Source organism: Cardinium endosymbiont of Culicoides punctatus, from assembly GCF_004354815.1.
Taxonomy (GTDB): Bacteria; Bacteroidota; Bacteroidia; order Cytophagales; family Amoebophilaceae; genus Cardinium.
In genome coordinates this window covers 1-57671 of record NZ_QWJI01000003.1, presented here as the reverse complement: position 1 = coordinate 57671, position 57671 = coordinate 1, and the positions used below count along the sequence as shown (strand labels likewise).

Below are 57671 nucleotides of genomic sequence, written 5' to 3'. Positions count from 1 at the left end.
ATTTCTGAAAGCAGCCGTAGCATCCCTTCTTCAAACTCCTCTACATGTTCCCTAATATCTTTAATGGATATGTACTCTTTAGAACCATTAGGCTGTTGTATGCAAATACTACTAGTAGCTAAGTCTACAAAAAGTGCCTTGACATGCATCAAATATGGCATTATTTTTTTTTGTTTCTCCGTTCTATGAAGGGTGTTAAAGAGCCAAGCATAAAACATCATTTGAAAAATGGCTTTATTTTCTTTTATCTGAGCACGATCAAACAAAGAGGTAATATTGGATATTTTATGATTGGAATCTCCTGTTTTGTAATCAATAATCCGTATAAGATCTTCCTTTTCATCTACTCGATCTATAATGCCACCTAACTGAACATTTCTTTCTGTATCTAAACGTAGTGCAGTAACTAAAGGCTTATCTTTACCTAACTCAACCCCCAATAGTTTAAATGGCACATTTGCATCATCTAATGCCAATATGCGTTTTACAAAATTTTCTAAAATGGAAACAAGCAACATAGCGTTCTTTACTGTATGATCTACATTAGTAGACACATCAGATACAACTGTTTGTATTTCTATTTTTACTTTGGATTTTAATTGGGTAATGATGTGGGCATCAATTTCCATACCTACAAAAGGCTTATACAGTCTTTCCATAATTTCATGTAATAAGCTCCCCAGTTGTACAGTAATATCTTGATCTTTAGTTGCTACAGTTTGTTTTATTTGTAGTACATAAGAAAAATAAAATTGCAACGAACAGTTCAAATAACTAATTAATGCAGAAGGAGTAAGGCTTGAAGATGTTTCTGTTTGCGTTACTAAAAAACGTGCTAATAACTGCATGACTTGATCATTTTTTTGAATGGATATAACAGGTTTTGGCAACGCCAAATAATGTACAGAAAACTTTTGGGATGTAATTTTTAATTTGCTATTATAAAATAATTGTAACAACAATCGACTCATCTCATTTGGTGCCCCCGACTCACTTCGTGATGTAAATAGACAATACGCATTTTGTGCACGTTGTAGCAATCTATAAAACCCATAAGCTGTGAGGCTTTCCAGTTTTTTATCTTCAAGAGGGAGTCCAAAACTATTACGCAAATGGTAAGGGATAAAAGAATTACTAGGCGCTACTTTAGGGAAATTTCCTTCGCTCATATTCAAAAAGAAAATGTTTTCAAAGTTTAAATTATGTGACGCTGCAATATCTACAATATAAAGTCCTGTTGTGGGATTATTCTGGTAAAATGGGATGCTACTTTCCTGTAAATAATTCAGAAGAGATAACCCTGAATGGTTCTCTTCATACCTAACTTTTAAAGAAGGTATGATTTCTAGAAGGTGGTGGATAACGGCCTTATTAAGGGACAGTAATAGCCCATCTGATTCTATAAAGTGCTCATTTATAAAAGTTAATATTTTTTCAAGAAAGTTCAGGAGGCCTGTTTTATGTTCATTAAGCCATAAACCAAATTCCCCTAATTTGATTTTTTCTAAATCAGACACATGTGTGGGAGGGTATGTTAGTATGGATGAGATTTGTGTTTGTATTTCTTCATTAACAAGTGGTTGCAATAGTGCTAGGCTAGCTGTAAAATTACTTAAAATAAGTGTATTATCTGTATACTTAACTGCTGCTGTCTCTTCCCAAATGGCTATCAGCTTTTTTACCAATAGATAAACCACGGTAGCCTTTATTGGATAATTGAACCTAAAATGCAGTGGAATAGATAAAGTAGCTAATGCATTGAGTAAAGGTATAAACAGGGCTGTTCCACTAATCACTATGCCCATTTTATGAGGTGGATGTTTGCATGCTCCTTGATCTGTTTTCTCTTGTAGCATATCTATAACTACCCGAATTTGGGCTATAGTATCACTTACTTCTGTAATAACCATTTTCTTATTAAGATCATTGAAATGGGTATTCGTATCAATGTTAAAACTTTTTCTAAAGACTTCTGTTTCCCTATGTTTGCGTAAATAGTATCCGGCTATATTGATTGGATTATCTATATAATAGGTATCAGTATCCCAGAAAAATGTTACTGGGACAATGGTGCTAAGTTTTTCTATAAACTTTTTTTCTGAAGGGGTAAGCAAGTTAAATCCAGCAAAAATAACTTGATCATATCGCGTAAGCTTTTCCGGAAGATCGCCATCTAACACTTCTCTATAGATAAGCCCTTCATATCCATAATCTTGTTGTATCATTTTTTTTGTAAAAGCATCATATATCAGAGGTAGGTTTTCCTCCAGAAGAGAAGAGAGAGAGCATGGATTGGTTGATAAGTTATGCAATATAACAGATTCATGCTCCAATATAGCATGATTAACAGCTAAAGAGGTTTCATTTTTTTTTTGCTGGATGCATGCTGAAAATAGATTAGACGGATTAACAAGGTAGCTGTCTATCAAATTAAAATCTTGCAAAATGGTAGTACCCCAAGCATAAAATTGATCAAAAGGGACTTCCCTATTTAAAATCAGATTGGTTACCGCATGAAGCTCTTTTAATAAAAACAATTTAGGTAATACAGCCATCTTAGCATCGGAACTCATCATATTATGTAAGGTGCAACAGGAAAATCTATTATTATGTAATTCCTCTCTGTTTAGCAGCTGTTGAAAATAATCTATAGATAATAGTGTAGGAAATACCCAAAGCATATTCTTTTTTGCAGAATCATTCTGATCTATGTTTCGTATAATCTGTAATAAAAAGGGTTGATACATGACACGTTATATTGGTTAATATATTAGTCTGACTAATTGTAGTGGTGGTATAAATATATGATGCTAAGTTGCCCAAGTATTTCCTTTATTTATACTAGCAATTACCATGATTGCAAAAATAATTAAAAAATTACGTTTTATAATGGACTGGAGACTCTTTATTTTAGAGAAAACGTTCTTTGAAAAAAATCTTTGCTTTTATCAAACAAATTATTGTTTTTTAGCAATTTAGTAATTGCTTCGTAATTATTTATACTTTCCAAATCAGATGCAGTTTGTTCTAAGTTGTTTTTTTGATTTTTATTAAGTTTCTTTGAAAGAAGTAGTGCCCTAACACTTTTTAGATCACCATAATTAACTGCCCAATGAAATAATGTGTTTCCATTGGTATCTACTACTGCATTTATATCAGTGTCTTTTATAAGCGCTATTTTAACAGCTTTTTGAATCAAAATTTCAACAACTAATCTATAGCCAAGGCGATCTGCTACTTGGAGAGGAGTATCGTTATTCTTCGTTTTTTTATGTATATCAGCACCATGTTTAAGTAATAAATTAACAATTTCTAAATTACCACTACCTGCTGCTAAATACAATGGAGTACAGCCATCTTGAGTTGTTGCATTTACATCAGCTTCATTTTGAAGTAGTATCTCAACAACGGACTTATAACCTTTTTTAGTTGCCAAATGAATAAGCATCTCCCCTTCAGTATTTATTTGATTCAAAATATTCTTTCTAGATTCTTCAGGAATATATTGAATTAGATTTTTAAGGATTTCTAGATTATCAATACTAGCCCCTAAGTGACAAAAACTGTTTCCATTATTATCTACGATATTTACATCAGCAGCTTTATATTGAAGTAGCAGCTGAACAGCTAATAAATTATCTTGCTTAATTGCTTCATGAAGAAAATTACTCTTATTGTTATCCGTTTCATTTACACCAGCTCCATATTTCAATAATTTTTCAATGAGTATATTATTACCAATATCAATAGCCCAATGAAGAGGAGTAAAGCCTAAGTGATCTCTATCATTAATATCTATTTTTTTCCCACGCATTTTTAGTATCCTTGTATACATGCTCCTATGCCCAAGTATTTTGTCTATTTTCTTTAATTTATTAAACACAACTGCTTTATGAAGTGGAAATTTTTTAGAATTGTTTTGACTGCTAAACGGTGGTGGTACAAATATATGATACTAAATTACTCAAACTAGATTTTATATTTTTGTTTTGATAATGAATATTGTATTGATTTTTTTTGCATAAATAATTCTGTTTTTTGTCTTTGTTAAAGCCATTATTTACTACATCTATGTTAGTGAGGCATTCAGAATAGCTTTCTGTAATGTGTTTGCTTAAAAAAATTAACCACTTTTTATTAAACGACATAAAATACACTCAAGATCAAATACTTATTCCATCATATATTTGTACCACCACCTGCTAAACTTACGTTGAATACATGTCTTTTTCTCTGGATCATCAGATAGAAATATCTCGGGATTTTTATAAAAAAAATCTGCTGTTTTTCCAGTACAACCTGCAATAAAGACATGTAATAAAATTAATACAAAAACACATAAAAATTGTTTATTCAACTTTAATAAATAATTGTTTTTGTACATAAAGTATTATAAAATAGAATTTAAAAAACACAAAAAGACAACTATAACAACCATGTGTAATGGATTTTCTATACAAGTTTAACAAAAATTACTAAATCATGCCTATTGCAGTAGGGCTAACATTCCACAATGATCTTCTGTTACAAGTATCATTTATGTATACTTCTTTATTACTGCCTACATAGCTCATTAAGACATATCGAGCAGTAAAAAACAAATGATTTTAAAAAATGGTGCAAAAAAAACAAAAGTATTGCTGCAGTATTACTGTGTCTTATACTATCTTTATTTTTATGTAAAACACATAAGTATAGTATGAATCAGGATCCAAAAGACTTAGAGAATAAAAGACCATTAGAAGAGGTAGAAATAGAGTCTGATAGCAAAAGGCAGAAATTAACATACACAGGAATTTTACCTATTGGTAAATCTAGCATTGAAGCTGTGATTATGTCAGGATATTATGTAGATAAAACAAAATATGCAGAAACGTTATTTAAAGAAGAAGCTACTGTTTTTCTCTCCCGTCCCCGTAGATTTGGCAAATCCTTATTTGTTAACACATTAGAAGAAATAGCTAAAGGAAATAAAGAACTATTTAAAGGTTACTATATCTATAACTCTGGTTATGATTGGAAAAAACACCCTGTGATTAGGGTAGATTTTTCTAACATGAATAAAAGTTTAAAGCTAGAAGAAGATATCAAAAAGGAGTTATATTTTATAGCTGAAAAATACGGTATTACCTTAAATACAAATTATCCTAAAAAAGATGAACAAAAAGATGATTCCATGGAATCATCTTTAAAAGATTTGATTAACAAACTAGTTATAAAATATACAGAACTTAAAAAGACAGATTCAAGTTATGAACCTAAAGTAGTCGTTCTGGTAGACGAATATGATGCTCCTTTTATCAATCAATCAGATCCAATTATAAAAGAAGAAAACCGTTTAATTGTACGAGAATTTTTAACTGTTATTAAAAGCCTTACTACTAATAACTTTATTAAATTAGAATTTGTCACAGGTGTTAGCTCTTACTGTTTTAGAGATACTTATTCAGGTCCTAACAACTTAAATGATATTACACTTAGTCCAGATTATACAACTATAGCTGGATATAAAGAAGAAGATCTTTTAAATAAGGATTCTGTCTATTATAGACGAATAAGTCAGTTAGCAGAAAAAAGAAATATAAGTAGCAATGTACTAGTTAGTGAAATGCGTGCTATGTATAATGGTTATAAGTTTCATCCTGAAGATGATACGATATCTGTATATAATCCACTGTCCACCCTAATGTTTTTACAACGCGGTGAACTAAATAACTATTGGATTAATACAGGAACACCTACTTTTTTAGTGAAGAAAGTTAATAAATCAAAGACACAAGATTTTAGTAAGCCTATTTCAGTTGTTAGGTCTAAACTGATAGAATATAATGAAGATAAGTTAACTATAGAAAGTGCTATGTTTCAAGCAGGATATCTAACTATTAAGGGATATAAAAATGAATTAGCACAAGGAAAATTAAGACAACCTAATGATCCAATATTACTAGAATTTCCTAATGGAGAGGTTGAGGATTCTTTTCATAATTTATTGTTTGAAGAATTTGAGAAAGATTTAGCATCACAAGGTAAAACGCGTAAACGTTCCATAGTTAAAAAACTGGAAGATATAGATCTAGAAGGTCTTGTTAAAGTTATTAGATCATGCATGTCAAGTATACCTTCTAATTTATCTAATCCAAAACACAATAGAAATGAAGCCTACTACCATACAGCTTTACACTGTTTATTAGAAGGATCAGAACTAAATCCACTTAGTGAACATATTACTAGTGGAGGTAGGATAGATATTGTTATTGACTCATTAAGTGATGTTACCTATATATTTGAATTAAAACATGATCAAAGTTCTAATACTGCTTTAGGCCAGATAGAAGGCAATGATTATAGAGAGAAGTTTCTTTATAAAGAAAAAAATATCGTCCTTATAGGACTTAATTTTTCTAGTAAACTTCGTAATGTTGAACAACAATTCGATTTTGCTATTTACGATGAAGAAGGCAATCAAACTACTAAAGATACTATTCTTGCTAACCGTAAGCATCTACGTGGTAGGGAAGTTAACAGACAATGAGAGGCTTTTGAAAAGCCTCCTCGCCTCAGCCTCCTCTTTCCAAAAGCCTCAACTCCCTCCATCTATTCTTCTGGTTGTTCTCTACGAAATTCCTCCATTACTTCATTTGTAGTATTATTTATATCAGTGTCAGAATCATCACTAAATACATTTTTTATTGCTAATCTTGCTTTTTTAATTGTAGTATCCCTATCTTCATCCAATCCTTCCATAACTACTTTTTTAATTATTTTTCTTTTCCTTTCCTGATTTTTCTGATTAAACTCTTTTTTTGCTTTTTCTTCACCTTCCTTTATACCTTCCTCTCTACCTCTTTTCAATCCTATTTCTTCACCTTCTTTTATAAAAAGATCCCGTTTTTGCTTTTCTCTAACATTTAGATTTGCAATATAGATAATACTACTTCTATATTTATCAATCTCTGCTTCAGTATAATTGCATTTTTTTAATTGATCTATAGCTTTTTTAAGAGAAACATTATTCCCACTTACTTTTTGAACATTTTCTTCAGTCTTAACGTCACCTCGTAAAAGTGCACACCATCTTTCTTCTGTATCCTCAAGATTGTCAATGCTTTTATCAAACTTAGTTACTTCTATGAATACCCAAGATAAATCTTCCAGATCATTTTTATAGGTTTTTGTATCTAAGATACGATACTCCCGTCTATATGCTTTATCATGAATTATTTCCCCAAATTCTTCTAAATCATCTCTAAATAAGTTATGCCCTGCAATAGTTAAGCAAACTACTTTATTAAGACGTTTGTACCCACCACCTTTTTTAAGTTGTTCACTGTATTTATGAGCCGCATAATAGGTTACTCTCTTTTTAAAGAATGCTTGATAACCAAGCTGCATTTCTATTATATAGCGGTTTCCTTTTTTATCTCTTACAAGAATATCTAAATACGTTACTTTAGGCTTCCTTCCAGAAGATATATTTTCAGTATTCTCAAAGCTTTCTACTTCAATAATATTACCTCCTTTTAATTCTAGTATGCTATTTAAAAAACTAGCAGTCACCTCCTTATCTGTATTGAATATTCTCTTAAAAGTAACATCATTTTTAGGATCTAAATACTCAGGGACATCATATACTCTAGAAGCAGAAGGAGCAGATCTCTTATGTGAATTTCTAATTCTATCAGAAACGCTATCACCTTTTTTCATCTCTAAACTATGCTTATTACAAGCAGTAAGCACCACTAATAAAAGAGGTATGAGTTTACATAACTTATTCATTATATTTTTTTTTAAAACACTAGTTTTTTGCCGCTCGATATATCTTAATGAGCTATGTAGGCAGTAATAAAGAAGACTACATCAATGATACCTGTAACAGGTGTATCATCATCTTTCATGAAAACAGATCAGGCTATATCTTTTTAGTTACACTACAAATCTACAAAGATATTTACAGATTTTCATGTTGTTCATATAAGACGAAATTGAATAATTAATATTTTTGTAGTTATGTTACTAACTGCAACTTATTTTATTCAACCATGAAAGTTACTACACAAAGCTATGGTTAATTTTTAATTAATAGGAGGACCTACGCAACAGGTCTAATATGTTTCGAAAGAAGTCTCATATGTGCGCTCGGAAGGACTCGAACCCTCAACCTTCGGAGCCGAAATCCGACGTTCTATCCGATTGAACTACGAGCGCAAAATCCATATATTGCATAATGCAAAGCTAGGGCTTAGGCATAATAGACAGAACAGGTAAAAATACAAAAAATTATTCATGTACATGATATTTAGCAGATGCTTATAGCTAAAGAACTTTGTAAGTCTTATGACCAATATATGATCATTAATGACGTTAATCTGCGTATTAACAAGGGAGAAATGGTGGCCATTATGGGACCATCTGGTGCTGGAAAGACTACCTTACTATACCTTCTATCCTCATTAGAAAAGCCAGACAGTGGTTTTGTGGAAATAGATGGGATTGACCTTTCCAAGCTACAAGGAAAGACATTAGCCGAATTTCGGAATAAAAAAGTAGGATTTGTATTCCAATTTCATAATCTTTTGCCAGAATTTACCCTATTTGAGAATATTTGTATACCTGGGTATATTGGAGGATGCGCAAAAAAAGAAGTAGAAAAAAAGGCAAATGAATTGTTATGCCTACTAGGAATTGATCACCGCAATAATCATTTACCATCAGAAATTTCAGGGGGAGAACGACAACGTGCAGCTGTAGCTAGGGCATTAATTAATAGCCCATCTATTGTTTTTGCTGATGAACCAAGTGGTAGCCTTGATTTAAAAAATGCATCTATGCTGCATGAAGTCTTTTTACATTTGTGCAAATCCTTCAAACAGACGTTTGTTTTTGTAACGCACAACCAATCTCTTGCAGCCATTGCAGATAGAATCTGCACACTCCAGGATGGAGTAATACAATCACCATAAAGTTTTGCTAAATATGAGTCAATCCGCTGAACGTGTTTTACAAGAGTTACAAAAAGGTATTTTTCATCCCGTGTATTTCGTCCAAGGAGAGGAAACTTACTATATAGATGCTATTACGGAATATGCGGAAAACCAAATACTGCATCTAGAAGAGAAGGGCTTTAACCTAACAGTTGTTTATGGGAAAGAATGTAATATGGCCACTTTATTAACCCAAGTACGTCGCTTTCCTATGGGGGCAGCAAGGCAAGTGGTCATTGTCAAAGAGGCACAAGAAATGGCAGATTTAAAAAATGCTACTGGTCAACAGCTATTACTAAATTATTTAGAACACATCCAACCGGCAACTTTATTGATATTTTCACATAAATATAAAACTATAGATGGACGTAGTACTTTTAGCAAAGCATTAGAGAAGAAAACCGTTTTTGTAAACTGTAAAAAACTAAGTGACCACCAGTTACCTACTTTTATTAAATCTTTTGTAAAGAAGTTGCAGCTGACTATAACAGAAAAAGCAGCCTGGATGACCCAAGAATTCATTGGAAATAACCTGAATAGAATCACCAATGAACTCCAAAAACTAAGCATTAGTCTCCCTGCTGGTAGCACCATCACTGATGAAATTGTAGAAAGATATATAGGCTTACAGAGGCCTTTTAATGTATTTGAATTGCAAAAAGCCGTTATGCAAAAAAACTATGCAAAAAGCTACCAGATTATTAGCATTTGTTCATTAAATATAAAGGAACACACTGCATTACCCATCGTCACCGTTTTATATAACCTCTTCTCGAAATTACTCATCTTACACCAAACAAAAGAAGCTTCCCCAACTAAACTGGCTCAACAAATTGAAGTCAATCCCTATTTTGTACAAGGATACCTAGATGCTACTAAAAAGTATAGCTTACAACAAACCCTTCAAAATATGACCTATATTCATCAGGCTGATTTACAACTAAAAGGAATTAACTGTAATATGAATGATTTCCAAGTTATGCAAGAGCTGGTTTTTAAACTCATGCATGAATAAATGCCTTTGCAAGGCAACGAAAATGCATGCATAAAAGGCATGGGGGATGTAGCTTATGTAATGATTCATTTATTATCATAAATCCTTATTTTGCGTAAGTAGTGGATGGTGCTAGATTTGATAGCATGGCTATGGTTGTATACATGTAGTGTTATTTTTGAGTATTTATAAAAAATGATTGTAAATAGCCATAAATAGTACCGAATGTATTTTATTTAGTATATTATCTTGAAAACATTTGTAAATGAAACAGTTAATACGTTTTTCTATTTTAATAATAGCCTTATCAATCATTGCACCTCATCAGGGATATGCTGCACATCACTTCGGTAATCAGGAAAATGAAATTCTTTTTGATGAGGGTATTTGGCTGTTTCGACAGCAGAAATATTCAGCAGCTCAGAAAAACTTTGAAATATATTTAGCCAGTAGTGGGAAAAAATATAGAAAAGAAGAGGCTGCCTATTATTTTGCCTTAGCAGCCTTAGAAAATAAAGATCCTTACATAGAAACATTTTTACAGCATTTTATAAAAAACTATCCCAACCATACGCAAATAGAACCAATGCGCTATCGCTTAGCAAAATACTTCTTTACAAAAGGTATTTTTGACAAAAGCCTGTCTATATATCAAAGCGTTAAGCCCGAACAATTAGCTCTACAAGATAGGATTGCATTGCCATATGACTTAGCCAATACCTATTTAAAATTAAAAAACTGGCTGAAAGCAAAAGAATGTTTTTCAAACATAACGGATAAAAATAACCCCTATTATTATAAAGCACAATTTCAAATTGCCGTTATTGCCCTCGAAGAAGGAGATTATGACCATGCACTCCAAGCACTTCAGGAGTCAAGTAAACACCCGAATAACCTGGCTGAATCTAGAAGCTTAATCCTAAAAGTATATCACCAAACAAAAGCGTTTGAACCATTACTTACTTATGCCAAGCATTTTCCAAAATCATCTTTTTCATCAGAAGATCAACTTCTTATTGCGGATGCCCACTTTTTTCTTGAGCAATATCAAGAAGCAATAATGTACTACCAACCATATCTCAATACCAATAAATTAGATAGAGGAAGCACCACGAAGCTTGGACATGCTCTATATGCAACACAACAATACCCACAAGCATTGGCTTGTCTGAAGCAATTGTACGATATAGAAGATGGACCTGGTCAAGTTGCCATCTACTATATTGGTTTGATTTATGAAAAAAATGGAATGTTCCAAGAGGCTATAGAAGCTTTTTCTACTACTGAGCGACTGCCTTTTGACTCCGATATACGTGATGCCGCCTGCATAAAACGCGCTGGTATCCGCTATCAACAAGGATTGGTTTCAGAAGTACTACATGATATGAAGATATTTATCACAGACCATCCAGACAGTAAAAAACTTTCAGTAGCTCAAACACTTCTTGTACAATGTTATTACAAAACAAAGGCGTATCAACAAGCACTAGACTATATAGCAACATTGCCTTATAAAAATGAAAAAATACTAAATTTATACCAAAAAGTACTTTTTTACCAAGGTCTAACATCATACAACAATGGGAAATTAGATGAAGCTGTAGCTTATTTTAAGCAATCTTTACTATTTCCTTTTAAGGTGTCTTTAATTGCACAAGCTCAATTTTGGTTAGCAGAAACTTTTTCAGCCCTTGAAAAACATAATAAGGCATTAAAGTTTTATGTAAAATTGCAACAGCACAGTAACTTACATAGTCTATATCATCAAAAGATGATATATGGTTTAGCATATGCCTATTTTAATACTGGAGATTATACAACTGCAGCCCAAAACTTTAAGACATATATATCTGTCACACAACAGCAACCTTCTGCTGCCTATTATGATGCTATGCTTCGGTTGGGTGATTGCTTTTATGTAAAGAAAAATTATGCAAAAGCCCTGGAAATTTATGAAAATGCTTACCAATACAATCCTGCCTGTGTGCGTTATCAAGAAGCATTAATCTATGGATTATTGGGGGAGAATCTTCGTGCTGAACAATGTCTCCAAGAGGTGATTCGTGACCACGTACAAACCCAATACTATGAAAAAGCACTTTACCATGAAGCCTGTACTATATTTAATGCAGGTAATTATGACCATGCTATTCAAAAATTTAGCTATCTCATGCAGGTTAAACCAACAAGTTCACTACAGCCAGACTTATTGATGAAGCGTGCACTAGCCTATGAGAACCTAAAAAAATATGACAAAGCTACTTTGGACTATGTAGCTATTTTGGAGCAATATCCAACCCATTTAAATACAGAAAATGCCCTTATAGCTTTATCTAACCTGTTTGCTATGCAAGGAACACCTGAAAAAATGGAAGTCTATCTAAAGCAACATGACGGCATAGCCCAACATATAGCCATTGACTCTGATAAACGTATTATGGAAGTTTCCAGAAAACTTTTCTATACGCAAGAATATGATAAAGTCATAAAGCAATTAATCTCTTTTTCTGAAAAATACCCTGATAGTCAATTTCTTACAGAGTCTTATTTCTTCATAGCAGAAAGTTACTATAGACTACAAAAAAATACCCAGGCTATGCATTACTATAGAAAAGTAACAGCTGCGAGTGTAAGTAATTTTCATGTAAAAGCATGGTTGAGAATGGCTGATATGGCTTACAAAAATAATAGACTTCAAGAAGCTTTGATCGGTTATCAAAAATTACAGAAAATGCAACTCAGCAATAGGGAATATGAAAGAGCTTTGATGGGCTTGATAAGGAGTAGTTTTAAATTAAAAAAATATCAAATTACCACAGCTACCTGTCTGCAGTTATTAAACAATCCCAAAGAAGCATCTGTAGAAATGCTGCAAGAGACTGCTCTTTATTTAGGAAAGATTGCCCTAAAACGTGAAGAATACAAAAGTGCTCGAAGCCATTTCTTAAAAGCCAATACACCTTTACATACCCCAACTGCTGCAGAAGCACAATACTTGCTAGCGCATGTAGAGTTTAAGTTAAAGGCTTACAAAGCCTCATTAAACGCATTATTTGAGCTTGTAGAAAAATTTCCATGCAATAAAAATTATATAGACAATGCCTTTCTCTTGATGGCAGACAATTACATAATGTTAGGAAACATTACGCAAGCAAAAGCAACATTAGACTCGATTATTAAGCAGTCTAAAAACAAAAAAAATATTGAAATCGCTAAGAAAAAAAAGGCAAAAGTTTTATCTAGTCAACCTCGATAGCATGGCTTAGAAGCCAGTATCACTAAATACGATCATCGTAAGATTTGATGATATCGTTTTTATTTTTTTGTTAAAAGACCTATTGTTTCTAGGCAAGTTGCCATAATCTCATTACCTTTGTACAAGGTGCGTTTGATCTTTTTGTGTCCTACAACCCTATACAAGGGGTTGAAACAAATAAAAAATTAAAGAGACGCAACAAAACACCTTTTGGCACTAAGGTAAAGTTATTCAATATAACATTAATTAAAAGGCTGATAACCATATTTAAATAATATTCAATGCAACCATTACGTAATATTGCAATTATAGCACACGTTGACCACGGGAAAACAACATTATTAGACAACTTGTTAAAACAAAGTGGCACATTTAAAGCACACCAAGAAGTAGCTGAGCGTGTCATGGATTCAAATGATTTAGAAAAAGAACGTGGTATTACTATTGTTGCTAAATGCACTTCATTAATCTGGGAAGACACCCGCATCAATATTGTTGATACTCCCGGACACGCCGATTTTGGTGGAGAAGTAGAAAGAATTTTAAGTATGGTAGATGGTGTTGTCTTATTAGTTGATGCGGCAGAAGGGACCATGCCCCAAACTAAATTTGTTTTAGGCAAAGCGCTTAAACTAGGATTGCGTCCTATTGTTTTGGTGAATAAAATTGATCGATCAGATGCTAGACCGAGAGAGGTTGAAGATGAGATTTTAGAGCTTTTTATGGCACTTGATGCTACAGAAGAGCAGCTAGATTTTCCCATTGCCTATGCTTCTGGAAGGTCTGGATGGGCTAGTAGAACATTAGATGGAGAACGTAAAGATCTATCCCCTTTATTTAGTCTTATTCTAGAACATGTACCTACCCCTAAAGTAGATCTAACTGCAGATTTTTCTATGCTTATATCCGCTAGAGAATATGACCCTTATCTAGGCCGTATGCTTACAGGGCGGATCTTTACAGGGAGTCTCAAGGTACAACAAGCGGTAAAAGTACTCAATAAAGACAACGGATTGGTAGAAAATGGGAAAATTGTAAAAATTATGGCTTTTCGAGGTATGGAGCGTGTACCAATCGAAGAAGCGCATGCTGGTGACATTGTAGCCATTGCAGGAATGCAATCTGCTAACGTAGCTGATACCATTTGTGCACCTACACTTATGCAAGCCTTGCCTGCATTGCCGATAGATCCTCCTACGCTAGCTATAAACTTTTCAGTAAATGACTCCCCTTTAGCAGGAACGGAAGGGAAGAAGGTAACCTTTAATGCTATACGAGACCGGCTTATGCGTGAATTAGAATCAAATGTATCCATTCAGGTAACAGAAAGTGAGCGCAAAGATTCTTTTGAAGTAGCTGGTCGTGGTGAATTACAGTTAGGAGTCCTCATAGAAACTATGCGGAGAGAGGGATTTGAGTTGTCTATTAGCAGACCACGTGTATTAATAAAGCAGGGTACTAATGGAGAAAAATTAGAACCTTTAGAAGAAATTCAAATAGAAGTAGATGACGAATTCACAGGTGCAGTCATTGAATCTATGAGTTTAAGGAAGGCCGAAATAAAAGATATGCGACCAACAGGAGGTGGCAAAACACGAATCACTTTTATAGGCCCATCACGTGGTTTAATTGGGTATTATGGTAATTTTCTTACTGAAACCCGTGGAACTGGTGTTATGAATAGGACCTTCCATAGCTACAGTACGTACCGTGGTGCCATTTCTGGAAGACGCAATGGCGTATTAATCTCAATGGGATCTGGTGATGCGGTAGCCTATGCGCTAGGAAACTTAACAGATCGAGGTAAGATGTTTATTGCTCCCGGAGAAAAGGTTTATGGCGGCATGATTGTAGGAGAACACAACAGAGATAATGATTTAGAAGTAAACATACTCAAAGGAAAGCAACTTACTAATATGCGTGCATCTAGCTCTGATGAAACCATTCGACTAAGCCCTCCTATTGTGATGACACTAGAAGAAGCTATTGCTTATATCAAAGATGATGAGCGGGTAGAAGTCACACCACAATCAATTAGACTCCGAAAGGTTTTTTTAGATCCCAATGAGAGAAAAAGGGCTGCAAAATCTCAAAGCTAATAATGCATCAACTTTCAAGTATTGCTTAGGAGAAAACATCTTAATAGGTCTTTGTAAAAGAGAAACTATTAAGTTGTCCAAAATTGTTCTTAGGCCAATTCTAGCTCACTGTACGCTTTCATGGCGTACAGAAAAAGTTGGGATGAATCAGATGCTACCTAGTCTGGATGCTTAAGCTGTGAAAAATCGAAAGTCTCTAAGAATTGCGTGGTAAAGTTTCCTTGTCGAAATGCTTCATTATCCATTAAAGCAAGATGGAAAGGTATAGTTGTTTGAATACCTTCTACGATAAATTCTTCTAGTGCTCTTTTCATTTTGGCAATAGCATCTATACGTGTAGCTGCGCGGACAATAAGTTTTGCAAGCATGGCATCGTAATTAGAAGGAACCACATAACCAGCATAAATATGACTAGCAATAGTCACACCTTGTCCTCCTGGAAGATGGAGTTGGGTAATTTTTCCAGGAGATGGCCGAAAATTATTAAAGGGATCTTCTGCATTAATACGAACTTCTATAGCATGTTCATGGGGATAAACACTAGAAACATCTAATGGCTTACCGGCGGCTATTTCAATTTGGGTTCTCAGTATATCAAAACCAGTAACAGCTTCTGTAACAGGATACTCTACTTGAATGCGGGTATTCATTTCCATAAAGTAGAAGTTTCGATGTTTATCTACCAAAAACTCCACAGTACCTACGCCTTCATAGCCTATAAAGCTTACTCCTTTTATAGCTGCTTCTGTCATTTTTTTGCGTAGTTCATCCGTTATAAACGGAGATGGAGCTTCCTCTACCAATTTCTGATGTCTGCGTTGAATAGAGCAATCACGCTCAGATAAGTGTATTACTTTTCCATATTGGTCTGCAACGATTTGAATCTCAACATGACGTGGATCTTCAATGTATTTTTCTAGGTAAAGGCCATCGTTACCAAAGGAGGCAAAAGCTTCTTTTTTAGCCTCTGTCCATTTTTGTTGAAATGCATCAGGTGTATAAACCAACTTAATGCCTTTTCCTCCACCCCCTGCAGTTGCTTTAAGCAAAACAGGGAAGCCTATTTCATGGGCTAAGCGAATACCTTCTTCAACAGACTCTAGCAGCCCATCAGATCCTGGAACAGTAGGTACGCCGGCAGATCGCATGCTTTCTTTAGCAGTAGATTTGTCTCCCATCTTACTAATTACGGTCGAAGAAGGACCTATAAATTTGATGCCATACTCTTCACAAGAACTTGAAAATTTTTCATTTTCAGCTAAAAAACCATATCCTGGGTGAATCGCATTGCTATTGGTGACCTCAGCAGCTGCAATAATAGATGGAATAGATAAATAAGATAAACTACTAGAGGGTGGACCAATACAGACTGCCTCATCTGCAAAACGCACATGGAGGCTATCCCTATCAGCGGTAGAATATACGGCAACAGTCTTAATACCCATTTCTTTGCAAGTGCGAATGATACTTAGGGCAATCTCTCCACGATTTGCAATTAATATTTTTTGAAACATAAATCAATATGTATGTTAATATGTATGAAGCTCATTGAGCAGCCTAAGCAGGATCAACAAGGAAAAGAGGTTGATCATATTCCACAGGAGAAATATCATCGAGTAATACTTTAACAATTTTGCCATTGATCTCTGCTTCTATTTCATTATATAGTTTCATAGCTTCTATGATGCAGAGCTTTGTGCCCTTTGTAATACTATCTCCTACTTGTACAAAAGGGGGCGCATCAGGGTTGGGAGATCTATAAAATGTGCCCACCATTGGTGATTTAATGGTTATATAATTTGCTTCACCAATATGGTCTGCTCCCATTGTAGTTGGATGAGTATCAACAGAAACTATTGGTACATTAGGAACAGAAGGAAGAAGGCTAGTAGGCGTAGAAGAGGTTATGTATTGAGGAACTGGTATGCTTCTTTTAATATGAATTTTAATGGCCTCTGTTTCAATACTAACTTCTTCTAATCCTGATTGGGTAATAAACTCAATTAACTCTTGAATTTCTGTTGTTTTCATTTTACTTTTTTTGTTCAGTTACACGTTCTACATAGAGTCCTGTACGGGTATCTATTTTGACAAAATCATCACTGTTTATAAACAAAGGCACTCTAATTTCTACACCTGTTTCTAGGGTTGCTGGTTTGAGTGACTTAGTGGCTGTATCACCTTTAATACCTGGTTCTGTATAATTAATCTGTAATGTGACAGATACAGGTAGTTCACAACTTAGTACAATATTTTCATCCGTATAGTACAAAACTTCTACATGTTGACCTTCTTTTAAGAACTGTGGGGTATTGATCAATGATTGTTCAATAGCAATTTGTTCGAATGTTTCCGTATGCATAAAGTTATAGCCTGTACCATCTTTATAAAGAAATTGATATGGCCTACGTTCTACACGAACTACATTTATTTTGACTCCAGCATTAAATGTATGATCAATTTGTTTATCTTTTGTTAAGCTTTTCAACTTTGTTCTAACAAAGGCAGCGCCCTTACCTGGTTTTACATGTAGGAATTCTAAAACAGTATAAATGTCATTGTTTAATACTATACAGAGGCCGTTTTTAATATCGCTTGTATTTGCCATTATATCTTATTGTTTAATCTAACTTGTATCCCCTCCTGGAATACATTTTAATGGTTGCTATTTTGTTCAAAAACAAGCCTATTCAAAGCCATCATAGGCCCAAGTCATATAGGTAGCTCCCCAGGTAAACCCTCCGCCAAAAGCTGTTAAAATCAACTTGTCTCCTTGTTTTAATTTGTTTTCATATTCCCATAAACAAAGTGGAATAGTAGCTGCTGTGGTATTTCCAAATTTATCTATATTCAACATTACCTTTTCAATAGGTATACCTGCACGGTCAGCAACCACTTGTAATATACGTTTATTAGCTTGATGTGGCACTAAATAGGCAAGCTCTTCTGCTGTAAGATTGTTTTTAGCCATTATATCCAGTACTACCTGTGACATGGCGGTAACGGCTGTCTTAAATACGGCTTGACCTTCCTGATAAATGTAATGTTGTTTTGCATTCACTGTTGCATGCGAAGCAGGCAATCTGCTTCCCCCTGCCTTTTGATAGAGCAAATTTTGTCCTATTCCATCTGTTTTACAGATGGAGTCTAAAATGCCATAGTCGTCATGAGCATCACCGGCTGTCACAAGTACTGCGCCAGCACCATCTCCAAAAAGAATACAAGTAGCTCTATCTGAATAGTCCGTAATGGACGACATTTTATCTGCTCCCACAACAATTGCTTTTTTTGCTCTTCCTGAGGCGATAAACTGTGTTGCGGTATCTAGTGCATAAAGAAATCCAGAACAAGCAGCTTGTAAATCGTAACTAAAGGCATTAATGGCCCCCACAGCATGGCTTATAATATTGGCTGTTGCTGGCGTAATCATATCTGGCGTAATGGTAGCACATATAAGTAGATCAACAGTTTGTGGATCTGTTCCCGTCTTTTGCAACAAGCCCTGCACTGCATTTATACCCATAAACGAGGTACCTACTCCTTCTTCTTTTAAGATACGTCTTTCTTTAATTCCGGTTCTAGTAGTTACCCATTCATCACTGGTATCTACCATTCGTTCTAACTCATTATTGGTTAGCGCATAACTTGGTACATATCCATGTACTCCAGAGACAACAGCACGTTTAGTTTCTTTCATCTACTATCACTTTAGTAAAATGCTTGCATAACACTGCCCTCTATTCATATAACCACCAAAATCGTTATAGAAAGAGAACAGTGATGGTAGACAAAATTAGTTTAATGGCTCTTTAGATATTACTACCCTCCCTTTGTAATACATTTTATCTTCATGCCAAAATGCACGGTGTGGTGTATGTACTACACCAGTAACAGGACAGACAACAAGAGCTGGCATTGCAAGCTTAATATGTGTCCTTCTTTTATTTCTTCTAGATGCTGATGATCTTTTCTTTGGATGTGCCATGTTTTATAACAATTAAATTACTATTTTTTCAGCATGATAGGCTATGCTTCTCCTACGCCACAACATCTCTTCATGGGACATGTCGGGATAACAAATTTACAAATAATTTTCATGGTGACGAAATCGTTACATAATGTTACGAGCAAGTATCAGCATAAGATTCTTGCAACCATGTTTTTCATCATCACATATTGAACAGATACTCCATTTTCGAACGATATTATAATATTTTTGATAAAAATATACAAGATGACCCATTGGCATATCCTGGCCTAATAAAGTCAATAATATACCCTAATTTCTCATAAAATTTTTGAGCGCCTAAAAAAGTCATGGTAGAAACTGTTGCTATTTTACATTTATTTTCACGGCCAAGTTGATGCACGCGTTCCATAAGTTGACGTCCTAGTCCCAATTTACGGCAGTCAGGAGCCACCCATAGTTGGTCTGTATAAATTGCACCATACATAAAGAATCCATCTAACCCTGCTCTTATTTTATTGTTCTTATCTCTTAAGAAGAAACCAAAAGGGGCAACATATTTAAAACCAGTAGCTTCTTTATTGAGCTGATCATTCAAAAAATTAACATCTTCAGTGCTTGGATTAGGTGTATATTCGATATGCATACTGTTTTTGTTTTTATGTTAAAAATATTTAATACCAATAGCTGTTCGAACCATCTCTATAGTTTCCTTAGCAAGCTCTCTTGCTTTTTGCGTCCCTTCTAGCAGTAACTCTCTTACTTGATTATTATCAATTCGATCTCTGGCTACTCGAATAGGTTCTAATAAAAGTTGAAGACTATCATTTAATATATTTTTTATCACCATATCTCCTAATCCACCTCGTCTATAATCCTCTTTGAGGGACTTAACCTCTTCTTTATTGCAATGAAAAGCATCTAAATAGGCAAAAACAACATTCCCCTCCACACAGCCAGGATCACTAACCCTAATATGATTTGGATCTGTATACATTTGAAAAACTTTCTGTTTAATCTCTTGGGAAGAGTCTGATAGAAAGATGGCATTGGATAATGATTTGCTTGCTTTGGACTTCCCATCTATACCGACTAGTCTTGGTGTATTACTTAAAATAGCTTTGCATTCTTTAAGGACATCTTTATTGTAAATCCTATTAAACCGTCTAACAATTTCATTTGTTTGTTCGATCATAGGTACCTGATCGTTTCCTACTGGAACAAATTCTGCCTGAAATATAGTAATATCAGCAGCTTGACTAATAGGATAACAAAAAAAGCCAACAGGAATAGCATCGTTATAACCCTTTTGCTGAATCTCGCATTTTACAGTGGGATTACGCTCTAATCTACCTAATGTAACCAAGTTTAAATAATAGATGGTTAATTCTGCTATTTCGGGTATTTGAGACTGAATCAAAATAGTTGTTTGAGTGGGATCAATACCAACGCTTAAATAATCTTTAGCAACTTCAATGATATTCTGAGTTATTTTATGCGGATTGTCAAAATTATCTGTTAATGCCTGCACATCTGCAATCATGATATACTGGTCATATTCATGCTGCAGTCTAATTCTGTTTTGTAGGGAACCAATATAGTGACCTAAATGGAGTTTGCCCGTTGGTCTATCACCTGTTAAGATTTTCTTTTTCATACTGGCTCAACGTTTATATAATAAACAATACTGGCTGGGGGGTATATTACTTTTTAAAAAAAGTAAATAAAGCAACCAAAATATAGAGTAAAATTCCTAAAAAAACGCCTACAGATTTTAGTAAAACTACTAAGCATAACAGTAAGGTAATTAAAAAGTAGGAACCTTTATTTTTTTGGAATTCGATTGCACTAGATTTAAAAGCTATGAATTCAATAGGAGATACCAACAGATAAGACAAAAGCATAGCTAGTAACGGTAATGCAAATGGCCATGTTAAGGCATTATATAGCCAAGGGAAGCACTCTTGTCGTTCTAAAACCATAGGTAAAGCTGCTATAGCCATGGCATTTGCTGGTGTAGGGAGCCCTATAAAACGATCTATCTGTCTCTCATCAACATTAAATTTTGCCAATCTGAGTGCAGAAAATACGACAATCAACAAGGCAGCGTAGGGTCGATATGGACAGGTTTCATAGGTTTTAATGAGCGTATACATGATACTTGCTGGCACCATACCAAAAGTGATTAAATCTGCTAATGAATCTAATTGTTTTCCAATCGGTGATTGCGCATGAAGTATTCTAGCGAAGAATCCATCTAAGAGATCAAAAAAAGCCCCTATAAAAACGCAATAGGCAGCATATACTAGTTGCTCATTTAAAGCCAACACGGTGCCTATAACGCCACAAATAAGGTTAAATATAGAGAACAAATTAGGGATATATCTTTTCATAATGCTGTTTTAAGGTAACAAATAAATCCAAAATACCACTGCAAGGCAATGAATTTGAGTGATTGAAATCACTATGCTTTGCTTCTTACTAGCACAGTCTTAATTTCGGCATTTTTTTGTATCAATCAAAATCTATGGATCGGGATGGGACCCTATTAAGTGGTCCAAAATATAGAATTGCCGAGGATATCCCCAGGCCATTCTATATCTCAATCGAACGGAAACAATTTTATTTTTTTTACTGTTTCCAAATTACTTTAAGGGACTCAATGGTGTTACCTTGCTTGTCTGTAATAGAAATAGTATACTCTACTTCTGAGCTGTGAGGTTTTATATTATATACTCTCCCTGTTCTAAGAGAGCTTAAAACAGTTTCCCCATTCCCATTATTTATACAAGCCTTTAAGTTTTCATAAAGTGCATTACATGTAATGCTCATTTCATCATGATTCGTTGTTAATGTACTAGTTCCTTTTGTTGGATAGATATTTATCTTACAATCATGAAGATATTCTTGGTCCTGTTCTGGAGTACAAGAAGCTTGAATAGTAAATGATTTTTCGTTTCCAGATAAATAAAGTATGTTTTCGTACTCATGACCAATAAAAAACAAAAAAATTGGCTTAGGCTGTAGTACATTATTGCTATGGCCTGATGCTTGAGATTGTGATTGTGATACATTATTGCTCATATTAATGGGAAAATCATTTCTTGCATTTACTTTATTTCCTGCACTATTACAAGCAGATAAATTAAAAGCTGACACTAAAGCCAAGGTTTTGAGTGTATGTATAACCATACTTTTTTTATTGCTTTTCATAAATAATTTTAAGATAGTAATTCAAATATTAAACATATGACAATATAAAACAATAATGTTGAGATTTTCCTATTATACCTAATATAGACCTGTGTTCCTAGTTATTAGTTTTTGGAGTAAAAAACGTTAAAATGGAGGATGCATTATGCATTTAGTACTCAGAAAGGGCGTAGAAATAGTTTTCGGAAATGCAACTCTATTATTTATGCGATACTTGCCAACAGATGAGTCTCAAAGTTGGTTTCGAAATTCTGAATTTTTCAGTCCACCAACAAAACAATAATTTGTTTGATAAAAGCAAAGATTTTTTTCAAAGAACGTTTTCTCTAAAAAAGAGCATCTTTTTTAAATGTCGGATTATGAATAAATCAAAAATTTTTCGCAGAAAATAGGCTGAGTGTATTGTTTTTACAGAAAAAAATTGTAAAATTGTAACTGATAAGCATTTCAATTCCTCCTTAGCTCAGTTGGTTAGAGCATTTGACTGTTAATCAAAGGGTCGCTGGTTCGAGTCCAGCAGGGGGAGCTTTATCTACTTTCGTTTATTGAGTGTAACAGGTACCCGTTGATATGACCAAGTGCTGATTCCCAGGAAATAACAGACTTTTAGACTAAAAAATACTATTCACATCTAATTCTACGATCTCTCTTTCTTGGGCTGTAGTAGTATGCTTATTGTTTTTTTGCATTTGGTTGTCAGTATTTTTTGAATGAATAATTTGCCTAACTTTTTCGGATAAGGAGTTAGGATCTACCAATGGTCCTTTTTTGTAAATTATATTTGGATCATTATAGAGCTTTAGAATAAACTGCTCCCATATTGGTCTAGCTGTTGTGCTACCATTTCCTAAATGAAAATCTCTAAAATGAATGCAGCGATCTTCCCCACCTACCCAAACTCCAGTACAAAGATTTTGTGTGAGTCCTATAAACCAGCCATCTGAATGATTAGAAGTTGTTCCTGATTTTCCAGCTATATCATTATCTTGCTTCAATTCATTAGAAAGACTATGTAATGCGCCTTCATCGAGAGCGCCTTGAAGCATATAGGTCATAAGATCAGCTGTATCTTCATGAATAGCCTCATTACGCTGTGGTACAAAAGTTTGGATTATATTGCCATTTTTATCTTCAATATGGGTAACAAAAAAAGGTTCTGTCCAAACTCCTTTATTTAAAAAAGTACTGTAAGCACCCACCATTTCATAAATGGAAACATCACTACAGCCCAAACAAAGGGAAGGAACAGGGTCTAATGGACCTTTTATACCCATACGTTTAGCATAATCAATCACCAAATCAGGTGTAAGTTGTTTAAGTAAATAAGCAGTTATAGAATTAATAGAACGTGCCATAGCATACCTTAAAGTGCATTTTTGACCAGAGTAACGTTTCCATGCATTTTGTGCTGTCCAAGTATCTCCATTAGGTTGTGAAAAAGTAACGGGCTCATCTACAACTAAATCTGTTGGAAGATATCCATTATCTAATGCTACTGTATAAACCATAGGCTTAAAAGTAGAGCCAGCTTGACGTTTCCCTTGTTTAACATGATCATATTGAAAATGTTTATAATCAACTCCTCCTACCCAGGCTTTGATATGTCCAGTCTTAGGATCCATGGCCATGCATCCAGCTTGTAGTATTCTCCGATGGTATTTAAAGGCTTCTAAAGGGCTAATAACGGTTTTCATAGGTCCTTCCCATGAAAATAATTCCGTTTTTACAGGGGTGTTCATTTCTAGCTCTATAGCTTCCATATCTCCTTCATATTTTTTGAGTAGCTGTTTGTAAAAGACAGTTTTTTTTATTTCTTTTTCAATATAATCTTCTATCTCTTTCCCACTTTCATAAATCCAAGGATTGCTATCTTGCCAATGTTTATCAAATTGATGTTGCAACAGCTTCATACGTTCTTTTAAAGCAGTTTCTGCATATGCTTGAACCTTACTATCAATCGTTGTGTATACACGCAATCCATCTGCAAAGAGATCATATCCATTCTCTCTCGTCCACTTTAGTAGAAAGTCACGTACGATTGCTCTAAAGTATGGTGCCATTCCTTGCTCATAATTTTCTTCTTGGTATTGCATCTCTATAGGCATCTCATAAATAAGATCATAGTCTGATTTTTTTAAAAATCCATATTTGACCATTTGTGATAATACTACATTCCTAATATACTTAGCCTTTTCTGGATGTCTTACAGGACTGTATCGAGAAGGTGCACGGAGCAATCCTACTAATAATGCCGCTTCTTCTACACGTAGTTCAGCTGGAGTTTTATCAAAAAAGGTACGAGCTGCTACTTTTATGCCGTAGGTATTGCTACCAAAGGTGACCGTATTTAGGTACATGGCTATAATTTCGTGCTTAGTATAAGCCCGTTCTAGTTGAACGGCTAAAATCCATTCTTTTGTTTTCAAGATTAATTTATTGAGCAATGGAATATTTGACAATTTTCCTCTATAATTTTCTTCTCGCCTAGTATTAAAAAGATTCTTGGCTAATTGTTGTGTAAGGGTGCTTCCCCCTCCTTTTTTTCGTTGTAATAAAATAGAAAGAAAAAAAGCGCGTGAAAGCCCTTTTAGGTCTATACCTGCGTGATTTTCAAAACGATAATCTTCTGAGGCAATAAGGGCATTGATCATATTTGGAGAAATATCTTCATAAGATACTAAGCTGCGGTTATTGCGAAAATATTTTCCAAGTAATACAGCATCGGATGAGTAAAGTTCGGAAGCTAATTCGCTTTGAGGATTTTCCAATAACTCTGTGGATGGCATGCCACCATATAAATTATAAAAATCAACTTGAACAGAAAATAGGTAAATAGGAATACTTGTAACGCCTAGTGCAAAAAGTTTCCACAGATTTATTATTATTTTTTTTTCGTTCATATAACCTATTCATTGTTCATTTTTATAAATATACATTTAAACCTAGTTTTGTTAGCAGCCAATGCTAAGTAAAAAACAGGTTGATATGATGGTAAGTTTTTATCTGAAAAGAGATAAGTTTGTTGAAACTACTAGGCATGCTACAGTGAATGAATACGTAATTTTAAGGTAGCCAGTACTCTACTGGAATTTTACGTGGTCTAATAAAACGTAACCATAATATTTGACCTTCTTTAAGTAAGTCTATTTGCTTCATTCTGTTTTTTTCCAAAAGTGCAGATAATTGCATGCCATATCGTTGCGCAATACACCATAAATCTTCTCCAGGTGTTACAATATGGTAGTGTATGTCTGCCTTACTACTCTTTGCACTATAATAATATATATGATTGGGAATCGGCGTATGTATTTTGTCAATGTCATTTATAAGCAGAAATTTACATATTGGTAATTTGATCAATTGTGATAAATGATCAATGGTGTCACCCTTCATTGCTATAATTGCAAGCTTGCCATTGGCTTTTATTAGTCTAGAAGAACGGGAATCATTTAAGTGTTGAATCTGTGGAAAAGTTTTGTTATGCTTTAAAAATTTTTTGTAATCCATACTATGGGAACATGGTGCTTGCTCCTGTATTATAGGAATAGTATGTTTTTTATATTGTGTATGGTTAGGTTGTGTGGGAATCTTTAGTGTAGTAGATAAGTCTATATTAGGGTGATTGTGTATAAATGGCACTACTAAGGAACAGTGGGTGTTATATGGTATTACAGAAGTTCTAAGCCAACGGTTGTGTTCGAATAATAATTTTTCTTCTATCTTCAAATAAGAAGCTATATCTTGCAATTTTTTGCCATGGTGTCCATGTGTATACACAAATAATTTTAGCTTAGAGTGATTCTTTTTCCCAGCCATTTTTTGAAATGCTAGCTTAGTTGCTAAAATAGAGATGATATAATCATCGGTTTTATGATCTAATTGAACAGATTTAGCTCCATAATATTTTTTAGGAAATATTTTTGCTGCACCTGCCCTTCCTCTGTTATATGCAAGTAATGCGCCTAACCAGCTATTAAAATAGTTATCATTGTTTTTTAGAAAACGTGCTGCAGCTTTAGTAGATTGAATTAAATGCATTCTTTCGTCTACGGGATAATCTATACTTAGCTTTAAATCTAAAGCTGCTACTTTATGAATTTGCCAAAAACCCACATCATTAGTGTGACTGACAGCATCTCCTATCAACATGCTTTCATGTAACGCTTGGAATTTAAAGTCATCTGGAACATTTTCTTCTGCCAATGTTTTTTCTATGAGAGGGAAAAAAAGATTTGTCCTTTCTACTATTTTATTAAATCCACGTTTATATATCGTTAACTGAGCTATTTTTTTCTGAATGCGTTCACGTGCACGCCCTGTGAGAGATATCTTTATACCTGCAAACTTAACCACGTTGGGAACGATAATCTGATTAGACAATTCAGCTCCCCATAGATTAAATGGTAAAAGGAAAAACAAAAATAGCCAACGTATAAAATACATAGATAGAATTCGTTTTTTCTTGGTAAAAAATTTTTATTGTAAAATGGGTGTTTTTTAGTATAAAACGTTACTAAAAAGATATATAGTCAGATATTATAGACATGTTTTTGAAAAAACTTGTTCATCAATAATTTACCTAAATTTCTTACTAGAATCATGTTATTAACATCCAAATAATATAAATGAATAAAGTAACGTAAAGTTACTCTTTTTTTGAGTAAAAAATAATATGCCTGGTTTAGAAAAACCTAGCATCATATATTATCGAGTTATCCAGAGGGCCATGTGCTTAGAGAACTGTATGTAAAACGCTCGCTTCATATGACTCTTTATGTGATTTGTACCTAGTTTGCTGTAAACCGCTTGCCAGCGGGGCCTTACTTTTTTGAGGGCCAAAAAACTAAGCAAAAAATCCTTTTCGTCCCAAAAGAAAAATACTAAAAATCTGCACAAAAATTCGAAGCCAGATAAAACCGCTCCTTTTGGAGCGCTAAAGCACTTTACCTACCTTTGTGTAGATGTAACCAATAATATTAAAACGTTTTGGTATCTTTATAGAGTAACTAGCCCTGATCTGTCTTCATGAGAGATAGTGGTACGTTTGTTACAAGTATCATTAATGTAGTCTTCTCTATTACTGCCTACATAGCTCATAAGACATATCGAGCAATAATAACTAATTATTAATTGATTATCATGAATAAATTAATTTTAACAGTATTATGTTTTATGTCTTCAGTTTTTTTTGCTTGTAAACAGCAAGAATTAAGAATGGATCCTGAGTACTATTCAAGTGATGAAGAAGATCGTATATATAATAGTATGGTACCAGTACCACCAGCTGGAACAAAGCCACTTGTTTCTTTTGACTATGCTATTAAACACCTTTTAAGAAGTAAATCAGACTATGAGATATTAGAAAGCTTTATTTCTTCTATACTTACTCATTATGGTGGACCCGAAATAGAAATATTAGAACTTCTTGAGAGTGAAACTAATAAAGGAAGTAAAAAAGAAAAAGGGTCATTGGTAGATATGCTTGTAAAAGATAAAAAGGGTAATAAGTATATAGTAGAAATAGAACGGAATATTAAAAGATCTTTTTTTCATAAGGCACTTTATACAACATCACGTACTATAGTTGATTCACTTGCTGCAGGTATGGATTATTCTACTATTAAAAAAGTATATCATATCAATCTTTTGTACTTTACGCCAGATAAAAATATGTCATCACTATGTAGGGGGAAAACTATATATCATGACATAAATAATGAAGAAATTGATATTGTATTGGAATTAGATGAAAGAGACAGGAATGGCAATAAAATTGTAGTTCATGCAAGTAATGTAACACCAGATTATTTTATAATATCTATTCCAGAATTTGAAAAAAGCGAATCAACTAGTGTTTTAGAGGACTGGTTTTATATACTCAAAAATGATACAGTGCCTGAAATTGAACATTTGCCTCAATCATGTATAAAGAAAATTGAAAATAAATTAACTTATCTAAAACTTCCAGAGGAAAAGAAAAATGCTTATCAGCGTTATATACTAAGACAAACCGAAAAACAAATCGACATAAATAGAGCTAGAAGAGAAGGTAAAGAGGAAGGTATAAAGGAAGGTGAAGAGAAAGCAAAAAAAGAGTTTGATCAGAAAAATCAGGAAAGGAAAAGACGAAAAATTAGTAATAGAGTTGCAGATGGTTTAGGTCCTGATGATATAAAAAAAATATTTTGTGATGATAGTGATTACGATGAAGCTGAAATCGATAAGATGATAAAAGAAGCGAAAAACAGCCGTAGCAGAGCCACCAGAAGCCACGGATAAAAGCTCATTTCCATCGAGCCTCGAGGCCAAGAAAAACTAGCGTTTGGAGACAACCATAAGTGGGTTCTATAGGATTTATATTGGGCGAACATATGTAATGATTCGTAGAACATTTTGTATATTTAGACTTAAAGTAATCAATTTTTTATATGCGTATACTCAAGCAACTTACATTTGCCTTTTCTTTACACAGTTTTATTGCCAGTGCAGATACAACAGCGCCTAAACTTGCTGAATTGGCAGATATTTATTTAAAGTCATTTCATGAGGAAGTAAAAAAAAATGATAAACCTGAAGATCATAAAGAATCATTTAATAAAAATATTACTGATGTAACCCTTTCACCAAGAGAGGAGCGGGTAGTGGTGTTTAATGAGATTTTTGCAAAAAGCAATGTATACCAAGATCGGCATAAACATATAGGTACAGTACTGAACCAATATGCTTGGAATGATTTGCATCTTTTTTGCGGAACGACTACAACACCAGATTATCACTTTTTATCCCGCATTAATAAAACCATTACTACCCTCGGGGAGATATCGCTTGCCACTTTTGTAAGTGCACCTATTGCAAACCTAGATGAACTTATACAACGCCAGCAGATTGTGCATTATCTTTATAGAGAAAATCAAGTTGCTGCCGATTTAAAAAATCAACTCCAAAATTATAAAAAGGTCGAAAAAGGCATGTTGTCTTTTTGGACAGAAACAGATCCTTTATACAATAAGGAATATGATAAATACCTAACAGATTTATTTTATACTCAAAATCCTATTTCTAATAAATCTGCTACTTCGTTACAAACAAGAAAGTTTTGGCTACGAGACTTATGGAACATTTATTCTAATTATATCTGGTACCCTTTACTTGGAGCAGTTAGTGGAGAGTTGGTAGTAGCCTTCAGCCCAAAGGAACTAACACATAGCTTTTACTACAAAAAATTCTATCCTATGTTTTTTCCAGGATATGGGCTTTATCATATTAGTAACCTTAATCTTGACTTTGATGATAATCGTATCAGCAATCATAGTATCAGAAATAATAATAGTACAGGAGGGATGAAATCCGTTTTCTATTTTTATTCAGCAGGTTTGACCATTCACTCTTTGTGGCAGTACTATAAAGGCTACCGTAACTATAAAGAATATTCAGGCGTGCTAAACCATCTTGCACTGCGGATGGCAGATATACAAACCTTTTTGATAACTGCAAAACAGATCAATAGGCTAGTACAAGATCATCCTGAACTAGAGGAATTGTATGGTAAACAATTGGTTGCTATTAGGGCTCTATTGGCATCTTCGAAAGAAAAAACACCAATAGGAAACCTATTGTGCTACTTAGAAGAACTACCATTGCGCTCTTGGTCCTATTTTAAAGACAATGCGGGTAAACTGCTAGCAAGTTATAGACTTTTTGTAGCATATAAAGACATTTTCCACGATGCCATGTATGAATTAGGAGAATTAGATGCTTTTGTGGCTGTTGCCACTTTGATGCATGAAACCGATGCCATGGGTGCACCCCATACCTATTCTTTTACCAAGTTGCTTGCTCCTAAAGAACACTCCAAACCATGCTTCACTTTTACAGAGATGTGGAATCCTATGTTAGATCCTGTAGTAGCTATTGGTAATGATATAGCAATGGGTAGAGAAACAAGTGTGCGGAATGTGATTCTAACAGGTCCTAATGCAGGTGGTAAGTCTACGTTTTTAACAGGTGTTCTAGAAACGATTCTACTCAGTCAAACCTTTGGTATTGCACCAGCTAAGTCCTGTACCATGACACCATTCAATAAAATTAGTACCTATATAGATGTTACAGATGATATTGCAGCTGGAAAGTCCTTATTTGTAGCAGAAGTTGAGCGCTTTCAACGTCATTTAAGTTTATTGAAGGGCCTAAAGAAAGATGAATGCTGTTTTACCATTTTTGATGAACCCTTTAGTGGTACCAATCCAAAAGAAGGAGAGGCTACAGAATATTCTGTATTAAACTTTATTGCCCAATATAGTAATGCGCTCTCTATTGTAGCAACGCACTATCCAATAATTATGCTCTTGGAAAAGAATGAACCAACTAAAGGATTTAAGAATTACAAGGTCTTTATTCACCATAAGGGTCGTGGCCATAAAATTGAATATACCTATAAGGTGATTCCTGGAGAATCTAATCAGGCTATAGCTATAGATATCCTTGAAGAAGAGGGTTATCCTATGGAAATGTTAGCACAAACAAGAGACATTCTAAAACATCCAGAAAAATACCAGAAAGACTTCACCACCTATAAATAAATGTGTAGCAAGTCACTTGTATAGACTAAGAAGTAATTTAAATAAGTATCTATATGCCAAACCATGCATACATCTTTAGAAAAACCTTGTGATTCTGCTGCTATAGTATGTAGTCATTTTAAAGAACTTTCTAATACGCAAATAGCACATTTTAGTAGCCTGGGCAATATCTATCGCTTATGGAATACAAAAATAAATCTTATTTCTAGAAAAGATATTGACAATCTTTATATGAATCATATTTTGCATTCATTATCCATTTCAAAAATAATATCTTTTTGCCCAAATACCCATATCCTAGATTTTGGAACAGGGGGAGGATTTCCTGGTATTCCCTTAGCAATTATGTTTCCTGAAGTACATTTCCATTTGGTAGATTCCATAGGGAAGAAAATAAAAGCAGTTCATGAAATAGTAACAACACTTGGATTAAATAATATTACAGTCTCCTGTATAAGGGGAGAAGAGATACAAGGGAAATATGATTTCGTCGTAGGCAGGGGCGTTACTAACCTAGAACGTTTCTACGGTTGGGTAAAAGACAAGATAGCTCAAGAACAAAAAAACAGTCTCCATAATGGCATTTTGTATCTGAAAGGATATGCAAATGTAGCGCTGCCATTTTCAACACATGTATATCCATTACAAGATTTTTTTAAAGAAACTTTTTTTAAAGAAAAATGCTTGGTGCATGGATATGAAAAGACAATGGTTTCCGATTAAGAAATTTTGCTATAACCTATATGTTTAATACTGTACATTATTGATAATGAAAAAAACATGGAAGCATTTCGTTGATTATGATATCACCATATTTGAACAAACGAAGTCTTTCTTCATTTTATTAAAAGCAATGTATATTGGCATATGGAACAACATAAAGGAAAAATAGTTGAGATAGCCATCAGGAAAAGTGGTTACCAAATGAAAGCGCTAGCTGAAAAGCTAGGTATTGCGCGTAACACGCTTTACACAAAAATCAGGGAAGCAGAACTGGATGATGCTTTTATTATTAAGATCAGTAACATCATTCATTATGATTTCTCTACAGAATTTCCACATTTGAATAAATATGATACAGCTCCTAATCCTAATCCTGATATTACTACGTATAATGAGCTGGGTCCGTATAGAAAACCGGGACCAACGAATCCTGATTTTATTCAGTTACAAGAATTAAATAAAAAATATTTGATACTTCTTGAAGATTACAATAATCTCTTAAAAATTTTAATTCTGCTTGCTAATAACAATGATTTAGTCGGTATTAAAAAAGAAATTACAGAGTTTTTAGCAGAGGAAGAAGATGAATGAAAAAGCATCTTGCCTAAATGTATGTTCATTCAACACATCATTGTCAATCCCTTTTTAAGCCCCGTCTCTGTTGTAATAAAATATGAAGGAATATTCACCCTCTGTACATACTGATATAGGTGGTATGATTATGATAGATAAACCTTCGGGATGGACTTCTTTTGATGTAGTAAAAAAAGTTCGTGCTCTATTGAAGGTAAAAAAAATAGGCCATGCTGGCACGCTAGATCCTTTAGCGACAGGATTACTCCTGTTATGTACTGGTAAACAAACAAAAAAAATTTATAGCCTACAAGAGCTCCCAAAAGTTTATACAGGACAAATTGTACTTGGCAAAACTACGCCATCTATGGATTTAGAGACTGATTTTGATAGTGTATCCTGTTATGACCACCTCAATGAAGATATGATAAAGGCAGTAGCAGCTACTTTTGTTGGTACCATAGAACAAACACCTCCTATATATTCTGCCTTAAAGGTAGGAGGCAAAAGAGCTTACAAAATGGCAAGAGCTGCACAACCAATCGTTTTATCTCCTCGCTCTATTGTCATCCATTCTTTTTCTCTTACGACCATAGATATTCCATTGATTACTTTCGAATTAACTTGTAGCAAAGGTACATATGTCCGTAGTCTTGCACATGATTTAGGGAAAAAATTAGGAGTAGGAGCATACCTTCATGCTTTATGTCGAACCCAAATAGGTCCTTACCATTTAAATAATGCCTGTACTATAGAAAAATTGTTAGAAACGAAAAACGATGTGTGGGCTTTTGAAGAGATTGTGTAAGTATACATAATTCTCCTTATATCTTCAGAATACTGCAAAAAATCGTAATTCCCCAGGTACCTCACTTAAGCGGTAGCATATACTTGTTGAATAGCCTGAAATAAATTGATCCCTTGTTTACGTTTTGTTGATAAAAATCCACGAATAGTGCAAAACATCTCTGCACCTTTTTGCATACGAAAGCCCCCCGAGATTTTTTTGACTTTAATAATCATGCGAATATCTTGACAAAAAATCTAATTTGAATTTACCTAGTTTATCTGGTTAAGAACAATTATATAGGAGCGCATATTTAAGACATCCAAAGGATTTTCAAGCCTAAAACGCCACGGTAAAAGTGCGTCTTGACCAGCATAATCAACTCCTATACGTGGGCTTTGATTTATTTGCATTTGATTTATTTGGATATCACTTTCTGTAATCCATATACAAGAAGAATCAAGTGAAACAGCATTGTGAGAAAGATCTATACCCAGAGCCTGACATACACTACCAGGGCCATTCGTTAGTTTTAATCGATCATAAGAAAATAGTTTCTTCCTTCTTTTTAGCATAGTCTCAATTCCTAGAATTGGGAAAATTGCTCGAATGAGTACCGCATGTGGAAAATCGTTTGTGTAGGTAACAATATTGATAAGATGATGAAGACCATAACATAGATAGACATAGGTAATCCCCCCATCTTTATACATTACTGCTGTACGTTTGGTTCTACGATAATTATAAGCATGACAAGCTTTATCTTCTACGCCTTTGTAGGCCTCTGTCTCTATAATGATGCCACCAGTGATCTGTTGATGCATGTTAGTACATAACATTTTTCCTATTAGTTCACGTGCAATTTGTACTACATCTTCGCGCTGATAAAAAGATAAAGGAAGTGGTGGCTTGGGTATGTATTCCAAATATTGCGTTCGTTCCATTGGTACCTTTGAAAACTTTTTGCTTTAGCATGTATAGACAAAAATGCTTGCATAATAACAACATGTCATACAATTCTTTGTATTCCTATCTGATAAACAACATTCTATTAACCCGTCAATTTAGCAAAAAATTTGAAACCTCCAAATTTATGTTATATATTAAGCAACAAAGAGTATGTTCAGTATAATATCTCATGACAGATTCAGTATGGCAAGTGTAAATAAAGTTATTATTTTGGGTAATCTAGGAAAAGATCCAGAAATTCGCCATTTAGAAAATGGTCGTATGCGGGTTCAATTGATTATAGCAACCCATGATAATTATAAAAATAGAAATGGCGAAAAAGTAACGCATACAGATTGGCATGAGGTCGTATTCTGGACACCACATGCAGAAGTTGCTGCACAATATTTATGTAAGGGCAATCAGGTATATATAGAAGGAAAATTGACCCATAGATCATATATACACAAAGAAGGAGAACAACGATATGTGACGCAAATTGTTGGTCAACAGCTCGTCTTATTAGGTAATACAAGAAAAAATTTGGAGGAAGAGCCCCGCGTAGTTAATTATAATCATGCAGAAAAGGGAATGATCGGTAATGATATGGGAGAATTACCACTATAGTTTTTGTCTATCTGTTCGTAAGTAAAATCATAATAATAAAAGACGTTAATAATATATTAGATGTTTATGCAGTATCCTAGATTTGAATTTTTAGATAAACAGGCTCAACAAGAGGAAATGACCTGTTATGCACTGGGTGTTTTTGAAAGTAATGGAAAACCATACACCGATAACCTGGTAAATGAACACTACTATAGTAGTGTGATTATGCCTTTAATAAGGGAGTCACATTTTAGTGGAAAAAAGTTTAGTATGGTTTCTGCAAACTGTTTTCACCAAATAGGTAAGATTATACTGGTGGGACTTGGCAAGCAGGAAGATGTTGATCAAGAATGCATTCGACAAGCAGCAAGTGTCATATATAGGGAGTGCGTGAGACTGCATAGTAATTCTATGATCGTAAACTTTTCTAATCTCTTAGAAACCAGTGCTCATTTAAAAGCTTTTGCAGAAGGCATTTTTCTTTCTACTCATTATGATGAGCGTTTTAAATCACAAAAAGACACAAAGGTTACGCGTCTCAAGAGTGTTCATCTTTTAGGTGCTTTAGAAGACGACAAAACCATTCAAGTAGCCAAAGAGATTGTGATGGGCGTTAATCTCGCTAAAGAACTGGTTAATGCTCCAGCTAATTACGTAACACCTTCTTTTTTAGCAAAGAAAGCTATTGAAATCGCTGAAAATCATCAGCTAGAGTTGCATATTTTAGAAAAAGAAGACTGCAAAAGACTAGGCATGGGAGCATATCTTTCCGTTACCCAAGGATCCGATGCGTCACCTAAATTTATTCACCTTTGCTATAAACCAAAATCACTTGATGCCAATGCTACCTTTTCAAAAATTGCTTTGATAGGGAAAGGAGTTACATTCGACTCTGGTGGATTGAATTTAAAAATAGGTGCTTCTAAGATTGAATTAATGAAACATGATATGGCTGGAGCAGCTGTTATGTTGGGAGTAGCAGGGGTTATAGGGGCTATAAAACCTAATAAAGAGGTCCATTTTATTATTGCTGCTACAGAGAATATGATTAATGGGAGTGCTACCAAACCTGGAGATGTTGTTACTGCTTCAAATGGAAAAACTATTGAAATAGATAATACCGATGCAGAAGGAAGGCTCACATTGGCTGATGCACTCGTCTATGCAGAGAAATTAAATGTAGATGCCATTGTAGATCTGGCTACCCTAACAGGTGCTATGGTTGTTGCTCTGGGATCAAAAATTTCAGGTGTATTTGGTACGGATCAAAAATTGGTTGATGGGCTATTGAGTGCTTCGCCAAAAACAGGAGAAAAAATTTGGCAAATGCCATTAGAAGAGTCTTATTTCGAAGGGATGAGCTCTATTGTTGCAGATATGAAGAATACAGGAGATAAGGAACAAGGTGCAGGATCTATTTCTGCTGCCATGTTTTTAAAACAATTTGTTAAACAAACGCCTTGGGCACATATAGATATTGCCGGAACAGCATGGACCACAAGGCCTTGGTTCTATAATCAAGCAGGTGGAACAGGGTTTGGTGTACGATTGTTAGTAGATTGGATTCTTAATGGTTAGTTTTTTACTTATTTCTCGATTCTATTTTGTTTCGTAGTAGGTTTTGTCGCAAAAAAGGCCTTATGAAGGTTTATAGGTAAGCATTGCATAATTTTAAATATGGTTCAAAAATAATTTATATATTAAAATAAGCATGTTACCTATAAACTTAAATTTAATAAGCTTTAACATTTTCATACTAGTGATTTATCTAATAAACATATGTATTATTATTTTTTAGTGAGCAATGTAAATTGACTTGTGTGCACCCTAATCGGAATTATTCATTTATTATTCATTTATTATTCATTTATTATGTTAGCCACTATTGTTTGGGATAAATCTCCAGAAATATTTCAGCTAGGCTCTTTTACACTACGCTGGTATAATCTTTTATTTGTAGCTTCATTCATTTTGGGTTCCCCAATTTGGCATCATATGTTTACCAAAGCTGGAAAAGATGTCCGAGAGGCTGAGGTTGTAAAAATTTATCTCATATTTGGCGTATTGTTCGGAGCTCGGTTAGGGCATGTTATTTTTTATGAATGGAACTATTATAAAAATCATTTGTCAGAAATATTTTTGCCATGTGTTTTCTCGCCTGAGTTTAAGATAGTAGGTTTCTCTGGCTTAGCCAGTCACGGTGCTGCCATTGGCATTATACTTGCCATTTTTCTTTATGTAAAGCGTATGAAGGTATCTATTTTTCCTTTCCGCATACGTTTTGAAAGTCGCCGACCTCCTGGAGAGTTTCTTTGGCTTCTGGACCATTTAGTCATTCTTGTTGCTTTAGGTGGGGCATTTATCCGTATCGGCAACTTTATGAACTCAGAAATTATTGGTAAGCCAACCAATGCCAATTATGGAGTGATCTTTATAAGAAGCTTTAAAGATGAGTTTTCAAAAAACTATTCGTCCATGGTAGAAAATCTTGAAATTTGCAAGGCGCCTACCGATCGTACTCTAGCAACAAAGGGTGGTTTACAACCCATCCAATTGGTTATTTCCTTCAAAAAAACAATGGAAGATGAAATAGTTATAAAGCAATTTCTGGAAGTCTCTTTAAAGAACATGTTGGTGCGGTCATCTCATGGCGAAGAACCCATGGTTTATGAAACCTATGGTACACCACTTAGCTATACATTATCTAAAGTAGAAACATATGGAGAATATCAAGCTGTAGTAAACACTTTAGGCATTCCAAGGCATCCAGCTCAACTCTATGAATCATTTTCTTGTTTTTTAATCTTTGTTTTGTTGCTTGTATGGTGGTATAAAAAAGGTCAAACATTATGTCCTGGACGAATTTTAGGGGGTTTTATGTTGATGGTTTTCGCATTGCGTTTTTTTTATGAATTTTATAAAGAAAATCAGACTCCATTTGAAGATCACATGCTTTTAAATATGGGGCAATTACTTAGTTTACCCCTGATCATAGCAGGGCTATTTTTAGTATTACGTCCTAGACCTAAAGTAAAAAATGATCCTAACATAAGCTAAGAAATAGTGCAATAAATAGTTAATTTTTTGTTAAATTGCTGATAACGCACATAGATATTCGTATTTTGGCAAGCCAACACAAGTTTTTTTAGTTGGTTTGAAATAGTTGATCATAACAACAGATATATTACATGAAAGAAGCCCACAATGTTAATGAACGTATCATAGCGCCAGAAGTGCGTTTAGTTGGGGATAATGTAACCAGTGGTATTTATAGACTTAGTGATGCTTTAGGAATTGCAGAAACACAAGAATTAGACTTAGTAGAAATCTCTAGTGCAGGGGATATGCCTGTTTGTAGGGTAATTGATTATGCTAAATTTAAATATCTTCAAAAACGTAAGCATAAGGAAATAAAAAGCAATGCTCAGAAAGTTGTTATCAAACAAATTCGTTTTGGTCCAAATACCAGTGATCATGACTTTGACTTTAAATTAAAGCATGCTATTAACTTTCTAGAAACTGGTGCAAAGGTTAAAGTTTGTGTTCGGTTCATAGGTAGGCAAATTATGTTTAAGGAAAGAGGAGAGTTGATCTTGCTTAGATTTTCTAAGGAACTAGAATCTTATGGGAAACTAGAACAACTGCCTAAACTAGAAGGGAAAAAAGTGATGAGTTTAACGATAGCCCCATTGGGTGCGAAAAAGTAATTATTGTTTTTATACATTTAGAATAAAAAATTTTTGGTTTAATTTACAACTAATTACACTTTTTTTACTATCTTGCACTTTTACGGGTTATAATATTATGTTGAAGTATGTACCGCTTTCTTAGATTAAATCTAGTGATAAGAAGGATTCGCAAGTCTTGATGTATAAATTCTAAACCAATGAAAAAAAGGTAGGATAGCCGTAACCAACCTATAAAAATATAGATGTATGCCAAAAGTTAAAACACATTCTGGTTCAAAAAAAAGATTTCAGTTAACAGGTACAGGTAAAATAAAGCGTAAACATGCTTTTAAGAGTCACTGTCTGTCTAAAAGGATAAAAACAACAAAACAGAAAAGAAATCTTACACATTTTACGCTTGTAGATAAAACAAATGCACCAACTATTCGCAAGCTACTAGTCGTTTAGGTATTACAGTTCCTGTAATTGCTATTTGGACTGTGGTGTGTTTTCACCTAAAACGTAGTTAACTTAGTTAAAGTAGTTTATAGAACAATCATTAATAATTAAAAATAGGACAAAAAAATGCCAAGATCCGTTAATGCAGTAGCATCCAAGGCGCGAAAAAAACGCATACTAAAGTTAGCTAAGGGCTACTGGGGCAAAAGAAAAAATGTTTGGACAGTAGCTAAAAATGCTATTGAAAAAGGTTTATTATATGCCTATAGAGATCGTAAAGTAAAAAAAAGAGAAGTAAGGGCATTGTGGATACAGCGTATTAATGCAGCTGTTCGTATTTATGGCCTTTCTTATTCTCAATTTATTGGGAAGCTTGCGCTAGCTAATATAGATATAAATAGAAAAACACTTGCCGATCTAGCAATGAATCAACCAGATGCATTCGAAGCTATTATCAAACAAGTAGCCTAAGTATTTGCAAATTTATATTGCATATGCTAGTTGCATATCAGGAACATTAAAGAGCGATCCTAGCCATTGTGCTGTTCAAAACATCGTAGTAAGATGTACCAAGATTAGCTGATAGAGGCAGATATCTAGTAATCTTAAATAGCTGATTTTTAAATAATTGCTTCTGGAGTGTTGGGATAAAATATTATATAAAATAATTGTTTTTATAGATAATTTTGTGCGTGGTCTGGTGGACAACATTGGGCGATTTGTCCATATTCTAGAAGAGAAATTTTAAGACAGGTTATTTACCATGCTTATACATATCTGCTAGAGTCTCAAAAAATAGGTAATAGTATAGCCACGTGCTTCATTCAATTCATACCAATGAAAAATGAATAAGTTATTTATTCACTAACATCATACGGCATTCAATAAAAAAATTTGTCTAAAACAATCATAGGTCCTACTGATATTAAAAAGATAACATCGGATAAAATCTTCCATTTTATACCAGGAATTTGGAGAATATCAAGAAAAATAGAATCAAAAACACCATATCAAAATTATGAAATAGATGGTTATGGATCTTTTACGTTATCAACAGATCATACAAATATGCTTTTGTATAAAGAAAAAGTTGTTATTTATAATCCAGGGAAAAATATATTTAATAGAGGAAATCAGGAATATAAATATGTATATAATGTAACTACATCATCTATATATAAATATTTTAAAGATGGAAGATTGTTCTATGAACTAATGATTTTAGATAATACAGTAACAGGATCACATGTATGTATTCAGGATGAATATATATCGAATTATACTTTTGGTAATAATCAATTTACACTTATTTATGATGTAAATGGCCCTTTGAAGTCTTATAAAATTATAACAAATTACCTAAAACTTTCGTAAACTACCCAGGTATATCAAAAAATATATCATTATAAAAGACTGATTATATGACAAAATTGGCAATTAACTCCTTCAATCATGCTTGTAAATTGCTTTCCTTATGTGTTCAGGTTGATAAAAAAATAAAAAAAGGTACCTGGGGAGTTATAAAATAAATAACCCGATTATAATTGGACATGAACAACATGAAAAATCTGTCAAGATCTTCAGTATATTTGTAGTGCAATTAAATATATAGCATAATCCGTCTTTATGGAAGATAGTGATACACCCGCTACAGGTATTATTCTACATAGCTCATTAAGACATATCGAGCCGTAAAAAATAAATGTTTTAAAAAATGGTTAAAAAAAACACAAAAATTGATGCAATATTACTGTGTCTTATACTATCTTTACTTTCATGTAAAACAAATAAGTATGGTATGCATCAAGATCCAAAAGACTTAGCGAATAAAAGACCATTAGAAGAAGTAGAAATAGGTTCTGATAGTAAAAAGAAGAAATTAGGTTCTAACAATATCCCTATTGGTGTTGTTTCTATAGAAGAAATGCTATCTACACAGTATTATGTAGATAAGACGGATCATGCTTATACATTAATGTCTGGTGTTAATAAATACATCTTTCTCTCCCGTCCCCGTAGATTTGGCAAATCTTTGTTTGTTAGCACATTAGAAGAAATAGCTAAAGGAAATAAAGAGCTATTTCAAGATTGCTATATCTATAACTCTGGTTATGATTGGAAGAAATATCCTGTCATTAGGGTGGATTTTTCAAATATTGATAAAAACAACTCCAAAGTATTAAAAGAATCTATTCTAAATGAATTATATACTATTTCTAATTCATACGAAATAGCAATGGAAAAGCCTAATAAAAAGACTCTTCCTAACACTTATTTAAAAGATTTGATTAACAAACTAGTTTCAAAATATACAGAACTAAAAAAGACTGATTCAAGTTATGAACCTAAAGTCGTTGTTCTGGTAGACGAATATGATTCTCCATTTATTAATCAATCAGATCCAGTTATAAAAGAAGAAAACCGTTTAATTGTACGAGAATTTTTAACTGTTATTAAAAGTCTTACTGCTAATAATTTTATCAAATTAGAATTTGTCACTGGTGTTAGTGCTTACTGTTTTAGAGATACTTATTCAGGTCCTAATAATCTAAATGATATTACTTTAGATAAAAATTATGCAACTATAGCTGGTTATAAAGAAGAAGATTTATTACAGAAAGATTCTATTTATAGTAAAAAAGTAAATAAGTTAGCAAAAAAAAGAAATATAAGTAGCAATGTACTAGTTGGAGAAATGCGTTCTATGTATAATGGTTATAAGTTTCATCCTGAAGATGATACGATAGCTGTATATAATCCACTATCCACACTAATGTTCTTACAACGTGGTGAACTAAATAACTATTGGATTAATACAGGAACACCTACTTTTTTAGTTAAAAAAGCAGGCAAATCAAATACTAAAGATTTTAGCAAGCCTATTTCTGTTACTAAACATGAATTAACAGAACCTGATGAAGATAATTTAACGGTGAATGGTGCCATGTTTCAAGGAGGATATTTAACTATTGATAAGTATGAAAATCCATTGGATAATGGAAAACTTAGACAAATGGATGATCCAATATTATTAAAATTTCCTAATGGAGAAGTAGAAAAATCTTTTTATAATCTATTATTTAAAAAATTTGAGAAAGATTTAGAATCAGAAGGTAAAACGCGTAAACGTGCCATAGTTAAAAAACTGAAAGATATAGATCTAGAAGGTCTTGTTAAAGTTATTAGATCATGCATGTCAAGTATACCATTTAATTTATCTCATCCAAAGCATAATAAAAATGAGGCCTACTACCATACAGCTTTACACTGTTTATTAGAAGGAGCAGAACTCAATCCACTTAGTGAACATGCTACTAGTGGAGGGAGGATAGATATTGTTATTGACGCATTAAATGATGTTACCTATATATTTGAATTAAAACATGATCAAAATGTTAATATTGCTCTAGGTCAGATAGAAGGTAATAATTATAGAGAAAAATTTCTTTATAAAGAAAAAAATATAGTCCTTATAGGACTTAATTACGCTAGTAAAATGCGTAATGTTGAACAAAAATTTGATTTTGCCATCTACGATGAAGATGGCAATAAAACCACTAAAGATGCTATTCTTGGTAACCGTCAGCATGTACGTGGTAGGGAAGTTAACAGACAACGAGGATAACAAACGGTGGTGGTGCAAATATATTATGAAATAAACATTTGATATTGAGTGTATTTTATAAGTAGCTTAGCATCATATATTTAAACCACCATCAAATGAAAAATACTTCATTTCGTTGCTTTATAATATTATATATTTTAGACCACTACCTAAGAAACTATGCAATGGAATATAGCTGAATTACAAAAACGCTTTCATGCAAATCTTATAGGTTCTGCAACTATAGAAATAACACATCTATGTACATTAGAAGATGGAATGGCTGGTGGTCTTAGTTTTTTTTCTAATCCTCAATATGCTACTGCATTTTATAAAACCAATGCCTCTGCAGTTTTTGTCCATAAAGATTTTAGCCCAACAACCGTTGTATCTACAACTTTGCTTCGTGTAGATAATCCTTATAGCTGTTTTTGCGCCTTGGTAGATGAGGTATATCAGCAAAAAATGATTGTCAAATCCGGTATAGAATTTCCATCTTATATGGGAGAGCAGAGCACAATAGGCAATAATATGTATCGTGGCGCTTTTTCCTATATTGGAGATCATGCAATAATAGGAGAAAATGTAAAAATTTATCCACATGTTTATATCGGAGATCATGTCACTATTGGTGATGATACGGTACTGTATAGTGGTTCTAAAATATTTGCACATACGGTTATTGGGAATAGATGTGTCATTCATGCAGGTGCAGTAGTTGGTAGTGCTGGTTTTGGTTTTTTAACCAATACAGAGGACGTTTATAAGCGTATTCCTTCTATAGGTAACGTAGTGCTTGAAGATGATGTAGAAATTGGTGCGAATACTACTATAGATGCTGCTATGGTAGGTAAAACTATAATAGGGCAAGGCACTAAAATAGATAATTTGGTGCAACTGGCCCATAATGTACACATAGGCAAACATGGTGGTATTGCGGCACAGGTAGGCATAGCTGGATCAACTAAAATAGGTAATTATTGTAGGCTGGGTGGGCAAACGGGTATAGGGGGACATCTGAATTTAGGCGATTATGTTACAGCGCTTGGTAGAGCAGGTATTACCCGTTCTTTTAAAAATGGGCATATTGTCCTTTCAGGGACACCTGCTTTTGAGCATAAACAATTCTTGTCTTGTTATGCTAGGTTTAAGCAAATGTCACAACTACCTAAAAAGGATAATCACGATGATGAAGCCCATAAGTAGTCGGCTGTGCTGTGCTTTCCAGGAAATGGCGTGTCACACTATGTGTCTTTGTTAAGATCTGCTTTGCTGTAATTTGGGCGTTAGTTTGGATTTGTCTTATGGTTGTTCCCACTTCAGATCGTAAGGGGGGGGATAATTTTGATTGGTTTCATTGGAAGGTGGGGCAGATGGGGCAGATCTATGTTGTTGAATCTGTGCATCAACTTTCTGTTGAATAATTGTATTAAGTTGACTACTGTTTAGGAAATTATTAACATTCTCATCAACTTTTTGTTGAAAAAGTTTTCTGAATGCATCATTTTTTATCAATTTATTTATAAATTTATTATTTTTTTGATCTTCAGAAGTTTTATGAATATACTCTTTAATCAATTTTTGGAATGACTCATTTGTTAATAGTTCATTTATTAATTCATCTTTGTTTACTATACACTCGTTATTATTTTGATTTCTAACAGTTTGTTGAATACGCTCCTCAATAAGCTTTATTAATTCATCTTTGTTTACTATACGCTCGTTATTGTTTTGATTTCCAACAGTTTGCTGAATACACTCCTCAATAAGCTTTATTAATTCATCTTTGTTTACTATACACTCGTGATTATTTTGATTTCTAACAGTTTGTTGAATACACTCTTCAATAAGCTTTATTAATTCATCTTTGTTTACTATACACTCGTTATTATTTTGATTTCTAACAGTTTGTTGAATACGCTCCTCAATAAGCTTTATTAATTCATCTTTGTTTTTTTGATTTTCAATAATTTCTTGGATATTATTTTGAATAAATTTTTTGAACGACTCATTTATTAATAGTTCATTGATTAACTCATTTTTTTTTTTTTTATCCTCATTAGTTTGTTTATTTGTCTCTTGAATAAGCTTTTTTATAGCGTCCTTAATTTCATTATTTTCTTTTAATGCGTTTAGTATAGTGCTGTTATTATGTACAGATGAGGATGCAGTTGTAGATTTACATGTTTTAGCTATCATGGTTACATACAGTAAACCTATTATGGTCAGGGAAGATAGTTTATTCAAAAAAGAACAACACATAACATAATTATAATTTTTCATCTATTTAGCTTGTATGGTACGTTACAACACTCCATGTGTAATTATAGTATAATGGAAATATTTTATATTTTCAAGTAAAAATTACTATAAATGTTACGCATGATATACAAATTCATAGCTATTTTTATTTTTTATCCAGAAAAATATCTCTTTAGAAAAAAGTGTAGGTAAGCTTACTTTGGCTAAATTTTTTTATATTGCTTTATCAGTAAAAAAGAATCTATAAATAGCCTTAATAGCATCTTTCTAAACAATGAACAATAAATTTATATCCCTTTTAATTTTCATTTTTTTCAATAGCATATTCCCTGTGTTAGGAGGCATGAATAAACCAGAAGAGACGCTTTCTTTGCTTTTTATAGGTGATATTATGGGGCATAAAACACAACATGTTGCCGCATATGATGCGGGGTCAAAAACATATCAATATGACGATGTATTCCAACATATAAAGCCAGTTATTTCTGCTGCTGATTTTGCTATTGCCAATTTAGAAGTGACACTTGCTGGTGAGCCTTATACGGGATATCCTTGTTTTTCTGCACCAGATGCCTTGGCATCTGCCTGTAAAAATAGCGGTATTCATGTAATGGTAACGGCTAATAATCATAGTTATGATCGTGGAAAACAAGGAATTATACGTACGATCCAAACACTAGACAGATTACAGATCATGCATACCGGAACATTTTTATCTAAGGAACATAGAAAAAAGACCAATTTGCTGATTTTAGAAAAAAATAACATAAAAGTAGGCTTGCTCAATTATACCTATGGAGCAAATGGTCTTTGTGCTTCTTCCTTGGTAGGCATGATCAACGTAATTAATCGTGAACAAATACTGAAGGATATCACAGCAAGCAATTCCCAAGCTTTAGATCAGTTGGTTGTATTTTTGCATTGGGGGGAAGAATACAAAACACAGCCAAATGTTGAACAAGAGACATTAGCTAATTTTCTAATTGAAAATGGAGTAGATATTGTGATAGGCGCTCACCCACACGTCTTACAAAAAATGGTATTGAACACGACAGAAAAAAATAAGCCTTACTTCATTGCTTATTCTTTGGGTAATTTTGTTTCTAATCAAGGGGTGATCAGCACAAGTGCAAGTGGAGGGGCAATGGTAAGCATTCAGCTTACAAAGAAAGGTAAAAAAACTTTTATTGATAAGGCTGGCTATGTCTTAATATATGTCAATAAAGAAACGTTTAATGGGAAACCCAAATTTTCTATTTTGCCTTGTGCTAAATACATAAATCAGCCTTCTTTTTTTAAAGAAAAAAAGTCATTTTTACAAATGAACCATTTTGTGTCTGATGCAAGAATATTATTACAGAAAGAAAATGTGAATGTTCATGAAATGACGTTATATTAGTTTATATCTCCCTCTTTATTGGTAAAATCCACCATAGTGTGTTATATTGCAGTTTATCAGTATTGTAATTACGTTGTAAAGTATTTTTGTAACTAACGAAGGATAGGAAAATGAAGATTCCTTTTTTAGGTAAAAAAAGAAGACAGATAAGCGGCGTTACAGGGCCGGTAAACGCAGTTAAGGAGTGGATAAACTCTATATTGTTCGCTGCTATAGCAGCAACTTTAATTCGTTGGATGGTCATTAGCTTATATGTTATTCCTTCTGGATCCATGGAAAGTACGTTGCTAACAGGAGATTTTGTGTTGGTAAGCAAGCTACACTATGGTGCACGTACACCGGTTACTCCTTTGCAAGTACCACTAAGCCACCAAACTATTATAGGAACTAAAACGCCATCCTATCTTGACTGGATTCAACTACCACAATATCGTCTTCCCGGACTAGGGAAGGTGAAAAGAAATGATATTATTATTTTCAATACGCCCGTAGAATTAGATAAACCAGTTGATTTACGTGAATATTGGATAAAGCGTTGTATTGCACTTCCAGGTGATTTTATTTATATAAGCCATAAGCAGGTTTACGTAAATGATCAGTTGGCCAGAAAAGCTGATTTTGTTCAGTATCTTTATTTTATAAAAACAAAACGCCATTTAAGCAGTGCTTTTTTCGAAAAAAATGGTTTTAGAAACCCTGTAAATTACACCTCTCCAGGTTGTGAGGGATATGCTGTTTATGCTACGCCAGAAAAAGTCAACCAGCTTACGACTGTATTGCCTTCTTATATACAGTCCGTAGAACCGGTAGAAGATGAAGTAGGTATACGCCATACTAGAATTTATCCTTGGAACGCTGCTTTCTCTTGGACAAAAGACAATTTTGGTCCTGTTAAAGTTCCTGAAAGAGGAATGACTATTCAGATAAATGAAACGAATATTACATTATATGGTTTTCTTATAGAAAGATATGAAGGTAAAAGAGACGTTAAGCTCACTCGAAATGAATGTTGGATAAATGACCAGCAAATTTATGAATATACTTTCAATAAAAATTATTACTTTGCTATGGGCGACAATCGTGATCAATCTTGTGACTCTAGACTTATTGGGTTTATACCCGAAGATCATATTGTTGGAAAAGCCGTTTTGGTATTGCTATCTTCTGATAGGCGTAAAAGTTTTTTTAGTGGCATCCGTTGGAATAGACTATTCCATAGCATAGATTAATGATATTAGAAAAATAAGCTGGCTTGTCGCTTTAGTTTTTAAACTAAAGAGGAAAGTCCGGGCAATATAGAGCACCCTACTTCCTAACGGGAAGGCATTCGGCATTAAAATTGCCGTATGACAGCAAGTGCCACAGAAAATAAACCGCTTTTTGATAAAAAAGTAAGGGTGAAAAGGCGAGGTAAGAGCTCACCGCTCTGTTGGTGACAATGGAGGCATGGTAAACCTTAGGGATTGCAAGGTCAAATAGGCATGCTGACACGTAATAGTGTGACGGGCTGCTCGTCCGTTTTTCTTCTTTAATTAGTAAGGAACAGTATGTGGGTAAACTGCTAGAAGTCATGAGTGATTGTGACTCCAGATAAATGACAAGCGATGCACATGTTGCATTACAGAACCCGGCTTATAGGCTTATTTTTCTAGTAAAATTTATTTTACCTCTTTCCATTTCTTATTGGTTATTCATTTTAGACTTAATGAAACTTCTTTCGAAACTAATTTTTAGCCCTATATTTGTTGATAGGAATAGAAAAAATGGAGTTACATAATGTGTTTCGAAAAAAGTCTATATTATACATAAGAAACTATAAGTTTGTGCTATGTAAAAACCTTTTGGGGTTGATGATAAACTTTGTTTATATGCTAAAATATAGTATATTAGGCCTCATAACAATGTTTTAAACATTTCTTAGTTGCATTTGTGCTGTGTATTTGTTATAATTAAGGGGGCAGAAAGGGGGAAAAGCATCCTTGCGGATTACGGAGGATAGTTCCCATTTAATATGGATGGGCTTTCCCATTTTGTTTAAATATTATTAAAAATAACTAATCTAATGAGTAAAAGGATCATGGTGTACCTTATGGTTATGGGCCTTCTTGTAGTAATTCTTTATAACCGTCAGTATAAGCGCAAACAGTTTGTTGAATCTTTCTCTATACTGCAAAATGTAACTATGCGTCCAATTGATGGTATGGATCCATTAAGAATAAAAGATGTGGACTCTGCTCACGCAGTATCTAAAATATATGAAGGATTGTATGAGTGGTCTTATTTAGAAAGACCTTTTAAGTTGGTTCCAAATCTTGCTGAAGGCATGCCTATTATCTCTACAGATGGACTGATATATACTTTTAAAGTAAAAAAAGGAATCTTGTTCCAAGATGATGCCTGTTTTCCAAATGGAAAAGGAAGAGAACTTAAAGCAGCTGATGTTGTTTTTTCTTTAAAACGTGTGATGGATCCTAAGAATGCTGCTCCTTATGTCGATTTTTTTAATGGAAAGATACAAGGGCTAGATGTATGGAGGGATACTTCTTTAGATTATGAGCAAGCTGTGGAAGGTTTAAAGGCCTTGGATGATTATACACTACAAGTCACGCTTACACAGCCTTGGTCTATATTTTTAGATTTATTAGCTCATAATACTTGTTATATTGTTCCAAAAGAAGCAGTAATATATTATGGTTCTGAGTTTTTAAATCATCCAGTTGGCACTGGTCCATTTATGTTACAAAATGGATTTAATCCACAAGAAAAGAAACTTGAATTCATTAGGAATCCTAATTTTAGAGAGAAGCTGTTTCCATCTGAAGCTGCTCCTCAGTATCAACATATGTTAGCTTATGCTGGTCGGAAACTGCCTTTAGTAGATAAAGTGATAACATATGTTTTTGAAGAAGAACAGCCACGTTTCTTGAAGATCCAGAACGCTGAAATTGACATAGATAGAGTTGATACCTCTGCTTTTGTGCTAAGTATGGTAAAAGATGGTAAGCTCTTACCTGAGTTTGAAAGTAAAGGTTTGGTTTTTTACCAGGAAGCTGGTTCTTCAACAGAGTTCTTTACGTTTAACCATAATCATGATCTTTTTAAGAATCTTTACTTAAGACAGGCTATGTCTTTAGCTTTTGATAGAGATACATATAATCAGCTGTTCTATAATGGTGTTGCTGAAGTAGCCCACTCTTTAGTGCCTCTAGCATTATTGGATCCTTCCGAGCCAGTTAAAAATCCATATGCTTATGATGTTAAACGTGCTAGAGACTATTTGACACAAGCTGGCTATCCAGATGGCAAGGGACTACCTGTGATTACGCTTGATGTGCGTTCAGAAACCGCTGAAAAAAACAAGGCTGATTTTTTTGCAAAATGTATGGCTCAAATTGGCATTCAGATTCAAGTAATTACCAATACATGGCCTGAATTGTGTAACAAGATATTTACAAAACATGCTACCATGATGCATGCATTAACATGGCATGTTGATTATCCTGAAGCCTCTTCTTGTTTAGAGTTAGTAAGTAACAAAAATTTAGGTGGGTTACAGTATGAAAATACTGAATTTAATAAACTTTATAGTAAAGCTAAAATCATAAATGAAAGGGAAACACGCTGTTTGGTATATACCAATTTAAGTCAGGCCACAGCTGAAGAGGTTCCTATGATTTGTGCAGTACATAGACCCATTCAGTTTCTACATCATAAGTGGATTAAGAACTTTGTGTATAGTGGATATAATTATGGATTGGATCAATATATCGCAGTGGATATGAAAGAAAAAAATCAGTTTTCTTCCAGGTAATCACACAAAGTTATATAGGTTTTTAATACTCCCTCTGAACATGACATGCTACGTTCTTTAATATAGTTCGCATGTAACTGACTTAAAATGAAGATTGTAAGTTCAGGGTTCAGAGGGGCTCTAACGCAATCTTCATTATTATTTATCATGAATCTTTTTATATATCTCTTTAGAAGGTTTTTATATGCTTTCTTAGTTATTGTAGGAGCTACCTTTATGATATTTTTAATATTTAACATAGTGGTTGGAGATCCTACGGTTGTTCTACTTGGCAAGTATGCTACTCCACAAGCTATGGCTGCATTGAGTGAAGAGTTAGGCCTAAATAGACCATGGTATATACAGTACTGGGATGTACTCAAATCTGCATTTACTTTTGATTTTGGCTATTCTTGGAACAGTAAACAGAATATATTAAAGATATTCCAAGAAGGAGGATTAATTTCTCTTACTGTCACATTTCCTGCTTTTATAATAGGAAATGCTTTAGTTATATCCGTTGCACTTTGGATGACCAAATATAGAGCCACACTGTGGGACAGACTCTTGGTTACATTTTGTATTGTGATGACTAGTATTTCTGCATTGGTTTATATTTTAATAGGTCAAGGAGTATTTGCATATCAGCTTGGACTCTTTCCAATAACAGGTTATGATAATGGTTTTATTAATTGTATTCCTTACATTGTTTTGCCTACTATTATTAAGGTATTATTGCACTTTTGCTATCAATACCGTTTTTATAGAACGATTATGCTTGATGAAATTTATCAAGATTATGTGCGTACGGCACGTGCAAAGGGGCTTCAAGAACAAGTTGTTTTATTCAAGCATATACTCAAAAATGTAATGATCCCTATTATTACTTCCCTTGTAAAAGATATGCCATCGTTAATATTTGGTTCTGTACTTATAGAAAATTTTTTCGGTATACCAGGGTTAGGTAATGTAGTTATAAATGCGATAAACTGTTGTGATTTTCCAACGATTAAGGCGGCAACCATCGTTTCAGCAGTACTTAGTGTTTTATTTAACATCCTTGGCGATATGTTGTATACATTAGTAGATCCCCGTATAAAATTGTAAACAATTGTATATATATGAGTGATACAATCAATCAATCTTTTTTGAAAAAAGTATTTGCAATATTAGTACGTAAAAAAACTACTCTTTTTTGCCTATTGATTCTATCAGGATATGTTTTAGTAGCCATATTTACGAAAATGGGCTGGTTGGCACATAACTGGAATGAAGAAGTAGGTGCTTCTCATGAAATCCCTAACTTGTGTAATGTATTTGGAACAGATATTTTAGGTAGAAGTGTTTTTTCCAAAGTGATACATGGATGCGAAGTGGCCATGAGTGTTGGATTTGTAGTAGCAGTTTTTTCGATTACCATTGGGGTTGTATTTGGTGTTTTAGCTGGTTACTTTGGTGGGATAGTAGACGAAATTGTGGTTTGGTTATATACAGTTATTGCTGCTGTTCCTACTATGATTTTACTGATGGTTGTTGCTTTTATGATGGGGAAAGGCATGGGCAGCATTTATGCAGCATTAATCGTAGCAGAATGGACAGAAACCTGTCGTTTAGTTCGCGGTGAAGTTATGCGTCATAAATCTAGGGAATACATTCAGGCAGCTTCAGCTATTGGAGCTAGTAACTTCCGCAAGCTTTTTATCCATATATTACCAAACATTATGCCATTGATTATTTATCAATTCTCTTTAGTCTTTCAGGCTGCTATAAAGTATGAGGTAATTTTATCTTACTTAGGACTTGGTGTTCAAAATAAGCCAAGTTGGGGTATTATGATTAGTGATGCTAAAACAGAGCTGTTACGGGGTATCTGGTGGGAGCTTTTTTTTGCTACCATGGCTATGTTTTTGTTGGTACTTGTTTTCAATATTATAGCTGATGCGCTCAGAGATGCATTAGATCCAAAGTTAAAAGGCCGGTAAAGTATGAAAGAAAAAATTCTTGAAGTAAGAAATTTAGTTACCCAATTTACTATGGGTAGTCGTATGGTTGCTGCAGTTAATAATGTTTCTTTCGATCTTTTTCGAGGTCATTCTCTAGGTATTGTTGGAGAGTCAGGATCTGGAAAATCTGCTATGGCACTTTCGCTTATGCGGCTTATAACCCCTCCTATTGGTACTACTACAGGGCAGGGTATTCTACTGGAAGGGAAAGATATTTTGCAGTTATCTCCCAAAGAGATGGAAAGTGTACGTGGCAATCGCATTTCTATGATTTTTCAAGAGCCAATGACCTCTTTGAATCCTGTTTATACGATTGGTGAGCAAATTATGGAAACCATTCAATTACATGAAAAAGCCTCCCTAAAAGAGGCAAAAATGCGTTGTTTAGAGTTATTAACCTTAGTAGGTATACCAGCTCCACATCAGCGTATCTCAGAATATCCACATCAGCTTTCAGGAGGAATGCGTCAACGTGTAATGATTGCTATTGCATTGGCTTGTAGTCCCTCCGTATTGATTGCAGATGAGCCTACTACTGCTTTAGATGTAACTACGCAAGCACAAATCATTGATTTGATTCAAAAATTACAGAAAGAGACACAAATGGGTATTATACTTATTACCCATGATCTAGGCGTAGTTGCTGAGGTTTGTGATGAAGTAGCTGTTATGTATTGTGGCAGAATTATAGAAAAAAGTTCCATAAAAGAAATTTTTGATGGGCCACGTCATCCTTATACACGAGCCCTCTTAGATGCCATACCACCTTTAATGGGCGGGAATCGTAATCATACTAATAGGTTGCGTACTATTGAAGGTATTGTTCCTGCTTTATTTGATTTGCCAATGGGTTGTAATTTTCAAGATCGTTGCAGTAGGGTAGCGGATAGATGTAAAAGTAGTAAACCACTACTGGAAGAAGTAGCACCAAACCATTTTGTAGAGTGTTTTTATCCACTTAAGTAAAACGCATCTAAATAGGTATTTTTATGCAAGTAAATCAAGAAGTTTTATTAGAAGTCAAACATCTTTCTAAAGTTTTTCCTATTAAGCACAGTTTTTTTGGACATACTGTTGGACAGGTTCATGCTGTTAATGATGTAAGCTTTACCCTTCGCAAGGGGGATACACTTGGTTTAGTAGGAGAGTCCGGTTGTGGTAAAACCACACTTGGCAGAACGATTTTGCGTTTGATTGAGCCTACACATGGTCACATCATTTTTGATGGTCAAGATATTACGCATGCAAGTGCCAGTGTTATGCGCAGTATACGGAGAAAAATGCAGATTATTTTTCAAGATCCTTATGCTGCATTAAATCCTAGGATGTCTATTAAAACAATTTTGGAGGAACCTATAAAAATCCATAATTTGGCGCAAAATAAAGAGACATTGACTCAACGGATTTATCAACTTTTAGATTATGTGCAGTTGTCTAAAAATGTGTTATCTAAGTACCCCCATGAATTTTCTGGAGGTCAACGTCAACGTATTTGTATTGCTAAGGCGCTAGCAGTAGAGCCGATTTTTATAGTTTGTGATGAAGCTATTGCAGCGCTGGATGTTTCTGTACAAGCTCAAGTTATTAATCTATTAATGGACTTACAGAAGGATCTAGGTTTAACCTATCTTTTTATTTCTCATGACCTTAAAGTAGTAGAGTTTATTGCAGATCATGTTGTAGTTATGTATTTAGGTAAGATTGTAGAAACTGCTCCAGCAGATGAAATCTATAGCAATCCTAAACATCCTTATACAAACGCTCTTTTTTCTGCTATACTTACAACAGATCTGTCTAATAGAAAAGAACGCATTATTTTACAGGGAGATGTTCCCAGTCCAATGGATTTACCTACAGGTTGTCATTTTCATCCAAGATGTTGGAAAGCTACAGTACAGTGCGCTAAAATGTATCCTTCGGTGACTAAAGTCATAGGAACATCTTCTCATGAGTTTGCCTGTTACCATCCGGAAACTACTTAACCTATTAAATATACTTTTTTTAGCATAAACTTTTAAAATCATGTATCAACTTTCAGAGATAAAAAATCTTTCTGTTTCAAATGAGCAAGAGGTGGTTAGACTTAGGGGACGTGTTTTCTCTAAAAAAGACTGTGGTAGGGTGTTGTTTTTGATTTTGCGAGATGGCATAGATACTTTGCAAGCTGTCGCACTAAAACAAAGAGAAAGTGTGAGCACTCCTTTATCTTTAGATGACTATAACGTGTTACGTAAAATAGAGAATGAATCTTTTATTGAAATAGTTGGCAAAGTCTATTGTGCAGAAAAACCTGTACTAGCCTGTTCACAAAAATCTATTGAATTGGAGATTAACAGTTATACTATTCTTAGTAGGTCTGTGTTAGATTTACCTATTACGCTCAAAGAAGCTTCTATAACAGAAGAGAAAAAAAATGACAACCCACAGTTACCCTCCATTCAGTTTTTTAAACGGTTAGATAATCGTGTGTTGGATTTGCGCACACAGCTTACCCAGTCTATCATGCGTATGAATGATGGATTTCTTTTTTATATTCAAAAATATTTTCGGGAAAACAAATTTATAGAAATCAAAACCCCAAAGCTAATAGGTGGTGCCTCAGAAGGTGGTGCGGATGTATTTAAGGTCGATTATTTTGGTAAACCTGCCTGTTTGGCACAAAGTCCTCAGTTGTATAAACAAATGGCTATTATTGGTGACATGAAGCGGGTATTCGAAATAGGCCCAGTCTTTCGTGCAGAAAACTCCAATACGAATAGACATCTTACAGAGTTTGTGGGTGTGGATCTTGAGATGGTCATTGATCAAACCTATATGGAAGTAGTTCATGTACTTTATGCTATGTTTGTATATGTATTTGAAAGGTTGAGTGAAACATACAAGAAGGAGCTAGAAATTATACAAACTTTTTTTGATCTTCCCCAGCTTACCCTTGCATCGGAATTAGTCACCATTGAATTTTCGGATGCTGTCGCATTATTAAGAGCACATGGCAAAGAGATTGGCGATTTTGATGATTTTTCTTCAGAGGATGAGAAAAGCTTAGGTGCTATTGTAAAAGAAAAGTATAAAACAGATTTATATGTAGTTACCAGATACCCATCCAATGTGCGTCCATTTTATACCATGCCTGATTCACAAGATCATAGATATTCTAACTCCTATGATTTTATGTTGCGGGGAGAGGAGATTCTTTCCGGAGCACAACGTGTACATGATTATGTTATGTTAACTGAGCGCGTAGCTGCATTGGGCATAGATCCCAATACCATACGTCACTATCTTGATGCATTCAAGTATGGTGCACCTCCTCATGCCGGTGCTGGTATTGGTTTAGAGCGTATTTTACGGTATTTCTTAGGGCTTTCAGATATCCGTTATTGTAGCCTATTCCCTCGTGATCCTAAACGATTGTATCCTTAGGTTTGCTTTAAAGTCAGCATGATATCCATTTCTAAAAAAAGTTGCAGATTATTGCTTAATGCTAGGATATGTTCATATCTGGTCTGAATTGCTAAAATAAGGAGTATTGCCACAGCAGTCCTTTGAAAATGGACTATAACCATGTTGAATTAATATTTCAACAATTTCTTTATGCCCTTTTTCGGCTGCAAGATGCAGTGGAGTGTTTCCTATCATATCTGTTTTCGTAATATCAGGGTTGCATTTTAATAATCTTTTAAGAGCTGCAACATACCCCATTTTAGCTGCAATATGCACAGGAGTGGTACCATTATTATTGAATGTATCCACATCAGCACCATTGTTAATTAGTATCTCCATCGCTAGTAAATCATTATTTTGAGTTGCTATATGAAGAGGGGTTTCTCCATCTTTATTTTTTGCATGCACATTAGCACCGAGTTTAAGTAGATGATACATGATTATTGCATTACCTTTTTCAGTTGCTGTATGAAGAGGAGCGTTTTCATATTCTTTTTCTGCATTTACATTAGCCTTTCCCTCAAATATTAGCCAATCTACGATTGGCCAATTACAATTTTGAATTGCTATATGAAGAGAAGTTGCTCCATCTTTATTTTTTGCATTCACATTAGCACCAAGTCTAAGTAGCCAACTTATGACTAGTATATTCCCTTTTTCGGTTGCTATATGAAGAGGAGTGTTTCCATATTCGTTTTTTGCATGCACATTAGCTTTTACGTTAAATAGTAACCACTTGATGACTGGCCAATTACGATTTTCAATTGCTATATGAAGCGCAGTGGATCTATTATTTATATTTACAGGAATATCCTTTTTTTTTGTTATTTTTCCTGTTTCTAGTGTAGGGAACACTTTACCTTCATTCGGTTGTTTTATTTGAGAACGGATATTCGATGTAGCCATTTCTGTTTGTTGAACACAACCAGTAGTTAGCACTAATAGGCTTAGTATAAAAGCATATAAAATATGCCTGTTTAATTTAAAATTAAATGATAATTGCACAATAAACTAGAGTTAAAAAATAGGTAGTGATTAAAATATATTATATACCTAAATCAGCCTGAAATATGTATAAAGTCCAATGTAAAATATAAAACTGATTATTAGTTAAATCTATTAATTTGTCTGCCTTTCTACATTTTATTGACGTTGGAAATAAATCAATTTATATAAAATTAACATTCAGTTTTTCAAATTTAACCAATAAATCACTTGATCGATTAGATAATCGTAAATCTATACAACAGTCGCATGAATAGCACATACAAAATTCTTTGTTATCTTAAAGTAAGATTAGAGATTTTTAATTTTGGTATTTTAATTAAACTTGATTTTTTAATTACACAAATTTAATAATTTTTTTGTAAAAACCACCTAAAATGTCATCTAAATCATAATTGTTACATTTGGTATTGATATAAAAATACTAGAAATGAATTGAAAAACTTAATATCACATATCATTTAACCATCATTGATTGCTGTTTTTATCCACTTATATGACCAATGTTACTAAAAAGTACAGTATTGTTTAGTATTGCATATTCAATATGAACCATTTTTGAATGTATTTATACCGTTATAAATTCATTTTTGTTAAATTTTTACTTTTTTATAAACATATATAATATTTTTTTGTATTATTATAAATAAAATTTGTAACTTTACTTATAAAGAAAGGCCCATAAGGGAGGTTAAGAGCCTATATTAATGATACGAATAAAAAGAGCTTGTGGTTTTTATTAATTGCCTTAATGATCATGCTAATCCAATCTAAATAAGATTCGCATCGTTCCTTAAATTAATTATTTTCCACATCTTTTTGTTGTTTGAATAGAAGCTTAGTAAAACTTTTGGTAGGTGTAGTTGTGTTTGATACACTTTTATAGCATTCGTGTATTAACTTTAATTTAAAGGGAGTAAGGCTTGAATCTAGTGAAATCATAGAATCAGGCATTGAGCATAGTGGTATGACTACTACTGAAAGCTTCAGTATTTCCTTTTGAAAGCAAGTTATTACACAAAAATTTTTAAATCTGACTTATATGACAGAATTATGTGTAACAACGGATTAAAATATATTGCACTGATTAACAATATTAAAACATAATACATTAGGATAGAGTTAAGGAAGCCTCTTTTCTTGTATAAGTTACGGATTCTTGTAATCCTTTTTAATCAATCATAAATGATTATTTAGAAATGTAATTTATATCAGGACTTTCGCAAAGTATTGAATAATTGATATTTTTGTAGTTATAGTTACTAACTTCAAATTATTGTACTCAACGATGAAAGTTACTACGCAACT

General features: G+C 33.8%; 45 protein-coding genes, 2 tRNA genes and 1 other RNA gene (1 of these 48 running past the window's edge). 29 read left to right on the top strand and 19 right to left on the bottom strand.

From position 1 onward, the window contains the following. Together CCPUN_RS01075 and CCPUN_RS01070 are read right to left on the bottom strand one after the other, a co-directional pair. A protein-coding gene (locus CCPUN_RS01075; protein ID WP_133281739.1) for a PD-(D/E)XK nuclease family protein crosses the window boundary here: on the bottom strand, window positions 1–2747 show its 5' portion. 88 nt of this gene lie to the left of the window's left edge; the window shows 2747 of its 2835 coding nt (coding positions 1–2747); the start codon lies at window positions 2745–2747; its stop codon lies beyond the left edge, outside the window. A gap of 158 nt (window positions 2748–2905) precedes the next feature. Continuing rightward, on the bottom strand, window positions 2906–3835 hold the full coding sequence (locus CCPUN_RS01070) for an ankyrin repeat domain-containing protein (protein ID WP_133281738.1): 930 nt from the start codon (window positions 3833–3835) through the stop codon (window positions 2906–2908). Window positions 3836–4699: 864 nt separating this feature from the next. Between CCPUN_RS01070 and CCPUN_RS01065 the strand changes: the two genes are divergently transcribed. Beyond that, complete coding sequence (locus tag CCPUN_RS01065; RefSeq protein ID WP_133281737.1) at window positions 4700–6532, top strand: AAA family ATPase; 1833 nt, start codon at window positions 4700–4702, stop codon at window positions 6530–6532. 62 nt (window positions 6533–6594) lie between these two features. Here the strand turns inward: CCPUN_RS01065 and CCPUN_RS01060 are convergent, their stop codons facing one another. After that, complete coding sequence (locus CCPUN_RS01060; protein ID WP_133281736.1) at window positions 6595–7776, bottom strand: Rpn family recombination-promoting nuclease/putative transposase; 1182 nt, start codon at window positions 7774–7776, stop codon at window positions 6595–6597. A 355-nt stretch (window positions 7777–8131) separates the two neighbouring features. After that, window positions 8132–8205: transfer RNA gene (locus CCPUN_RS01055), tRNA-Arg, on the bottom strand. 98 nt (window positions 8206–8303) lie between these two features. Between CCPUN_RS01055 and CCPUN_RS01050 the strand changes: the two genes are divergently transcribed. The 4 genes from CCPUN_RS01050 to typA all read left to right on the top strand — a co-directional run bounded on the left by CCPUN_RS01050 (window position 8304) and on the right by typA (window position 15330). Continuing rightward, a complete protein-coding gene (locus CCPUN_RS01050) occupies window positions 8304–8960 on the top strand; it encodes an ABC transporter ATP-binding protein (RefSeq protein ID WP_133281735.1) in 657 nt (218 codons plus the stop codon). Window positions 8961–8973: 13 nt separating this feature from the next. Next, window positions 8974–9996, top strand: a complete 1023-nt coding sequence (holA, locus tag CCPUN_RS01045; RefSeq protein WP_133281734.1) for a DNA polymerase III subunit delta — start codon at window positions 8974–8976, stop codon at window positions 9994–9996. A 244-nt stretch (window positions 9997–10240) separates the two neighbouring features. Then, window positions 10241–13231 (top strand): tetratricopeptide repeat protein, encoded by a 2991-nt coding sequence (locus CCPUN_RS01040; protein WP_133281733.1) that lies wholly within the window; start codon window positions 10241–10243, stop codon window positions 13229–13231. Window positions 13232–13512: 281 nt separating this feature from the next. Further along, window positions 13513–15330, top strand: coding sequence for a translational GTPase TypA (gene typA / locus CCPUN_RS01035; RefSeq protein ID WP_133281732.1), 1818 nt, complete (start codon window positions 13513–13515; stop codon window positions 15328–15330). A gap of 158 nt (window positions 15331–15488) precedes the next feature. On the opposite strand, the gene accC is transcribed toward typA, so the two are convergent. From accC to CCPUN_RS00990, 9 genes are all read right to left on the bottom strand, one after another. Further along, the gene (gene accC / locus CCPUN_RS01030) at window positions 15489–16844 is read right to left on the bottom strand and encodes an acetyl-CoA carboxylase biotin carboxylase subunit (RefSeq protein ID WP_133281731.1); all 1356 of its coding nucleotides are present in this window, start codon (window positions 16842–16844) and stop codon (window positions 15489–15491) included. A 43-nt stretch (window positions 16845–16887) separates the two neighbouring features. Continuing rightward, window positions 16888–17361 carry an acetyl-CoA carboxylase biotin carboxyl carrier protein gene (gene accB / locus CCPUN_RS01025; RefSeq protein ID WP_133281730.1) on the bottom strand — a complete coding sequence of 158 codons (474 nt, stop codon included), beginning with the start codon at window positions 17359–17361 and terminating at the stop codon, window positions 16888–16890. A gap of 1 nt (window position 17362) precedes the next feature. Continuing rightward, window positions 17363–17938, bottom strand: coding sequence for an elongation factor P (gene efp, locus CCPUN_RS01020; protein WP_133281729.1), 576 nt, complete (start codon window positions 17936–17938; stop codon window positions 17363–17365). Window positions 17939–18016: 78 nt separating this feature from the next. Then, a complete protein-coding gene (locus CCPUN_RS01015) occupies window positions 18017–19027 on the bottom strand; it encodes a beta-ketoacyl-ACP synthase III (RefSeq protein ID WP_133281728.1) in 1011 nt (336 codons plus the stop codon). 96 nt (window positions 19028–19123) lie between these two features. After that, window positions 19124–19315, bottom strand: coding sequence for a 50S ribosomal protein L32 (rpmF, locus tag CCPUN_RS01010; protein ID WP_133281727.1), 192 nt, complete (start codon window positions 19313–19315; stop codon window positions 19124–19126). Between the two features lie 220 nt (window positions 19316–19535). Then, window positions 19536–19943, bottom strand: coding sequence for a GNAT family N-acetyltransferase (locus CCPUN_RS01005; RefSeq protein ID WP_133281726.1), 408 nt, complete (start codon window positions 19941–19943; stop codon window positions 19536–19538). An 18-nt stretch (window positions 19944–19961) separates the two neighbouring features. Beyond that, a complete protein-coding gene (gene trpS, locus CCPUN_RS01000; RefSeq protein ID WP_133281725.1) occupies window positions 19962–20954 on the bottom strand; it encodes a tryptophan--tRNA ligase in 993 nt (330 codons plus the stop codon). A 46-nt stretch (window positions 20955–21000) separates the two neighbouring features. Further along, entirely contained in the window at window positions 21001–21690 is a 690-nt protein-coding gene (gene pssA, locus CCPUN_RS00995) for a CDP-diacylglycerol--serine O-phosphatidyltransferase (RefSeq protein WP_133281724.1), read from the bottom strand. Between the two features lie 238 nt (window positions 21691–21928). Beyond that, window positions 21929–22510: a hypothetical protein gene (locus CCPUN_RS00990; protein WP_204594632.1), complete on the bottom strand. Its 582-nt coding sequence runs from the start codon at window positions 22508–22510 to the stop codon at window positions 21929–21931. A gap of 452 nt (window positions 22511–22962) precedes the next feature. On the opposite strand from CCPUN_RS00990, the gene CCPUN_RS00985 reads away from it, so the two are divergent. Further along, a tRNA-Asn gene (locus tag CCPUN_RS00985) sits at window positions 22963–23036 on the top strand. 85 nt (window positions 23037–23121) lie between these two features. Here the strand turns inward: CCPUN_RS00985 and CCPUN_RS00980 are convergent. Together CCPUN_RS00980 and CCPUN_RS00975 are read right to left on the bottom strand one after the other, a co-directional pair. Beyond that, entirely contained in the window at window positions 23122–25410 is a 2289-nt protein-coding gene (locus CCPUN_RS00980; protein WP_133281722.1) for a transglycosylase domain-containing protein, read from the bottom strand. A 163-nt stretch (window positions 25411–25573) separates the two neighbouring features. Beyond that, window positions 25574–26953 carry a LysM peptidoglycan-binding domain-containing protein gene (locus tag CCPUN_RS00975; protein ID WP_133281721.1) on the bottom strand — a complete coding sequence of 460 codons (1380 nt, stop codon included), beginning with the start codon at window positions 26951–26953 and terminating at the stop codon, window positions 25574–25576. A 729-nt stretch (window positions 26954–27682) separates the two neighbouring features. Between CCPUN_RS00975 and CCPUN_RS00970 the strand changes: the two genes are divergently transcribed. The 5 genes from CCPUN_RS00970 to truB all read left to right on the top strand — a co-directional run bounded on the left by CCPUN_RS00970 (window position 27683) and on the right by truB (window position 33193). Then, complete coding sequence (locus CCPUN_RS00970; RefSeq protein WP_165941882.1) at window positions 27683–28789, top strand: Rpn family recombination-promoting nuclease/putative transposase; 1107 nt, start codon at window positions 27683–27685, stop codon at window positions 28787–28789. Window positions 28790–28938: 149 nt separating this feature from the next. Next, on the top strand, window positions 28939–31089 hold the full coding sequence (locus CCPUN_RS00965) for a MutS-related protein (protein ID WP_133281719.1): 2151 nt from the start codon (window positions 28939–28941) through the stop codon (window positions 31087–31089). A 63-nt stretch (window positions 31090–31152) separates the two neighbouring features. Next, window positions 31153–31812 (top strand): 16S rRNA (guanine(527)-N(7))-methyltransferase RsmG, encoded by a 660-nt coding sequence (gene rsmG / locus CCPUN_RS00960; protein WP_133281718.1) that lies wholly within the window; start codon window positions 31153–31155, stop codon window positions 31810–31812. Window positions 31813–31956: 144 nt separating this feature from the next. Beyond that, window positions 31957–32403: a helix-turn-helix domain-containing protein gene (locus CCPUN_RS00955; RefSeq protein ID WP_133281717.1), complete on the top strand. Its 447-nt coding sequence runs from the start codon at window positions 31957–31959 to the stop codon at window positions 32401–32403. Between the two features lie 82 nt (window positions 32404–32485). Next, window positions 32486–33193 (top strand): tRNA pseudouridine(55) synthase TruB, encoded by a 708-nt coding sequence (gene truB, locus CCPUN_RS00950; RefSeq protein ID WP_133281716.1) that lies wholly within the window; start codon window positions 32486–32488, stop codon window positions 33191–33193. Window positions 33194–33258: 65 nt separating this feature from the next. On the opposite strand, the gene CCPUN_RS04685 is transcribed toward truB, so the two are convergent. Together CCPUN_RS04685 and CCPUN_RS00945 are read right to left on the bottom strand one after the other, a co-directional pair. Beyond that, window positions 33259–33408, bottom strand: coding sequence for a hypothetical protein (locus CCPUN_RS04685; protein ID WP_165941881.1), 150 nt, complete (start codon window positions 33406–33408; stop codon window positions 33259–33261). A 36-nt stretch (window positions 33409–33444) separates the two neighbouring features. After that, window positions 33445–34098 carry a DNA-3-methyladenine glycosylase gene (locus tag CCPUN_RS00945; RefSeq protein ID WP_240034336.1) on the bottom strand — a complete coding sequence of 218 codons (654 nt, stop codon included), beginning with the start codon at window positions 34096–34098 and terminating at the stop codon, window positions 33445–33447. Between the two features lie 226 nt (window positions 34099–34324). Here CCPUN_RS00945 and CCPUN_RS00940 point away from each other — a divergent pair, with 226 nt between their 5' ends. The 9 genes from CCPUN_RS00940 (at window position 34325) to lpxD (ending at window position 43666) form a co-directional block, all read left to right on the top strand. Continuing rightward, window positions 34325–34747, top strand: coding sequence for a single-stranded DNA-binding protein (locus CCPUN_RS00940; protein WP_133281714.1), 423 nt, complete (start codon window positions 34325–34327; stop codon window positions 34745–34747). Window positions 34748–34813: 66 nt separating this feature from the next. After that, window positions 34814–36307, top strand: a complete 1494-nt coding sequence (locus CCPUN_RS00935; RefSeq protein ID WP_240034335.1) for a leucyl aminopeptidase — start codon at window positions 34814–34816, stop codon at window positions 36305–36307. 294 nt (window positions 36308–36601) lie between these two features. Beyond that, window positions 36602–37786: a prolipoprotein diacylglyceryl transferase gene (locus tag CCPUN_RS00930; RefSeq protein ID WP_133281712.1), complete on the top strand. Its 1185-nt coding sequence runs from the start codon at window positions 36602–36604 to the stop codon at window positions 37784–37786. A 131-nt stretch (window positions 37787–37917) separates the two neighbouring features. After that, window positions 37918–38436 carry a translation initiation factor IF-3 gene (infC, locus tag CCPUN_RS00925; RefSeq protein WP_133281711.1) on the top strand — a complete coding sequence of 173 codons (519 nt, stop codon included), beginning with the start codon at window positions 37918–37920 and terminating at the stop codon, window positions 38434–38436. 228 nt (window positions 38437–38664) lie between these two features. Next, a complete protein-coding gene (gene rpmI / locus CCPUN_RS00920) occupies window positions 38665–38865 on the top strand; it encodes a 50S ribosomal protein L35 (protein ID WP_133281710.1) in 201 nt (66 codons plus the stop codon). Between the two features lie 117 nt (window positions 38866–38982). Continuing rightward, complete coding sequence (gene rplT, locus CCPUN_RS00915; protein ID WP_133281709.1) at window positions 38983–39327, top strand: 50S ribosomal protein L20; 345 nt, start codon at window positions 38983–38985, stop codon at window positions 39325–39327. A gap of 423 nt (window positions 39328–39750) precedes the next feature. Beyond that, window positions 39751–40230, top strand: a complete 480-nt coding sequence (locus CCPUN_RS00910; RefSeq protein WP_133281708.1) for a DUF6314 family protein — start codon at window positions 39751–39753, stop codon at window positions 40228–40230. Window positions 40231–40654: 424 nt separating this feature from the next. Then, window positions 40655–42481 (top strand): AAA family ATPase, encoded by a 1827-nt coding sequence (locus CCPUN_RS00905; RefSeq protein ID WP_165941880.1) that lies wholly within the window; start codon window positions 40655–40657, stop codon window positions 42479–42481. 159 nt (window positions 42482–42640) lie between these two features. Next, window positions 42641–43666, top strand: a complete 1026-nt coding sequence (lpxD, locus tag CCPUN_RS00900; protein WP_133281706.1) for a UDP-3-O-(3-hydroxymyristoyl)glucosamine N-acyltransferase — start codon at window positions 42641–42643, stop codon at window positions 43664–43666. Window positions 43667–43762: 96 nt separating this feature from the next. Here lpxD and CCPUN_RS00895 read toward each other — a convergent pair whose 3' ends face one another. Then, the gene (locus CCPUN_RS00895) at window positions 43763–44659 is read right to left on the bottom strand and encodes a hypothetical protein (protein ID WP_133281705.1); all 897 of its coding nucleotides are present in this window, start codon (window positions 44657–44659) and stop codon (window positions 43763–43765) included. 337 nt (window positions 44660–44996) lie between these two features. On the opposite strand from CCPUN_RS00895, the gene CCPUN_RS00890 reads away from it, so the two are divergent. The 9 genes from CCPUN_RS00890 to aspS all read left to right on the top strand — a co-directional run bounded on the left by CCPUN_RS00890 (window position 44997) and on the right by aspS (window position 55337). Continuing rightward, the gene (locus tag CCPUN_RS00890) at window positions 44997–46121 is read left to right on the top strand and encodes a CapA family protein (RefSeq protein ID WP_133281704.1); all 1125 of its coding nucleotides are present in this window, start codon (window positions 44997–44999) and stop codon (window positions 46119–46121) included. Between the two features lie 110 nt (window positions 46122–46231). Beyond that, window positions 46232–47350, top strand: coding sequence for a signal peptidase I (gene lepB, locus CCPUN_RS00885; RefSeq protein ID WP_133281703.1), 1119 nt, complete (start codon window positions 46232–46234; stop codon window positions 47348–47350). Window positions 47351–47360: 10 nt separating this feature from the next. Continuing rightward, window positions 47361–47772, top strand: an RNA gene (gene rnpB / locus CCPUN_RS00880) — RNase P RNA component class A. A 411-nt stretch (window positions 47773–48183) separates the two neighbouring features. After that, on the top strand, window positions 48184–49932 hold the full coding sequence (locus CCPUN_RS00875) for an ABC transporter substrate-binding protein (protein ID WP_133281702.1): 1749 nt from the start codon (window positions 48184–48186) through the stop codon (window positions 49930–49932). 87 nt (window positions 49933–50019) lie between these two features. After that, window positions 50020–51018, top strand: coding sequence for an ABC transporter permease (locus CCPUN_RS00870; RefSeq protein ID WP_240034334.1), 999 nt, complete (start codon window positions 50020–50022; stop codon window positions 51016–51018). 14 nt (window positions 51019–51032) lie between these two features. Continuing rightward, complete coding sequence (locus tag CCPUN_RS00865) at window positions 51033–51893, top strand: ABC transporter permease (RefSeq protein WP_133281701.1); 861 nt, start codon at window positions 51033–51035, stop codon at window positions 51891–51893. A gap of 3 nt (window positions 51894–51896) precedes the next feature. Then, window positions 51897–52880 carry an ABC transporter ATP-binding protein gene (locus tag CCPUN_RS00860; RefSeq protein WP_133281700.1) on the top strand — a complete coding sequence of 328 codons (984 nt, stop codon included), beginning with the start codon at window positions 51897–51899 and terminating at the stop codon, window positions 52878–52880. A gap of 23 nt (window positions 52881–52903) precedes the next feature. After that, window positions 52904–53896 (top strand): ABC transporter ATP-binding protein, encoded by a 993-nt coding sequence (locus CCPUN_RS00855; RefSeq protein WP_133281699.1) that lies wholly within the window; start codon window positions 52904–52906, stop codon window positions 53894–53896. A 40-nt stretch (window positions 53897–53936) separates the two neighbouring features. After that, window positions 53937–55337 carry an aspartate--tRNA(Asn) ligase gene (gene aspS, locus CCPUN_RS00850; protein ID WP_133281698.1) on the top strand — a complete coding sequence of 467 codons (1401 nt, stop codon included), beginning with the start codon at window positions 53937–53939 and terminating at the stop codon, window positions 55335–55337. Between the two features lie 72 nt (window positions 55338–55409). Here the strand turns inward: aspS and CCPUN_RS00845 are convergent, their stop codons facing one another. Continuing rightward, the gene (locus tag CCPUN_RS00845; protein WP_133281697.1) at window positions 55410–56363 is read right to left on the bottom strand and encodes an ankyrin repeat domain-containing protein; all 954 of its coding nucleotides are present in this window, start codon (window positions 56361–56363) and stop codon (window positions 55410–55412) included. Between the last annotated feature and the right edge of the window lie 1308 nt (window positions 56364–57671).

Bases quoted from the DNA above. Each gene is read 5' to 3' on its own strand.
- CCPUN_RS01070 (WP_133281738.1), bottom strand. From the start codon at position 3,835: ATGTATACAAGGATACTAAAAATGCGTGGGAAAAAAATAGATATTAAT.
- CCPUN_RS01065 (WP_133281737.1), top strand. From the start codon at position 4,700: ATGAATCAGGATCCAAAAGACTTAGAGAATAAAAGACCATTAGAAGAG.
- CCPUN_RS01060 (WP_133281736.1), bottom strand. From the start codon at position 7,776: ATGAATAAGTTATGTAAACTCATACCTCTTTTATTAGTGGTGCTTACT.
- CCPUN_RS01050 (WP_133281735.1), top strand. From the start codon at position 8,304: ATGCTTATAGCTAAAGAACTTTGTAAGTCTTATGACCAATATATGATC.
- holA (WP_133281734.1), top strand. From the start codon at position 8,974: ATGAGTCAATCCGCTGAACGTGTTTTACAAGAGTTACAAAAAGGTATT.
- CCPUN_RS01040 (WP_133281733.1), top strand. From the start codon at position 10,241: ATGAAACAGTTAATACGTTTTTCTATTTTAATAATAGCCTTATCAATC.
- typA (WP_133281732.1), top strand. From the start codon at position 13,513: ATGCAACCATTACGTAATATTGCAATTATAGCACACGTTGACCACGGG.
- accC (WP_133281731.1), bottom strand. From the start codon at position 16,844: ATGTTTCAAAAAATATTAATTGCAAATCGTGGAGAGATTGCCCTAAGT.
- accB (WP_133281730.1), bottom strand. From the start codon at position 17,361: ATGAAAACAACAGAAATTCAAGAGTTAATTGAGTTTATTACCCAATCA.
- efp (WP_133281729.1), bottom strand. From the start codon at position 17,938: ATGGCAAATACAAGCGATATTAAAAACGGCCTCTGTATAGTATTAAAC.
- CCPUN_RS01015 (WP_133281728.1), bottom strand. From the start codon at position 19,027: ATGAAAGAAACTAAACGTGCTGTTGTCTCTGGAGTACATGGATATGTA.
- rpmF (WP_133281727.1), bottom strand. From the start codon at position 19,315: ATGGCACATCCAAAGAAAAGATCATCAGCATCTAGAAGAAATAAAAGA.
- CCPUN_RS01005 (WP_133281726.1), bottom strand. From the start codon at position 19,943: ATGCATATCGAATATACACCTAATCCAAGCACTGAAGATGTTAATTTT.
- trpS (WP_133281725.1), bottom strand. From the start codon at position 20,954: ATGAAAAAGAAAATCTTAACAGGTGATAGACCAACGGGCAAACTCCAT.
- pssA (WP_133281724.1), bottom strand. From the start codon at position 21,690: ATGAAAAGATATATCCCTAATTTGTTCTCTATATTTAACCTTATTTGT.
- CCPUN_RS00990 (WP_204594632.1), bottom strand. From the start codon at position 22,510: ATGAAAAGCAATAAAAAAAGTATGGTTATACATACACTCAAAACCTTG.
- CCPUN_RS00980 (WP_133281722.1), bottom strand. From the start codon at position 25,410: ATGAACGAAAAAAAAATAATAATAAATCTGTGGAAACTTTTTGCACTA.
- CCPUN_RS00975 (WP_133281721.1), bottom strand. From the start codon at position 26,953: ATGTATTTTATACGTTGGCTATTTTTGTTTTTCCTTTTACCATTTAAT.
- CCPUN_RS00970 (WP_165941882.1), top strand. From the start codon at position 27,683: ATGTCTTCAGTTTTTTTTGCTTGTAAACAGCAAGAATTAAGAATGGAT.
- CCPUN_RS00965 (WP_133281719.1), top strand. From the start codon at position 28,939: ATGCGTATACTCAAGCAACTTACATTTGCCTTTTCTTTACACAGTTTT.
- rsmG (WP_133281718.1), top strand. From the start codon at position 31,153: ATGCATACATCTTTAGAAAAACCTTGTGATTCTGCTGCTATAGTATGT.
- CCPUN_RS00955 (WP_133281717.1), top strand. From the start codon at position 31,957: ATGGAACAACATAAAGGAAAAATAGTTGAGATAGCCATCAGGAAAAGT.
- truB (WP_133281716.1), top strand. From the start codon at position 32,486: ATGAAGGAATATTCACCCTCTGTACATACTGATATAGGTGGTATGATT.
- CCPUN_RS04685 (WP_165941881.1), bottom strand. From the start codon at position 33,408: ATGATTATTAAAGTCAAAAAAATCTCGGGGGGCTTTCGTATGCAAAAA.
- CCPUN_RS00940 (WP_133281714.1), top strand. From the start codon at position 34,325: ATGGCAAGTGTAAATAAAGTTATTATTTTGGGTAATCTAGGAAAAGAT.
- CCPUN_RS00935 (WP_240034335.1), top strand. From the start codon at position 34,814: ATGCAGTATCCTAGATTTGAATTTTTAGATAAACAGGCTCAACAAGAG.
- CCPUN_RS00930 (WP_133281712.1), top strand. From the start codon at position 36,602: ATGTTAGCCACTATTGTTTGGGATAAATCTCCAGAAATATTTCAGCTA.
- infC (WP_133281711.1), top strand. From the start codon at position 37,918: ATGAAAGAAGCCCACAATGTTAATGAACGTATCATAGCGCCAGAAGTG.
- rpmI (WP_133281710.1), top strand. From the start codon at position 38,665: ATGCCAAAAGTTAAAACACATTCTGGTTCAAAAAAAAGATTTCAGTTA.
- rplT (WP_133281709.1), top strand. From the start codon at position 38,983: ATGCCAAGATCCGTTAATGCAGTAGCATCCAAGGCGCGAAAAAAACGC.
- CCPUN_RS00905 (WP_165941880.1), top strand. From the start codon at position 40,655: ATGCATCAAGATCCAAAAGACTTAGCGAATAAAAGACCATTAGAAGAA.
- lpxD (WP_133281706.1), top strand. From the start codon at position 42,641: ATGCAATGGAATATAGCTGAATTACAAAAACGCTTTCATGCAAATCTT.
- CCPUN_RS00895 (WP_133281705.1), bottom strand. From the start codon at position 44,659: ATGATAGCTAAAACATGTAAATCTACAACTGCATCCTCATCTGTACAT.
- CCPUN_RS00890 (WP_133281704.1), top strand. From the start codon at position 44,997: ATGAACAATAAATTTATATCCCTTTTAATTTTCATTTTTTTCAATAGC.
- lepB (WP_133281703.1), top strand. From the start codon at position 46,232: ATGAAGATTCCTTTTTTAGGTAAAAAAAGAAGACAGATAAGCGGCGTT.
- CCPUN_RS00875 (WP_133281702.1), top strand. From the start codon at position 48,184: ATGAGTAAAAGGATCATGGTGTACCTTATGGTTATGGGCCTTCTTGTA.
- CCPUN_RS00870 (WP_240034334.1), top strand. From the start codon at position 50,020: ATGAAGATTGTAAGTTCAGGGTTCAGAGGGGCTCTAACGCAATCTTCA.
- CCPUN_RS00865 (WP_133281701.1), top strand. From the start codon at position 51,033: ATGAGTGATACAATCAATCAATCTTTTTTGAAAAAAGTATTTGCAATA.
- CCPUN_RS00860 (WP_133281700.1), top strand. From the start codon at position 51,897: ATGAAAGAAAAAATTCTTGAAGTAAGAAATTTAGTTACCCAATTTACT.
- CCPUN_RS00855 (WP_133281699.1), top strand. From the start codon at position 52,904: ATGCAAGTAAATCAAGAAGTTTTATTAGAAGTCAAACATCTTTCTAAA.
- aspS (WP_133281698.1), top strand. From the start codon at position 53,937: ATGTATCAACTTTCAGAGATAAAAAATCTTTCTGTTTCAAATGAGCAA.